Origin of the sequence: Streptomyces sp. NPDC002795 (assembly GCF_042888725.1) — a bacterium.
GTDB lineage: Bacteria > Actinomycetota > Actinomycetes > Streptomycetales > Streptomycetaceae > Streptomyces.
Map to the genome: position 1 here is coordinate 1 of NZ_JBIAQB010000002.1, position 56,843 is coordinate 56,843.

The 56,843-nt window shown below is 71.3% G+C and carries 49 protein-coding genes (1 of these 49 running past the window's edge); 25 read left to right on the plus strand and 24 right to left on the minus strand.

The window, feature by feature from the left end:
- Positions 1–118: 118 nt before the first annotated feature.
- On the minus strand, positions 119–2,860 hold the full coding sequence (locus ACFYWS_RS04535) for a M4 family metallopeptidase (protein ID WP_389269508.1): 2,742 nt from the start codon (positions 2,858–2,860) through the stop codon (positions 119–121).
- 249 nt (positions 2,861–3,109) lie between these two features.
- On the opposite strand from ACFYWS_RS04535, the gene ACFYWS_RS04540 reads away from it, so the two are divergent.
- Positions 3,110–4,129 carry a LuxR C-terminal-related transcriptional regulator gene (locus ACFYWS_RS04540; RefSeq protein ID WP_389269510.1) on the plus strand — a complete coding sequence of 340 codons (1,020 nt, stop codon included), beginning with the start codon at positions 3,110–3,112 and terminating at the stop codon, positions 4,127–4,129.
- A 214-nt stretch (positions 4,130–4,343) separates the two neighbouring features.
- Here the strand turns inward: ACFYWS_RS04540 and lon are convergent, their stop codons facing one another.
- Positions 4,344–6,752 (minus strand): endopeptidase La, encoded by a 2,409-nt coding sequence (gene lon, locus ACFYWS_RS04545; RefSeq protein WP_389269512.1) that lies wholly within the window; start codon positions 6,750–6,752, stop codon positions 4,344–4,346.
- Positions 6,753–6,940: 188 nt separating this feature from the next.
- Between lon and ACFYWS_RS04550 the strand changes: the two genes are divergently transcribed.
- The 4 genes from ACFYWS_RS04550 (at position 6,941) to ACFYWS_RS04565 (ending at position 13,652) form a co-directional block, all read left to right on the plus strand.
- On the plus strand, positions 6,941–7,633 hold the full coding sequence (locus tag ACFYWS_RS04550; RefSeq protein ID WP_389269514.1) for a spermidine synthase: 693 nt from the start codon (positions 6,941–6,943) through the stop codon (positions 7,631–7,633).
- Positions 7,634–7,726: 93 nt separating this feature from the next.
- Positions 7,727–8,464, plus strand: coding sequence for a response regulator transcription factor (locus ACFYWS_RS04555; protein ID WP_266714016.1), 738 nt, complete (start codon positions 7,727–7,729; stop codon positions 8,462–8,464).
- 77 nt (positions 8,465–8,541) lie between these two features.
- Positions 8,542–9,603, plus strand: coding sequence for an ATP-binding protein (locus ACFYWS_RS04560; protein ID WP_389271676.1), 1,062 nt, complete (start codon positions 8,542–8,544; stop codon positions 9,601–9,603).
- A gap of 239 nt (positions 9,604–9,842) precedes the next feature.
- Positions 9,843–13,652: a multifunctional oxoglutarate decarboxylase/oxoglutarate dehydrogenase thiamine pyrophosphate-binding subunit/dihydrolipoyllysine-residue succinyltransferase subunit gene (locus tag ACFYWS_RS04565; RefSeq protein ID WP_389269517.1), complete on the plus strand. Its 3,810-nt coding sequence runs from the start codon at positions 9,843–9,845 to the stop codon at positions 13,650–13,652.
- Positions 13,653–13,731: 79 nt separating this feature from the next.
- Here ACFYWS_RS04565 and fxsT read toward each other — a convergent pair whose 3' ends face one another.
- The 8 genes from fxsT to ACFYWS_RS04605 all read right to left on the minus strand — a co-directional run bounded on the left by fxsT (position 13,732) and on the right by ACFYWS_RS04605 (position 27,044).
- A complete protein-coding gene (fxsT, locus tag ACFYWS_RS04570) occupies positions 13,732–16,743 on the minus strand; it encodes an FxSxx-COOH system tetratricopeptide repeat protein (RefSeq protein WP_389269519.1) in 3,012 nt (1,003 codons plus the stop codon).
- A 66-nt stretch (positions 16,744–16,809) separates the two neighbouring features.
- On the minus strand, positions 16,810–18,240 hold the full coding sequence (locus tag ACFYWS_RS04575; RefSeq protein ID WP_389271679.1) for an aKG-HExxH-type peptide beta-hydroxylase: 1,431 nt from the start codon (positions 18,238–18,240) through the stop codon (positions 16,810–16,812).
- Between the two features lie 8 nt (positions 18,241–18,248).
- Positions 18,249–19,442, minus strand: a complete 1,194-nt coding sequence (locus ACFYWS_RS04580; RefSeq protein ID WP_389269521.1) for an FxsB family cyclophane-forming radical SAM/SPASM peptide maturase — start codon at positions 19,440–19,442, stop codon at positions 18,249–18,251.
- A gap of 140 nt (positions 19,443–19,582) precedes the next feature.
- Positions 19,583–19,759: an FxSxx-COOH cyclophane-containing RiPP peptide gene (gene fxsA / locus ACFYWS_RS04585; RefSeq protein ID WP_389269523.1), complete on the minus strand. Its 177-nt coding sequence runs from the start codon at positions 19,757–19,759 to the stop codon at positions 19,583–19,585.
- 33 nt (positions 19,760–19,792) lie between these two features.
- Positions 19,793–23,212 carry an SAV_2336 N-terminal domain-related protein gene (locus ACFYWS_RS04590; protein ID WP_389269525.1) on the minus strand — a complete coding sequence of 1,140 codons (3,420 nt, stop codon included), beginning with the start codon at positions 23,210–23,212 and terminating at the stop codon, positions 19,793–19,795.
- A 4-nt stretch (positions 23,213–23,216) separates the two neighbouring features.
- The gene (locus ACFYWS_RS04595) at positions 23,217–24,245 is read right to left on the minus strand and encodes an AAA family ATPase (protein ID WP_389269527.1); all 1,029 of its coding nucleotides are present in this window, start codon (positions 24,243–24,245) and stop codon (positions 23,217–23,219) included.
- A 187-nt stretch (positions 24,246–24,432) separates the two neighbouring features.
- Entirely contained in the window at positions 24,433–26,529 is a 2,097-nt protein-coding gene (locus ACFYWS_RS04600; protein WP_389269529.1) for a trypsin-like peptidase domain-containing protein, read from the minus strand.
- Positions 26,526–27,044 carry a CU044_2847 family protein gene (locus ACFYWS_RS04605; RefSeq protein WP_389269531.1) on the minus strand — a complete coding sequence of 173 codons (519 nt, stop codon included), beginning with the start codon at positions 27,042–27,044 and terminating at the stop codon, positions 26,526–26,528. Before ACFYWS_RS04605 ends, ACFYWS_RS04600 begins: the two co-directional genes overlap by 4 nt.
- A gap of 177 nt (positions 27,045–27,221) precedes the next feature.
- On the opposite strand from ACFYWS_RS04605, the gene ACFYWS_RS04610 reads away from it, so the two are divergent.
- Positions 27,222–27,410 (plus strand): DUF6104 family protein, encoded by a 189-nt coding sequence (locus ACFYWS_RS04610; protein WP_356270338.1) that lies wholly within the window; start codon positions 27,222–27,224, stop codon positions 27,408–27,410.
- Positions 27,411–27,414: 4 nt separating this feature from the next.
- Here ACFYWS_RS04610 and ACFYWS_RS04615 read toward each other — a convergent pair whose 3' ends face one another.
- Positions 27,415–28,254, minus strand: a complete 840-nt coding sequence (locus tag ACFYWS_RS04615; RefSeq protein WP_389269533.1) for a hypothetical protein — start codon at positions 28,252–28,254, stop codon at positions 27,415–27,417.
- A gap of 169 nt (positions 28,255–28,423) precedes the next feature.
- On the opposite strand from ACFYWS_RS04615, the gene ACFYWS_RS04620 reads away from it, so the two are divergent.
- On the plus strand, positions 28,424–29,317 hold the full coding sequence (locus tag ACFYWS_RS04620; RefSeq protein ID WP_389269535.1) for a DUF4097 domain-containing protein: 894 nt from the start codon (positions 28,424–28,426) through the stop codon (positions 29,315–29,317).
- 1 nt (position 29,318) lies between these two features.
- Positions 29,319–30,299, plus strand: coding sequence for a helix-turn-helix transcriptional regulator (locus tag ACFYWS_RS04625; RefSeq protein WP_389269537.1), 981 nt, complete (start codon positions 29,319–29,321; stop codon positions 30,297–30,299).
- 306 nt (positions 30,300–30,605) lie between these two features.
- On the opposite strand, the gene ACFYWS_RS04630 is transcribed toward ACFYWS_RS04625, so the two are convergent.
- From ACFYWS_RS04630 to ACFYWS_RS04645, 4 genes are all read right to left on the minus strand, one after another.
- Positions 30,606–31,163 (minus strand): Clp protease N-terminal domain-containing protein, encoded by a 558-nt coding sequence (locus ACFYWS_RS04630; RefSeq protein ID WP_389269539.1) that lies wholly within the window; start codon positions 31,161–31,163, stop codon positions 30,606–30,608.
- Between the two features lie 3 nt (positions 31,164–31,166).
- Positions 31,167–31,376: a helix-turn-helix domain-containing protein gene (locus ACFYWS_RS04635; protein ID WP_267069270.1), complete on the minus strand. Its 210-nt coding sequence runs from the start codon at positions 31,374–31,376 to the stop codon at positions 31,167–31,169.
- A 118-nt stretch (positions 31,377–31,494) separates the two neighbouring features.
- Positions 31,495–32,457 (minus strand): zinc-binding dehydrogenase, encoded by a 963-nt coding sequence (locus tag ACFYWS_RS04640; protein WP_389269541.1) that lies wholly within the window; start codon positions 32,455–32,457, stop codon positions 31,495–31,497.
- Positions 32,458–32,598: 141 nt separating this feature from the next.
- Positions 32,599–33,813 (minus strand): NADP-dependent malic enzyme, encoded by a 1,215-nt coding sequence (locus ACFYWS_RS04645; RefSeq protein ID WP_389269543.1) that lies wholly within the window; start codon positions 33,811–33,813, stop codon positions 32,599–32,601.
- Between the two features lie 741 nt (positions 33,814–34,554).
- On the opposite strand from ACFYWS_RS04645, the gene ACFYWS_RS04650 reads away from it, so the two are divergent.
- From ACFYWS_RS04650 to ACFYWS_RS04660, 3 genes are all read left to right on the plus strand, one after another.
- The gene (locus tag ACFYWS_RS04650; protein WP_389269545.1) at positions 34,555–35,514 is read left to right on the plus strand and encodes an ABC transporter substrate-binding protein; all 960 of its coding nucleotides are present in this window, start codon (positions 34,555–34,557) and stop codon (positions 35,512–35,514) included.
- A 71-nt stretch (positions 35,515–35,585) separates the two neighbouring features.
- Entirely contained in the window at positions 35,586–36,533 is a 948-nt protein-coding gene (locus tag ACFYWS_RS04655) for an amino acid ABC transporter permease (protein WP_389269547.1), read from the plus strand.
- A gap of 11 nt (positions 36,534–36,544) precedes the next feature.
- Complete coding sequence (locus ACFYWS_RS04660) at positions 36,545–37,297, plus strand: amino acid ABC transporter ATP-binding protein (RefSeq protein WP_389271682.1); 753 nt, start codon at positions 36,545–36,547, stop codon at positions 37,295–37,297.
- A 104-nt stretch (positions 37,298–37,401) separates the two neighbouring features.
- Here ACFYWS_RS04660 and ACFYWS_RS04665 read toward each other — a convergent pair whose 3' ends face one another.
- Complete coding sequence (locus tag ACFYWS_RS04665; protein WP_389269549.1) at positions 37,402–38,172, minus strand: class I SAM-dependent methyltransferase; 771 nt, start codon at positions 38,170–38,172, stop codon at positions 37,402–37,404.
- Positions 38,173–38,267: 95 nt separating this feature from the next.
- Here ACFYWS_RS04665 and ACFYWS_RS04670 point away from each other — a divergent pair, with 95 nt between their 5' ends.
- Positions 38,268–38,897, plus strand: coding sequence for a CGNR zinc finger domain-containing protein (locus tag ACFYWS_RS04670; protein WP_389269551.1), 630 nt, complete (start codon positions 38,268–38,270; stop codon positions 38,895–38,897).
- Here the strand turns inward: ACFYWS_RS04670 and sodX are convergent.
- Positions 38,801–39,244, minus strand: a complete 444-nt coding sequence (gene sodX / locus ACFYWS_RS04675) for a nickel-type superoxide dismutase maturation protease (protein WP_389269553.1) — start codon at positions 39,242–39,244, stop codon at positions 38,801–38,803. The genes ACFYWS_RS04670 and sodX overlap by 97 nt on opposite strands.
- 191 nt (positions 39,245–39,435) lie before the next feature.
- On the opposite strand from sodX, the gene sodN reads away from it, so the two are divergent.
- The 3 genes from sodN (at position 39,436) to ACFYWS_RS04690 (ending at position 41,743) form a co-directional block, all read left to right on the plus strand.
- Positions 39,436–39,831 carry a superoxide dismutase, Ni gene (sodN, locus tag ACFYWS_RS04680; RefSeq protein WP_266713972.1) on the plus strand — a complete coding sequence of 132 codons (396 nt, stop codon included), beginning with the start codon at positions 39,436–39,438 and terminating at the stop codon, positions 39,829–39,831.
- Between the two features lie 154 nt (positions 39,832–39,985).
- On the plus strand, positions 39,986–40,819 hold the full coding sequence (locus ACFYWS_RS04685) for a hypothetical protein (RefSeq protein WP_389269555.1): 834 nt from the start codon (positions 39,986–39,988) through the stop codon (positions 40,817–40,819).
- A 39-nt stretch (positions 40,820–40,858) separates the two neighbouring features.
- Positions 40,859–41,743 carry an NAD(P)-dependent oxidoreductase gene (locus tag ACFYWS_RS04690; protein ID WP_389269557.1) on the plus strand — a complete coding sequence of 295 codons (885 nt, stop codon included), beginning with the start codon at positions 40,859–40,861 and terminating at the stop codon, positions 41,741–41,743.
- Between the two features lie 23 nt (positions 41,744–41,766).
- Here ACFYWS_RS04690 and ACFYWS_RS04695 read toward each other — a convergent pair whose 3' ends face one another.
- The 3 genes from ACFYWS_RS04695 to ACFYWS_RS04705 all read right to left on the minus strand — a co-directional run bounded on the left by ACFYWS_RS04695 (position 41,767) and on the right by ACFYWS_RS04705 (position 45,125).
- Positions 41,767–42,372, minus strand: coding sequence for a GNAT family N-acetyltransferase (locus ACFYWS_RS04695; protein WP_389269559.1), 606 nt, complete (start codon positions 42,370–42,372; stop codon positions 41,767–41,769).
- A gap of 130 nt (positions 42,373–42,502) precedes the next feature.
- A complete protein-coding gene (locus tag ACFYWS_RS04700; RefSeq protein WP_389271685.1) occupies positions 42,503–43,573 on the minus strand; it encodes a family 2 encapsulin nanocompartment cargo protein polyprenyl transferase in 1,071 nt (356 codons plus the stop codon).
- A gap of 145 nt (positions 43,574–43,718) precedes the next feature.
- Complete coding sequence (locus ACFYWS_RS04705; RefSeq protein ID WP_389269561.1) at positions 43,719–45,125, minus strand: family 2B encapsulin nanocompartment shell protein; 1,407 nt, start codon at positions 45,123–45,125, stop codon at positions 43,719–43,721.
- Positions 45,126–45,345: 220 nt separating this feature from the next.
- On the opposite strand from ACFYWS_RS04705, the gene ACFYWS_RS04710 reads away from it, so the two are divergent.
- The 3 genes from ACFYWS_RS04710 to ACFYWS_RS04720 all read left to right on the plus strand — a co-directional run bounded on the left by ACFYWS_RS04710 (position 45,346) and on the right by ACFYWS_RS04720 (position 47,288).
- Complete coding sequence (locus ACFYWS_RS04710; RefSeq protein WP_389269563.1) at positions 45,346–45,579, plus strand: hypothetical protein; 234 nt, start codon at positions 45,346–45,348, stop codon at positions 45,577–45,579.
- Between the two features lie 136 nt (positions 45,580–45,715).
- Positions 45,716–46,306: an N-acetylmuramoyl-L-alanine amidase gene (locus tag ACFYWS_RS04715; protein WP_389269565.1), complete on the plus strand. Its 591-nt coding sequence runs from the start codon at positions 45,716–45,718 to the stop codon at positions 46,304–46,306.
- Between the two features lie 52 nt (positions 46,307–46,358).
- Positions 46,359–47,288 carry a 1-aminocyclopropane-1-carboxylate deaminase/D-cysteine desulfhydrase gene (locus ACFYWS_RS04720; protein WP_389269567.1) on the plus strand — a complete coding sequence of 310 codons (930 nt, stop codon included), beginning with the start codon at positions 46,359–46,361 and terminating at the stop codon, positions 47,286–47,288.
- On the opposite strand, the gene ACFYWS_RS04725 is transcribed toward ACFYWS_RS04720, so the two are convergent.
- Positions 47,267–48,865, minus strand: a complete 1,599-nt coding sequence (locus ACFYWS_RS04725; RefSeq protein ID WP_389269569.1) for a Na+/H+ antiporter — start codon at positions 48,863–48,865, stop codon at positions 47,267–47,269. The two genes, ACFYWS_RS04720 and ACFYWS_RS04725, sit on opposite strands and share 22 nt — an antisense overlap.
- 51 nt (positions 48,866–48,916) lie before the next feature.
- On the opposite strand from ACFYWS_RS04725, the gene ACFYWS_RS04730 reads away from it, so the two are divergent.
- The 3 genes from ACFYWS_RS04730 to ACFYWS_RS04740 all read left to right on the plus strand — a co-directional run bounded on the left by ACFYWS_RS04730 (position 48,917) and on the right by ACFYWS_RS04740 (position 50,896).
- The gene (locus ACFYWS_RS04730; RefSeq protein WP_389269571.1) at positions 48,917–49,177 is read left to right on the plus strand and encodes a UBP-type zinc finger domain-containing protein; all 261 of its coding nucleotides are present in this window, start codon (positions 48,917–48,919) and stop codon (positions 49,175–49,177) included.
- Positions 49,178–49,442: 265 nt separating this feature from the next.
- Entirely contained in the window at positions 49,443–49,856 is a 414-nt protein-coding gene (locus tag ACFYWS_RS04735; protein WP_326013872.1) for an anti-sigma regulatory factor, read from the plus strand.
- Positions 49,853–50,896, plus strand: a complete 1,044-nt coding sequence (locus ACFYWS_RS04740) for an RNA polymerase sigma factor SigF (RefSeq protein ID WP_389269573.1) — start codon at positions 49,853–49,855, stop codon at positions 50,894–50,896. Before ACFYWS_RS04735 ends, ACFYWS_RS04740 begins: the two co-directional genes overlap by 4 nt.
- Positions 50,897–50,914: 18 nt before the next feature.
- Here ACFYWS_RS04740 and ACFYWS_RS04745 read toward each other — a convergent pair whose 3' ends face one another.
- A complete protein-coding gene (locus tag ACFYWS_RS04745; RefSeq protein WP_389269575.1) occupies positions 50,915–51,358 on the minus strand; it encodes a hypothetical protein in 444 nt (147 codons plus the stop codon).
- A gap of 56 nt (positions 51,359–51,414) precedes the next feature.
- Here ACFYWS_RS04745 and ACFYWS_RS04750 point away from each other — a divergent pair, with 56 nt between their 5' ends.
- Positions 51,415–52,383 carry a diacylglycerol/lipid kinase family protein gene (locus ACFYWS_RS04750; RefSeq protein ID WP_389269577.1) on the plus strand — a complete coding sequence of 323 codons (969 nt, stop codon included), beginning with the start codon at positions 51,415–51,417 and terminating at the stop codon, positions 52,381–52,383.
- Positions 52,384–52,702: 319 nt separating this feature from the next.
- On the plus strand, positions 52,703–52,960 hold the full coding sequence (locus ACFYWS_RS04755) for a WhiB family transcriptional regulator (protein WP_016639615.1): 258 nt from the start codon (positions 52,703–52,705) through the stop codon (positions 52,958–52,960).
- Positions 52,961–53,163: 203 nt separating this feature from the next.
- On the opposite strand, the gene ACFYWS_RS04760 is transcribed toward ACFYWS_RS04755, so the two are convergent.
- Positions 53,164–54,630 (minus strand): sensor histidine kinase, encoded by a 1,467-nt coding sequence (locus ACFYWS_RS04760; RefSeq protein ID WP_389271688.1) that lies wholly within the window; start codon positions 54,628–54,630, stop codon positions 53,164–53,166.
- Positions 54,631–54,950: 320 nt separating this feature from the next.
- Entirely contained in the window at positions 54,951–56,015 is a 1,065-nt protein-coding gene (locus tag ACFYWS_RS04765; protein ID WP_389269579.1) for an SIS domain-containing protein, read from the minus strand.
- Between the two features lie 48 nt (positions 56,016–56,063).
- Here ACFYWS_RS04765 and ACFYWS_RS04770 point away from each other — a divergent pair, with 48 nt between their 5' ends.
- A complete protein-coding gene (locus ACFYWS_RS04770) occupies positions 56,064–56,198 on the plus strand; it encodes a hypothetical protein (protein ID WP_389269580.1) in 135 nt (44 codons plus the stop codon).
- A gap of 86 nt (positions 56,199–56,284) precedes the next feature.
- A protein-coding gene (nagB, locus tag ACFYWS_RS04775) for a glucosamine-6-phosphate deaminase (protein WP_389269582.1) crosses the window boundary here: on the plus strand, positions 56,285–56,843 show its 5' portion. Its footprint extends 227 nt past the window's final position; only the first 559 of its 786 coding nucleotides appear in the window; it begins with the start codon at positions 56,285–56,287; its stop codon lies off the right edge, out of view.

The window sequence follows — 56,843 nt, forward strand, 5'->3', positions numbered from 1 at the left end:
AACCCCGGCGCGCGCGCCGGGGGGGGGGCCCCCCCCCCCGGCGCCCCCCCCCCCCCCGGGGGGGGGCGGGCCCCCCCCCCCGGGGCGCCCGCCCGCCGCCGCGTTCAGGTGGGGCGGGTCAGCAGCTGCCCGCCGGCCTGTCCCGCTTCACGAGGTTGGTGTAGCCGGTGGTGCCGTCCAGCCACAGGACGCGCTGCCCTTCGTCTGCGGCGGCGTACACCTGGTCACCGCGGTTGCAGGAGACGCGCTGCGCGGCGCCCTTGCCGTCGGGGGCCACCTGGTACAGCTTCGGCAGGGTCTCGTTGGCCCAGCTCGTGGCCGGCGGCAGCACGGTGACGCTGACCGCGTCGTTCGAGGCCGTCAGCGAGTAGGCGTACAGCGAGCCGGTACCGGACTCCGGGGTGAGGGTGAGCGGGTTCGAACCGTCGAGGCCCGCGCGGCGCACCGCGGCCCGGCCGGAGTCGGTGGCGTCGTTGTCCTCGATCCAGAAGACACCGTCGTCGGTGATCGCGGTCTGGCCGATGCCCGCGGTCTTGGTGCTGTCGGCCATGGGCATCTGCGTCCTGGCGCCGGTCGCCGCGTCGAGGACCTCGACACCGAGCGTGTGGTTCCCGTTCGCGTCGGGCGCCACCTTGGCGTAGGCGATCTTGCCGTCCTTGACGGAGGCCAGACCCGAGACGTTGTAGGGGCCGCCGTCGTCGACCAGACCCACCTTGCCGGTCTTCATGTTGACGTACCGGACGTTCGTGACGCCGAACTGCGGGTTGAACGCGGTGTAGACGACGTAGTCGCCGTCCACCGCGAGCCCGGAGACGTCGCTGCCGATGCCGTCGACCATTTTCGGGAGGCCGCCCGTGACCGGCCGCGCCATGATCTTGACGCCATTGCTGCTGTAGTCGGCCCACACCACCGTCTTGCCGTCCGTGTCGGCGTAGACGTTGTAGTCGCCGTTGTTGGCGCTCATCAGCTGGGGCGTGCCCTTGCCGGACGTGTTGCCCAGCCACACCGAGTACGGCTCGCTGCCGTCCTCGTTCGAGTTCGAGACGGCGTACTTGCCGCCGCCCGCACCGACGCCGGTGTTGTAGATGTTGACCTTGTTCAGAATCGTGTCGGTGTCGACGCCGAGCGCCTTCTCCCAGCCGGGCACGATGCCGTGGGCGTCGAACGACGTCTTCACCGTCTTCAGCTGGGCCTTGGTGACGCCCAGCTCCTGCGCGGCGGCGACAACGGCCGCGCGGCCCTCGGTGAAGCCGTCGAGCGGGGTCATGTAGGCCGCCAGCGCACGGTAGGTGATCTGGTCGGCGAGCTCGGCGCCGAGGTCCTGGCGGATGTCCCACAGGGCGCCGGAGAAGATCGTGGAGTTGAGGTGCACGCCGCCGTTGTCACCGCGGTACGTGGTGCCGATGAAGTCCTTGGCCGTGGTCTTGCCGTCGTTGAGGTCGCGCAGGGCGCACTCGCGGGGGCTGAGCGTGGTGCACAGGTCCTCGCCGAGCAGGCCGGCGTCCGGGTCGTCCATGGAGACGTGGTTGGCCTCCAGGTCGATGGCGTTGCCGAAGTAGTCGGCGATCGCCTCGTTCATGGCGCCGGACTGGCCCGCGTAGACGAGGTTCGCGGTGTGCTCGACGACGCCGTGCGTCATCTCGTGGCCGACGACGTCGGTGTCAGCGGAGAAGGTGCGGAAGTCGCCCCCGCCCTGGCCGTACACCATCTTGGCGCCGTCCCAGAAGGCGTTGTTGTACGGCTGGCCGTTCTGCACCACGCCGACCAGGGAGTTGATGTAGCCGTCCTTGCCGTCGAGGCCGGCCCGGCCGAAGTGGTTCTTGTAGAAGTCGTAGACCTTGCCTGCCGCCCAATGGGCGTCGATGGCACCGGAGTCGGTGTAGTCCGCGCCCAGCTCGGGCGTGGCCGACTGGAACGTCTTGATGCCCACGGGCCAGGCGCCGGACGCGGAGGCGACCTCGCGGCCGCGGGCGTCGTACGTCGACAGCATCGGGCCCTCGTACGGGGAGTCGGCGGCCCGCTTGCTGTAGTCGATCATCTGGTAGACGCCCTTGGCGTCCTTGTACAGGTTCACCTCGGTCTTCTCGCCGTTGTACCGGGTGCCGGTGCCCTTGACGACGAGCTGGTCGGCGGCCGTGGTGGCCGCGTCGCCGTCCGTGGGTGCCTCGTCGGTGGCGCCGGTGGCGGCGGCCGTCGCGCCGAACGTCTTGATGCCGCTGTACTGAAGCAGCGGGAAGCCGGAACGGCCGTCTACGTAGACCTCCTGCTTCACCGGCGAACCGTCGGCCGGGCTGACGCCGGTGACGGTGATGTGCCGGGTGAGCACGCCGGCTCCCTGCGGGAGGATCGTGACGCCGGTGGCCTTGCCTGTGAGCTTGTGGGCGCCGGTCTTGTCGCCCTTGGCAGGGGCGGTCATCAGACCCCCGCCGAGCTGCGTGGAGACGGCGCCGACGGCGCGTTGCACCGCGACCTTCTCGGTGACCTTGGGTGTGACCGTGGTGAGCTTGAGCTCGGTGAAGTACTTGCCGGAGGTGCCGATGACGGTCCGCTTGCCGGACTTCTTCTCCATCCGGACCACGTACTGGCCGCCGAGCACCTCGACGCCCCGGTACTTCTGCTGGAGCCGGACCGTCTCCTTGCCGCCCTTGCCGGTGGCGGTACCGAGGGACGTCAGCTCCTTCGCCGAGGTGTCGGCTATGTGGTAGCGCCCCTTCTCCGCCTTGAGGTGGCCGCGCGCCGCGTCGGCGGGGCTGTCCGTGGCGGAGACCGCTTCGTGCAGCCCGGTGACGAGCGCCGGGGTGTCCGTGTCGCCGCCGGACGCCACGGGGTTCGCCGGGTCGGCCGCGTGGGCGGCGGGCATACCGGTCACCATCAGCCCTGCGGCGGCGAGCAGCGCCGCCACCCCTTGGCCGACCGCTGTGCCAGGGCTTCTGTCTCTACGTCTACGTCCTGAGGTCCGCACGGTTCCCCTCCGGGGCCGGTGGTGCATGAACGGATGTCGGATGCGGCCATGCAAATACCGGAGCCCCCTGCTGAACAATGCGTTCCCGGTGCTTACTTGTGGACGTGCACACTTGTGTGGCCTGCGGGTTCGGCCGAAAATCCCCTGATGAAACCGGCTGGGCACGACGACGCGCAGTGGCAGGCCCTCGGCCTCGGCGAGAGCGAGCTGCGGGTCTACGAAGCGCTGCTCAGCGGTGGTGACCTGGGCTCGCGGGCGGCGCTCGCCCGTGCGGCCGGGCTGCCCGCGCGCCGGGTCGCGGACGCCCTCGGCCACCTCGCGGAGCGCGGCTGCACGCTGCCGGCGCCGAGCGGCGCCGCCCTCCCGCTCCCGGTACCGCCGGCCACGGCGTTGCGCAATCTGATCCACCGGCACCAGGCGGAACTGCTGCGCCGCTCGGCCGAGTTGGAGGACCTGACGGGGGCGGTGGACCGGCTGGCGGCCGGGCTGCTGACCGCCACGCCCGCGGATGTCCGGGCGATGGGCATCGAGACGGTGCGCGGCGGCCGGGCCATCGCGGAGCGCGTCGCGGCGATGCTGGCCTCGGCGACCACGGAGGTGGCGCTGCTCGACCGCCCGCCGTACGCCTCCAGCCAGCCGGACGGCATGCCGACACCGCTCGACGTGGCGGCCCCCGTGCGGCGCGGGGCGCGGGTCCGGGTGGTGGTGGACCGGAACGGACTCACCTTCGCGGGGCGCGCGCGGGGCCTCAACGACCTTGCCACGCAGGGCGTTCGGATCCGGGTGGGCAAGGACCTGCCGACGAAGCTCTTCACGGTGGACCGCCGGGTGACCCTGCTCCCGCCGACGGATGCGGCGGACCCGACGGCCTCGGCACTCGTCGTCGGCGACTCGCTCCTCAGCCACGCCCTCGTCCCGCTCTTCGACGCGGTGTGGGAGCGGGCGGTGCCGATCGGCGCGGACTCCCCCGACGAGATCACGGACGAGGACCGCGAGCTGCTGACCCTCCTCGCCTCGGGCCTCAAGGACGAGTCGATCGCCCGCCGCCTGGACGTCCACGTCCACACGGTGCGCCGCCGCATCACCCGCCTGATGACGATGCTGAACGCGCAGACGCGCTTCCAGGCGGGTGTGACGGCGGCGCTGAGGGGTTGGCTGACGGTCTAGCCGACCGAGCCCGCCCCCCCCATCAAGCCCCGCCGGCGCCAGCGCCACCGTGTCGGCCGTCCCACCGCCCTTCCCCGCGCCTGAATCTCTCTGGCCACACAACTCCCCGAAGAATACGGGCGGTTGGCCCGCCGCGGATCTCCGGAAGCAGACACAACACCGACGGCCCGGCCCCCACAGGGGGCCGGGCCGTCCGGTATCCGGGAGGCGTCCGTCACGCCGCCACCGGCACCGCCACATCCGCCGGCGCCAGCGCCAGCTCCAGTACCTGTCGCACATCGTTCACCGGGTGCACCTCCAGCTTCTCCAGGACCTCGGCCGGGACGTCGTCCAGGTCCGCCTCGTTCCGCTTCGGGATGATCACCGTGGTGATGCCCGCCCGGTGCGCCGCGAGCAGCTTCTGCTTGACGCCGCCGATGGGCAGGACGCGGCCGGTCAGGGACACCTCACCGGTCATCGCCACATCCGTACGGACGAGCCGCCCGCTCAGCAGGGACGCGAGCGCCGCCGTCATCGTGACGCCCGCGCTCGGCCCGTCCTTCGGGACGGCGCCCGCCGGGAAGTGGATGTGCGCGCCGCGCTCCTTCAGGTCGGCGACGGGCAGCTCCAGTTCCGCGCCGTGCGAGCGGAGGAAGGAGAGCGCGATCTGCGCCGACTCCTTCATGACGTCACCGAGCTGACCGGTGAGGGTCAGGCCCGCCGCGCCCGTCTCCGGGTCGGCGAGGGACGCCTCCACGTAGAGCACGTCGCCCCCGGCACCCGTCACCGCGAGCCCCGTCGCGACGCCCGGCACGGACGTGCGCCGCTCGGCCGGGTCCTGCGCCGACTCGGGCACGTGGTGCGGACGACCGATCAGGGCCCGCAGGTCACGCTCGCCGACGGTGAACGGCAGTTCCCGCTCGCCCAGTTCGTGCTGCGCGGCCACCTTGCGGAGCACCCGCGTCACGGACCGCTCCAGATTGCGGACGCCGGCCTCGCGCGTGTACTCGCCCGCCAGCTTGCGCAGCGCGTCGTCGCCGATGGTGACCTCGTCGGCCGCGAGCCCCGCGCGGTCCAGCTGGCGCGGCACCAGGTGGTCGCGGGCGATGACGACCTTCTCGTCCTCGGTGTAGCCGTCGAGGCGGACCAGCTCCATGCGGTCGAGCAGGGCCTCGGGGATGGCTTCCAGGACGTTCGCGGTCGCCAGGAAGACGACGTCGCTCAGGTCCAGCTCCACCTCCAGGTAGTGGTCGCGGAAGGTGTGGTTCTGTGCCGGGTCGAGGACTTCGAGCAGCGCCGCGGCCGGGTCCCCGCGGAAGTCGGAGCCCACCTTGTCGACCTCGTCGAGGAGGACCACCGGGTTCATCGACCCGGCCTCCTTGATGGCGCGCACGATGCGGCCCGGCAGGGCACCCACGTACGTACGCCGGTGGCCGCGGATCTCCGCCTCGTCCCGTACGCCGCCGAGGGCGACGCGGACGAACTTACGGCCCATGGAGTGCGCCACGGACTCGCCGAGCGAGGTCTTGCCGACGCCGGGAGGTCCGACGAGCGCGAGAACGGCGCCCCCGCGCCGCCCGCCGACCACACCGAGGCCGCGGTCCGCGCGGCGCTTGCGCACGGCCAGGTATTCGGTGATCCGCTCCTTCACGTCGTCCAGGCCCGCGTGCTCGGCGTCGAGGACGGCGCGGGCGCCCTGGATGTCGTAACTGTCCTCGGTCCGCTCGTTCCACGGGAGTTCGAGGACGGTGTCGAGCCAGGTGCGGATCCAGGACCCCTCGGGCGACTGGTCGCTCGCCCGCTCCAGCTTCTCGACCTCCTTGAGCGCGGCCTCGCGCACCGTCTCCGGAAGGTCGGCGGCCTCGACGCGGACCCGGTAGTCGTCGGACTCCTCGGCCGCGTCCTTGGCGTCACCGTTCAGCTCGCGCAGTTCCTTGCGCACGGCGTCGAGCTGGCGCCGCAGCAGGAACTCGCGCTGCTGCTTGTCGACGCCTTCCTGGACGTCCTTGGCGATGCTCTCCGCGACGTCCTGTTCGGCGAGGTGGTCGCGCAGGTGCTGGGTCGCCAGCTTCAAGCGCTCCACCGGGTCGGCCGCTTCGAGCAGCTCGACCTTCTGGGCGGTGGTGAGGAACGGCGAGTAGCCGGAGTTGTCGGCTAGCGCGGACACGTCGTCGATGGCCTGGACGCGGTCCACGACCTGCCAGGCGCCGCGCTTCTTCAGCCAGTTCGTGGCGAGGGCCTTGTACTCCTTGACGAGTTCGGTGACGGCGCCCGGCAGGGGCTCGGGAACCTCCTCCTCGACGGTCAGGCCCTCCACCCACAGGGCGGCGCCCGGCCCGGTCGTGCCGGCGCCGATGCGCACGCGGCCGACGCCGCGGATCAGGGCGCCGGGGTCGCCGTCGGCGAGGCGGCCGACCTGCTCGACGGTGCCGAGCACACCGGTGTTCGCGTACGTCCCGTCGACGCGTGGAACAAGCAGCACCCTCGGCTTGCTGGGTCCAGTACGCGCGGCGGCCTGCGCGGCCTCCACCGCGGCTCGTACGTCGGTGTCGCTGAGGTCCAGGGGCACCACCATTCCGGGCAGCACGACCTCGTCGTCGAGCGGCAGCACGGGCAGGGTGAGCGGTGTGGACGTCGAAGCCATGATCTCCCCTTTGGCAGTCAAGTTGAGTTACATGGGCTCAATGCTCGGGAGCCTCCAGATGTTCCGTCCCGGGCGTTCGCTGTCAGCGATCACGACTGTCGCGGCAGTCGGGTCACCCTCTGTGACGAGTTCCATGTGAGACGTGGACCACAGAAAATGCCCGCGCGCCCACCACCTCGTCGGCCACAATGGCGGCCATGACGACCCTGCTCCACCCCGATCAACCCGTCGTCCTCGATCGCCGCGAAGGCCCCTTCGGCGAGGTGGTCCTGCGCCGTCACGGCGACCTGCTCCAGATCATCGCCAACGGCACGTTCCTGATGGACACTTCGGACGGCCGCTCCGAGCGCCGCCTCGTCGACGCGGCGCTCTCGGCCCTCCCCGCCCACGAGAGGCCGCGCGTCCTCATCGGCGGCCTCGGCGTCGGCTTCTCCCTCGCGCACGCGGCCGCGGACCCGCGCTGGGGCGGCATCACGGTCGTCGAGCGGGAGCCCGCGATCATCGACTGGCACCGGCGCGGCCCGCTGCGCGAGCTGTCCGCCGAGGCCCTCGCCGACCCTCGTACGGACATCGTCGAGGCCGACCTCGTACGGCATCTGCACACGGCCACGGACACCTATGACGCGCTCTGCCTCGACATCGACAACGGCCCCGACTGGACCGTCACCGAGGACAACGACACCCTTTACGGACCGGCCGGCCTCGCCGCCTGCGCGGATCGACTCGACCCGGGCGGTGTTCTCGCCGTATGGTCCGCACAGCCGTCAGCAAATTTTGAAGAAACCTTGCGGAATGCCGGATTCCAGGCGGTGCGCACCGAAGAGATCCCGGTTGTCCGGGGCGTCCCTGACGTGGTGCACCTCGCACTGAGGCCCACGTAGCCGACCGGCGGTAACTCCCCGTACGCTGACGTCCGAAACCCGATCATTCAAGCGTCAAGCGCGTCACGACGGCGCGCACTCAGGGGCGGGGCGATGGAGCAGACACACACCTCCCACAACACCACCACGACGACTCAGGGAGCCCAGCGACGGGTCCTTGTCGTCGAGGACGATCCGACCATCGTCGATGCCATCGCCGCCCGACTGCGTGCCGAGGGATTCCTCGTGCAAACCGCGCAGGACGGCCCGGCGGCGGTGGACACGGCCGAGGCCTGGCAGCCCGACCTGCTGATCCTCGACATCATGCTGCCCGGCTTCGACGGCCTGGAGGTCTGCCGCCGCGTGCAGGCCCAGCGTCCCGTGCCGGTCATGATGCTCACGGCCCGCGACGACGAGACGGACATGCTGGTTGGCCTCGGTGTGGGAGCCGACGACTACATGACCAAACCGTTCTCCATGCGGGAGCTGGCGGCGCGCGTGCACGTGCTGCTGCGCCGGGTCGAGCGGGCCGCGCTGGCCGCCACGACACCGCGCAGCGGCATACTGCGGCTCGGCGAGCTGGAGATCGACCACGCGCAGCGTCGCGTGCGGGTGCGGAGTGAGGACGTGCATCTCACCCCGACCGAGTTCGACCTTCTCGTGTGCCTGGCGAACACGCCGCGCGCGGTCCTCTCCCGTGAGCAGCTGCTCGCCGAGGTGTGGGACTGGGCGGACGCCTCGGGCACCCGCACCGTCGACAGCCACATCAAGGCGCTGCGCCGGAAGATCGGTGCGGAGCGCATCCGTACCGTGCACGGCGTGGGCTACGCACTGGAGACGCCGAACCCGTGAGCGGTGCGGACCGGAACCGGACACCGGGCGGGCGGCCGCACCGGCCGCCGTTCAACCCTCAGTGGGCGTCCGGCGGTCTGCGCCCCTTCTCCGTCAAGGCGAAGCTCGGCACGCTCGTCGTCGTCTCCGTCTTCATCACCACGGGCCTGCTCATGGTGGCGATGTACACGGCGACGGAGCTGCGCTTCATCACCGTCTTCTCCATCATCGCCACGCTGCTGATCACGCAGTTCGTGGCGCACTCGCTGACGGCTCCGCTCGACGAGATGAACACGGTCGCCCGGTTCATCTCCAACGGCGACTACTCGCGCCGGGTCCGCGGCGCGGGCCGGCGCGACGAGATCGGTGACCTCGCGGTCACCATCAACCGCATGGCCGACGAGCTGGCGGCCCAGGACCAGCAGCGCAAAGAGCTCGTGGCCAATGTGTCGCACGAGCTGCGCACGCCCATCGCGGGCCTGCGCGCGGTCCTGGAGAACGTCGTGGACGGCGTCATGGCCGCCGATCCCGAGACGATGCGCACGGCGCTCAAACAGACGGAGCGGCTCGGCCGCCTCGTCGACACACTGCTCGACCTGTCCCGCCTGGACAACGGCGTCGTGCCCCTCAAGACGCGCCGCTTCGAGGTCTGGCCGTACCTGTCGGGCGTCCTGAAGGAAGCCAACATGGCGGTCTCCCAGCGCGCGGGACTCGCCTCGGGCTCCGGCACCCACACGCGTACGGACGTCCATCTGCACCTCGACGTCTCGCCCCCCGAGCTGACGGCGCACGCCGACCCGGAGCGCATCCACCAGGCCGTCGCGAACCTCATCGACAACGCGGTGAAGCACTCCCCGCAGCACGGCCGTGTCACCGTGCTCGCCCGGCGCGGCCCCTACCCCGAGTCGCTGGAGCTCGAAGTGCTCGACGAGGGCCCCGGCATCCCGCAGTCCGAGTGGCACAAGGTCTTCGAGCGCTTCAACCGGGGCGACTCCGACAGCGGCGGCCAGAAGGGCAAGGGCGACGGCGGCACCGGACTCGGCCTCGCCATCGCCCGCTGGGCCGTCGAACTGCACGGCGGGCAGATCCGGGTGGCCGAATCCACTCGCGGCTGCCGGATCAGGGTCACTCTTCCGGGAGAGCCCGGAACACCAAGTTGACGTAGGGTTTCGGTCAGGCACGGGTCAAGAGCGCGCCGGGCGTACGAGAACACGCCGGGCGCGCATCCGAACGTACCGAAACCCCGCTTGTTTCCCGCCATTCAACGGCCCGAAACGCGATTTCCGGTGTGACTTACGCGACGGATCACGGCCCGGTCTGCACGTCCCGCGAATGGAGGCGTAGCCTTTATTCCCGCTGTCCATCACCTTGTGAGAAGCGGAAGAGGGCGGTTACCGCCGTGTCGCCACAGTCCCCCAGTAACTCGAGCATCTCCACCGAGACCGACCAAGCCGGGCAGGGTAAGAACCCTGCCGCTGCCTTCGGACCCAACGAGTGGCTCGTCGACGAGATCTATCAGCAGTACCTCCAGGACCCGAATTCGGTTGACCGAGCCTGGTGGGACTTCTTCGCCGACTACAAGCCAGGTGCCGCGGCCGCGGGGGCCGCGACGACCCCGAAGCCGGCCGAGAAGCCAGCGGCCCCGGCCGCACCCGCAGCGCAGGCCCCCGCCGCGCCCGCGAAGCCCGCAGCCGCAGCTCCCGCACAGGCTGCCGCTCCGGCCCCCGCGAAGCCCGCCACTCCGGCCGCGCCCACCGCGCCGAAGCCGGCCGCTGCCGCCACCCCTGTACCGAAGAAGGCTGAAGAAGTGACGACCGAGGCCCCTGTCGGCCCCGAGCTCGTGACGCTGCGCGGCCCCGCCGCCGCCGTCGCGAAGAACATGAACAAGTCCATCGAGGTCCCCACGGCGACGTCCGTGCGCGCGGTCCCGGTGAAGCTGCTGTTCGACAACCGCATCGTCATCAACAACCACCTGAAGCGCGCCCGCGGCGGGAAGATCTCCTTCACGCACCTCATCGGGTACGCCATGGTGCAGGCCATCAAGGCCATGCCGTCGATGAACTACTCCTTCGCGGAGAAGGACGGCAAGCCGACGCTGGTCAAGCCGGACCACATCAACTTCGGTCTGGCCATCGACCTCGTGAAGCCGAACGGCGACCGCCAGCTGGTCGTCGCGGGCATCAAGAAGGCCGAGACGCTGAACTTCTTCGAGTTCTGGCAGGCCTACGAGGACATCGTCCGGCGCGCCCGTGACGGCAAGCTCGGCATGGACGACTTCTCCGGTGTCACGGTCTCCCTGACCAACCCCGGCGGCCTCGGCACCGTCCACTCCGTCCCGCGCCTGATGCCCGGACAGTCGGTCATCATGGGCGTCGGCTCGATGGACTACCCGGCGGAGTTCCAGGGCACGTCCCAGGACACGCTGAACAAGCTCGGTATCTCGAAGGTCATGACGCTCACGTCGACCTACGACCACCGGGTCATCCAGGGCGCCGCCTCCGGCGAGTTCCTGCGCATCGTCGCGAACCTCCTCCTCGGTGAGGGCGAGTTCTACGACGAGATCTTCAAGGCCCTGCGGATCCCCTACGAGCCGGTCCGCTGGCTCAAGGACATCGACGCCTCGCACGACGACGACGTCACCAAGGCCGCCCGCGTCTTCGAGCTGATCCACTCCTACCGGGTCCGCGGCCACGTCATGGCCGACACCGACCCGCTGGAGTACCAGCAGCGCAAGCACCCCGACCTGGACATCACCGAGCACGGGCTCACCCTCTGGGACCTGGAGCGCGAGTTCGCCGTCGGCGGCTTCGCCGGCAAGTCGATGATGAAGCTGCGCGACGTCCTCGGCGTGCTGCGCGACTCGTACTGCCGCACCACCGGCGTCGAGTTCATGCACATCCAGGACCCGAAGCAGCGCCGCTGGCTGCAGGACCGCATCGAGCGGCAGCACGCCAAGCCGGAGCGCGAGGAGCAGCTGCGCATCCTGCGCCGGCTGAACTCGGCGGAGGCCTTCGAGACCTTCCTTCAGACCAAGTACGTCGGTCAGAAGCGGTTCTCCCTGGAGGGCGGCGAGTCCGTCATCCCGCTGCTCGACGCGGTCATCGACTCCGCCGCCGAGAACCGTCTCGACGAGGTCGTCATCGGCATGGCCCACCGCGGCCGCCTGAACGTCCTGGCGAACATCGTCGGCAAGTCGTACGCGCAGATCTTCCGGGAGTTCGAGGGCAACCTCGACCCGAAGTCGATGCACGGCTCCGGCGACGTGAAGTACCACCTGGGCGCCCAGGGCACCTTCACCGGCCTGGACGGCGAGCAGATCAACGTCTCGCTGGCCGCCAACCCGTCCCACCTGGAGACGGTCGACCCGGTCATCGAGGGCATCGTCCGCGCCAAGCAGGACATCATCAACAAGGGCGGCACGGACTTCACGGTCCTGCCGGTCGCCCTGCACGGTGACGCGGCCTTCGCGGGCCAGGGTGTGGTCGCCGAGACGCTCAACATGTCGCAGCTGCGCGGCTACCGCACGGGCGGCACGGTCCACATCGTCATCAACAACCAGGTCGGCTTCACCGCCGCCCCGGAGTCCTCGCGCTCGTCCATGTACGCCACGGACGTGGCCCGCATGATCGAGGCGCCGATCTTCCACGTGAACGGCGACGACCCCGAGGCCGTCGTCCGCGTTGCCCGTCTGGCCTTCGAGTTCCGCCAGGCGTTCAACAAGGACGTCGTCATCGACCTCATCTGCTACCGCCGCCGCGGTCACAACGAGTCGGACAACCCGGCGTTCACGCAGCCGCTGATGTACGACCTGATCGACAAGAAGCGCTCGGTGCGCAAGCTCTACACCGAGTCCCTCATCGGTCGCGGCGACATCACCCTGGAAGAGGCCGAGCAGGCGCTCCAGGACTTCCAGGGCCAGCTGGAGAAGGTCTTCACGGAGGTCCGCGAGGCCGTCTCGCACCCGGCCACCGCCGAGGTCCCCGACCCGCAGGCCGAGTTCCCTGTGGCCGTGCAGACGGCGATCTCCCAGGAGGTCGTCAAGCGCATCGCCGAGTCCCAGGTCAACATCCCGGACAACGTCACGGTGCACCCGCGTCTGCTGCCGCAGCTGCAGCGCCGCGCCGCGATGATCGAGGACGGGACGATCGACTGGGGCATGGGCGAGACCCTCGCCCTCGGCTCGCTGCTCCTGGAGGGCACGCCGGTCCGTCTTTCCGGTCAGGACTCGCGCCGCGGCACCTTCGGCCAGCGCCACGCGGTGCTCATCGACAACAAGACGGGCGAGGACTTCACCCCGCTCCTCTACCTGTCGCCCGAGCAGGCCCGCTACAACGTCTACGACTCGCTGCTCTCCGAGTACGCGGTCATGGGCTTCGAGTACGGCTACTCGCTCGCACGTCCCGAGTCGCTCGTGCTGTGGGAGGCGCAGTTCGGCGACTTCGTCAACGGCGCGCAGACCATCGTCGACGAGTACATCTCGGCCGCCGAGCAGAAGTGGGGCCAGACGTCCGGCGTCACCCTGCTGCTGCCGCACGGCTACGAGGGCCAGGGCCCGGACCACTCCTCGGCCCGCGTCGAGCGCTTCCTCCAGCTCTGCGCGCAGAACAACATGACGGTCGCCATGCCGACGCTGCCGTCGAACTACTTCCACCTCCTGCGGTGGCAGGTGCACAACCCGCACCACAAGCCGCTGGTGGTCTTCACCCCGAAGTCGATGCTGCGCCTCAAGGCCGCCGCGTCGAAGGTGGAAGAGTTCACGGTGGGCGGCTTCCGCCCGGTCATCGGCGACACCGAGGTCGACTCGGGTGCGACGGACCCGAAGGCGATCAAGAAGGTCGTCTTCGTGGCGGGCAAGCTGTACTACGACCTCGAAGCCGAGCGGAAGAAGAGCGGCGTCACCGACACCGCGATCATCCGCGTCGAGCGTCTGTTCCCGCTGCCGGGTGCCGAGCTCCAGGCCGAGATCGCCAAGTTCCCGAACGCCGAGAAGTACCTCTGGGCGCAGGAGGAGCCGGCGAACCAGGGTGCCTGGCCGTTCATCGCGCTCAACCTGATCGACCACCTGGACCTGGCCGTCGGCGCCGATGTGCCGCACGGCGAGCGCCTGCGCCGCATCTCGCGGCCGCACGGCTCGTCCCCGGCGGTCGGCTCGGCCAAGCGTCACCAGGCCGAGCAGGAGCAGCTGGTGCGTGAGGTGTTCGAGGCCTAGGCCCCGACCCACAGCGAGCAAGGCCGAAGGCCCGGCCCCCTTTCGAGGGGACCGGGCCTTCGGGCTTCCCGGGGTGCGCTCACGTCACCTGCGGTTCGAAGTCCCAGTACGGCCTGTTGCGGGCCCGCGCCGACAGGGTGTGGACGTGCTGCTTGCCCAGCGTCGCGGTCAGGTCGGACAGCGCCTCCTGCTCGGTCTTCTCCGCCTCCTGCCGGTTTCCGAGGCCCCGCAGGTCGGCCGCGTGCGCGACGCGCGCCGTGAGCGTGAGCGGGTGCGTACGGCCCAGGGTCTCCGCCGCGCGCGCCGCCGCCGATGCGCTGAGGGCGGCAGCGGACTCGGTGTCGCCGACGAGGTTGCGCAGCGCCGACGCGTTGACGGCGCAGCCCACGGTCCACGGATGGTTCTCGCCGACCGCCGCGGCCATGTCGGTCATCGCCTGCTCGATCAGCTCGTGGGCCAGGTCGCGCTCGCCCACGCTGCGCAGGATCAGCGCGTGGTTGGCGCGGCCCCCGGCGATGAACGGGTGCCCTTCGGCGAGCTTCTGCTCGTAGCGCGCGATGACGTACTCGCTGGTCTCCCGTGCCCGGTCGATGTCGCCGTGCTCGCGGGCGAAGCAGCTGTGGCTGACGGCGGCGGCCAGCGTCTGCGGGTCGTTGTCCCCGAGCTGCCGCTCGTAGCGCTCCCGAACGCGGGTGAACAGCGGGCCGGCCCGGCCGTGGTCGCCGAGCCGGTACAGGCACTGCGCGAGGTTGTGCTCGGCGAGCAGCGTCTGCGGGTTGTCGCCGCCCATGACGAGGCGGTACTCCCGCACGTTCTTCGCCTGCATGGACTCGGCCTCGGTGTAGCGGCCGAGCAGCCGCAGGTTCGTCGCGTAGTGGATCTCGGAGAACAGCGCCCAGGGGTGCCGGCTCTTGAGGAGCAGCCTGCGCGCCTCAAGGGTGCGCCGGTCGATGTCGAGGCTGTCCTTGTAGCGGCCGAGCAGGCGCAGCGCGAAGCCCAGGTTGTTCAGGGCGTTGAGGGTCCGGGAGTCCTGCTCGCCGAGCAGGTCGCGGTAGGCCGGGTACAGCCAGTCGTACAGCTCGCGCGCCTCCTCGTAGCGGGCGAGGCCCCACAGGTCGGCGCCGCGGCCCATGTTGGCGCGCAGATGGTCCAGGTCCTGCGCGCCGCGCTCGACCAGCAGGTGGTCGACGGCGGTCCGCCCGATCTCCTCGGCGCGCTCGTACTCGCCGGCCGCGCGCAGCAGGTTCGACAGGTGGTACGAGAGGTCCCAGATCCGCTGGTGGGTCTCGCCGAGCCGGCGCTGCCAGGTGGCGAGGGCGCGCTCGCCGAGCTTGATGCCGGAGACGTACTCGCCTGTGAAGTACATGTAGCGCAGGCAGTTGAGGACCATGCTCTGGACCTTGCGGTCCTTGCTCTGCAGGACGTCGGCGTACTTCAGGTGCGGCACGATCGCCGCGTACTCGTCCCACAGGCGGGTGTCGGTGGCCCGGCCCGGATCGGCGGCGGCGAGCGCCCTGCGGACGACGTCGATGAACTCGCGCCGGTCCTCGTCGGGCATGTCCTTGTGCACGATCTGGTGGACCATGCGGTGCAGGTACAGGGACTCGCCGGCGGCCGCCGACTCGTCCCCCACCGTCTCGTGCGACTCCAGGCGGACGACGGAGTACTGGCGCAGCTGGTTGATCGCCTTGTTCCACAGCAGCGGGTCGTTGAGCAACCCGGCGACCTGTTCCGGGAGTTCGTCGTGCGGCATGTCCCGCAGGAGGCGTACGGGGATGAATCCGGGCGCGAAGAAGGTGCACAGGCGCAGCAGGTCGATGGACTCGGGGACGGTCTCGCGCAGCTTGTTGAGCAGGATCGACCAGGCGGTCTGGAAGGCGACCGGGAAGTCGGCGGAGACCTTGACGACGTCCTTGTCGATGCCGCCCTCCAGGAGTCCGATGTACTCCTCGACGGACATGTCCGAGTCATTGAGCCAGCCGGCCGTCTGGTCGAGCAGCAGCGGCAGGTCCTCCAGGGCCTCGGCGAGCTGCTCGGCGTCCGGTTCTGAGAGCCGCGACGCGCGGCGGCGGATGAAGGCGACGGACTCCTCGCGGGAGTAGACCGGCACCTCCAGGAGCTTGCTGTTGTGCTCGGTCCACTCGGGGTTCCGGGAGGTGATCAGGACGTGCCCCGGGCCCGTGGGCACCAGGTCCCAGATCTGGTCGGGTTCGTCGGCGCCGTCCAGGACGAGCAGCCAGCGCCCGTAGGGGTCGCCGCGGCGCAGCGAGTCGCGCACGGCGCGCAGCCGCTCGCCGTACTCGGGGCCGGTGGACAGGCCCAGCTTGGGTGCGAGTTCGGCCATCAGGCGGCGGTACGTGACCCGGCCCTCGGCGTTGACCCACCACACGACGTCGTACTCGGAGCCGAAGCGGTAGACGTACTCGGCGGCGAGCTGCGTCTTGCCGACGCCCGACATGCCATGCATCGTGAGCACGCCCGCGCCGGGTTCGGCGCCCTGGAGCAGGTGGTACGCGTCGTTGAGCAGCGGCTCGCGGCCCGTGAAGCGCGTGTTGCGGCGCGGCACTCCGCCCCACACCTCGGGCATGGAGGCGGGGAAGCGGGGCCCGCGCCGCTCGCCGGTGGGCGGCTCGGGCAGCGGGTCCGTCGGCAGGTCGAGCCGGTCGAGCAGGCGGCGCTCCGCCTCGTCGGCGCCCATGTTGGTGAGCTGCGTCGCGGCCAGCACGGTCGTGGCGGAGGGCAGCGGGGCGGTGGTCACGGAGACGGCCGCGAACCGGGCGGCGTCGGGGGCGACGACCTGGCGCAGCGCCGCGTTCCACTCCTCGTGGGTGCGCGGGCCGAGCTGGAAGTACCACTCGCTGACGATGACGAGGACGCGGCCCTCGGCGAGCATCAGGTCGCCCAGCAGGTCGGCAAGCGGGACGTCGGCGCGGGAGTCCCAGCGCGCGTACACGACCCGCAGGCCGCGCCGCTCCAGCCGGTCTCCGATCCAGGCCGCCCAGGCCCGGTTGAACCCGGCGAAGCTGATGGTGACCGTGGATTTCCCGGTCCCCTTGCCGGTGGCTCCGACCGGCCTACGGATTGCAGACATGCAGCGGCCTCCCGGCACGTAATGGTAGAACCATGCCCAGATCTTCGCCCCAACCGTACGCAAAAATCACCCAGTTGACCGCATCCGACGTGCGGCGAACAGGGTACGGGCCGCGTCCACGTAGGCACGCGCGCGTGCGGCGTGCCCTCGGGGCGGCGGATGCTCGTCGAGCCGTTCGTACGTGGCGACCATCTGGTCCACGAGGCGCCGCCCCTGCGGGGTGAGGTCCGTCGAGCCGACGACGGCCGGAAGCGCGGCGCCCACCTGCTCCTTGCAGCGCGCGTGCACGGCCCACGCCGACTCGCGCTCGGCGGTCCTGCCGACGAGGAGCGCGCGCCGCTGGAAGAAGTCGGCGAGCGCCAGGTGCGAGTACGCGCCCTGGAGCAGCCCGTCGAAGGGGCGCGGGTCGGGGCGCCACGGCGCGAAGTAGCGGGCCGCGCCGCCCGCCCGGTGGAGCGGCACCAGCTGGGCGACCGCGAGGAGCTTGGCGTGCTGGAGCTCGTGGACGAGGGTCGCGGCGAACACGGGCGCCGTGGGCGGGGTGCTGCTGAGGACCGCGCCGAAGGCCTCGCGCCGGGTGCCGCTGCACGTGCCTGCCGTGGCGTCGTACGGGTCGGAGCCGGGCGGCGCGGTGAGCGGGACGAGGCAGCGCAGCAGGGCGACGGCCTCGGCGAGCCGCTGTTCGCCGCCGAGGCGCAGTTCGACGGCGGTGCCCGACCAGGCGTGCAGCCAGCGCTTGCGCTCGGCGTCGTCGAGGGCCGCGGGCTCGCTGGCGCCCCGGTAGTGCGCGCCGCCCTCCGCGCCGCGGTACGGGTCGAGGTCGTCGAGCGGGGTGGGCGCCGCGTCCGCGGTGAGGCCGGGCAGCGCGTGGGCGGGGGTCCAGGCGGGGTCGTCGGACCAGGCGCCGGTGCCGCGCTCGGGGCGGACGACGACGGGGGCGCGGCCGCGGCCGCGGATCTTCACCTGGCCGTACTTGTACGTGACTTGGTACGTCGTGTCATCCGGCGTCGATGTGCGCAGCGCGCCGAGCGAGGGCAGGCCGAGGAGTCCTTCGCGGGCCGTCAGGCGGACGTCGAAGGGGAGGCCCGCGCGGGCGGCGGCCGCGGCGGCGAGCGCGCTGAAGTGGGTGAGTTCCCTGGCGAGTTGGCGGCTGCGTCCGTGTGCTCCGGGCCGGGTGGGGTCGGTGCGCAGCAGCGTCAGGCAGCGTTGGGCCCAGGGGCCGACGAGGGGGTGCAGGAGGCGGGCGCGGGCGGGCGACTCGGGGTGCTGCGGTGTCGTGGCGTCCGCCGCTTCGAGCAGCGCCCAGTCCTCCCTGAGGCGCCTGCGGGCGGCCGGCGGGCAGAGCCGTGGGTCCGCTTCCGTGGCGGCGTCGAGCACGGCGCGCAGCGCGAGCAGTCTGCGGGTGTCCTGGGCGCGGACGAGCAGCGCGAGGGCCTGCGGGCCGCCTTCGGTGCGGCCGAGTTCGGTCAGGGCGTGGTCCGGGATCGCCGGGAGCATGACGGAGGTCAAGGGGAGTCCCCTTCGGGGTGGGCGGCGGGCACCGTGTCCGCGGTGAGCACCGCCGCCACATGACGGATGAAGCGCTGAAGGTCCGCGCAGTACACGGACGGGTTGGCGAACCCGTGTCCCGCGCGGTAGCGGTGGGCGTACTGGCCGCCGCCGCAGACGTCGAGCAGCGGGCAGGCCCGGCAGTCGGCGGCGAGCGCGGCGGCGCCCGCCTGCCGGGCCGCGACGGCGGGGTGGGCGAGCGCGGCGTCGAAGTCGTGGTGGAAGACGTCGAGCCCGGTCCATGCGGCGCCGTCGTAGGCGGACTTGAGCGAGTCGACCTGCTCGATCGTCCCGTCCGTCTCGACGACGACGGCGTCGAACGGGGCGAGTCCGAGCGGTTCGACGGCCGAGGGCAGGCCGAGGAGCAGCGCGAGGCACTCCTCGAAGAGGCGCACCCGCGTCTCCCGGTGTCCTGCGCCCCACCAGCGGTCGAAGGCGGCGCACAGCCAGTTGCCGTACACGGTGCCGCTCGGCTCCCAGCCGGGCGGCGGCGCGGACCAGTTGCCGTGCGGCAGGAGCAGGTCGAGCGCCGGCGGGCGGAGCGTGAGCAGCGACTCGTACGTCTCCACCGGGTCCTGCGCGGGGTCGATCACGGTGAGGATCCCGGCGTACGAGTCGGGGAAGCGCTCGGCGACCAGGCGCGCGCCGCGAGTGGCGGCGGTCCAGGACGGGCGTCCCGCGCGGTCGACGCGGCGGGCGTTGTGGGCCGGCAGGCCGCCGTCGAGGCTGATGCCGACGCGGACGCGGTGCCGGGCGAGGGCCGCGAGGCGCCGCTCGGTGAGCAGGGTGGCGTTGGTCTGCACGACGGCGTGCACCGCGCAGCCCGTGGGGGCCCGCTCGCGGACCAGCTCGGTGAACCGGCCAAGGGTGGCGGCGCCCGCGAGGAGCGGTTCGCCGCCGTGCAGGACGAGCGAGAGGTGCGGGAGTCCGTGTACGCGCGCGTGCTCGGCGATCCGGGTGGCGGTGCGGTCGAGGACCTCGGGGGCCGCGGCGGCGGGGCGGGTGCTCCAGGTGTGGTCGGGGCCCTCGTACAGGTAGCAGTAGCGGCAGGCGAGGTTGCAGCGGCCGTGCATCTTCACGACGAACTGCCGGAAAGGTGCGGGCCGTTGGTGTGGTGCCCGTGCGACTCCAGCCACTCCGGTACCCCCCATGCCGGGCGCCCGCAGGGACGGGCTCGCGCGTACGGGGCGCCTTCCCGGTGGGGCACGCGGCACAAACGTGGTCGGTGCAACGTTGTCCGGTTCACCCGCGCGGGGCGGCCGAAACCAGCTTCGCGCGGGGCCGTGACGCGTCAGAGCGCGCTGCTGAACCCCCAGAGCATCTCGCCCGGCCGCTCCTCGCGCTCCCGTAGGTCCGCCAGCACCTCGTCCAGTACCGGGTGTCGCGCCTCGCGCAGTTCGGCGAGGCTCAGGGTGGTGAGGTCCGGGCACGGTTCGGCCGGTTCCTGGTGTGACTCCTGTGCGTCCATGACGTTCCCCTCTCCCCGGCCGACGGCCCGGTGTCAGTTCAGCTCGGCGATGCGCTCCGCTGTCTGCCGTGCCGTCGGTCCGCTCCTGGTCACGTTGTCGTCGGGCAGCCTCGACCACTCGCGGCGTGCCGCCCGATAGGCCTCGCGGGCGGCACGCGGACGCGCCGCCGCTTCGTAGGACATACCCCGTAAGTGGTGTGCCTGCGCGCCGAGAAGGACGGCTTCCTGGCGGGAGTGCTCCGTATCGGCCTCCCGCTCGGCGCCGCGGGCCGACTCGGCGGCGTACCGGAACGCGTCCACCGCCTCGTCGAGGCGGGCCGGGCGGCCGAGGCTGCGGAACACCTCGAACTGCACCTGGCCTAGCTCCAGCCAGCTGCGCGCGGCCGGCAGGAAGTCGTCCGCCTCCGCGGCGGCGAGTCCCAGGAGGTACTCGGCCTCCCGCAGGTCGACGCGGTCCCCGCGCGCGCGGTAGCGCAGCATCAGGGCGCGGCCGAGCAGCAGCAGCCGGCGGGCGAGCCGGGCACTGCCCTCCGGGGTCTGGGCGCGGCAGTCCCGCAGTACCCGGACCGCCCGCGACAGGGCATCCTGCTCGGCGGGCGTGGCCGGTGCGGCGCCCGCCCGGCACAGCAGCACCTCGCCCCACTCGGCGAGCGCGTCGGCGTGGGCCGCGGAGTCCCCCGGCATCCAGTGCGCCGCCTGCTCGAAGTGGCGTGCCGCCTCCTGGAGTTCACGCGGGTCCGCGGACTCGGCGTGCCGGGCGCGGGCGAGGCGCGCGGCCCGCAGCAGGACCGCGGCGCGCAGCCGCTGGTCGCGGGCCGCCGCGAGCGCCTCGTCGACCCGTGCCGCCGCCTCGTCGAGGGCGTCACCGGAGACGAGTAGGGCGTCCACCAGGTCGAGCAGCACCCGCACCCGAGGCGCGCCGCCGGGGTCCCGCGCCTCACTGCTCAGGGCGGTACGCAGGGAGCCCGCTGCCTGCTCCGCGTACTTGACGGCCTGCTCGCCGTCGGACGCGGCGCCGGACAACCGGAGCAGTATCCGGCCGTGGGCGAGCGGGAGTTCGGGCGGGTGGAGGCGGTCGGGCCAGGTGTCGACGAACGCCTCCAGCATGCCGACGGCGCCCTGGAGCAGCGCGCTGTCGCCGCCGAGCCGCCACTGGGCCTCCAGGGCGCCGACGCGCTCCAGGGTGAGCCGCAGTGCCTCCTGCTCCGGCAGGTCGGGCGCCGAGCAGGCCACCGCGTACTCGCGGTCGGCCCTGCGCAGCAGTTCGAGCGCGCCGTTCCGGTCGCCGCGGCGCCTGCGGTCGGTGGCGGCGGTGGAGAGCACGCGCGCTAGGACGGCACGTTCGCGCAGCGCGTGCGGGTGGGCGGCGGCGCGCTCGGCGGCCTGCTCGGCCTCGCGCAGGAGCTCCGCTCCGCCCTGTACCTCCCACAGACGCAGCACACAGTGGGCGTACTCGGCCCACAGCTCGAAGTCCCGCTCCGTGGGCGGCTCGTGTTCGGCGGCGCCGCGCAGCAGCTGCACCGCGTCGATGAGGTCCTGCACCATGCGCTCGCCGTCGAAGCGCGCGGCGAGCGCGCGGGCGCGGGTGACGGCGGGGTGGGTGGGCGGCGCCTCCTGCGGCCTGTCCTGTCCCGGCCGCCCGTACAGCGCGAACTGTTCGGGCAGCGGCATGAAGCGCTCCAGGACTCGTGCGGCGACTTCGGCGAAGGGCTGCGGGACGAGGTCGGCGCCGCTCGCCCCGGCGTCGCCGTTGTCGCCGCCCACGGCGTGCGGGGGCCGGTATCCGGTGCCGGTACCGGCGGGGCGGTCTGTGGGGCGGTCGGTGCCCGTGTCCCCGCCGCCGTCGCCCAGCTGGGCGAGCGCGAGGGCCGGGAAGTTGGGGCCGCCCTTGCCGAAGCGGGCCTCGATGTACTCCGAGCAGTGCTTGAGGACCAGCACGGCCTCGTCCCTGCCGAGCGGCCCGAGCAGCGCTTCCTGCACGCCCGGCGCGAACTCGTACCACTGAACACCATGAACACCGTCGCCGCTGCCGCCCCCGTGCTCCTCCTTGGTACGCGTGAGCAGCCCGCTGAGCAGCACCTCGGCCAGTTCGGAAGGGCCGGATCCGGGCAGCATGGTCCGCTGCACCAGTTGCATCACCGGCAGGCACAGCGGGGCCGCCGCCAGGAACCCGGCGAGCCGGCCGGCGTCCGGTGAGGCGGTGGAGCGGAACCGGGAGACCAGTTCGAGCACCGAGGGCCGCTGCGCCTGCCGCCCCGCCGAGGCCCGTCGCTGGTCCGCCCTGACCCAGCCGACGGCCCCCGCGACCGGTCCCGCGCCGGCACCCGACAGGAGCCGCGCCCAGGCGCCGAGCGCCACCGGCTCGGGCGGCAGCACGGGCACCGGGAGCGCGCCCGCGCGGGCCTGCGCCGAGGGCCCCGCCGCCGTCCGCACGCGCAGCGCCGCGGCGCCGCCCAGGGCCTCACCGCGGCTCAACTCCCCGTACGAGACCGGGAGCCGGGTCCGGTTCCACATGCGCTGCGGCAGGGGCTGGAGCACGGCGGCGGGGGCCTGCCGGGCCAGCTGGTGCAGGAGGCGGTGGGCCCGGCCGCTGCGCCACAGGGGGCCGGCGCAGTCGCTGACGAGGAGGGTGACCTGGCGCCCCGACGGGTCGCTGAGCCGGTCGGTGGAGTGCAACGGCGCCCCGTACGGCTCGGGGCTGCGGCTGACGGCGGCCTGCGCGTCGGGGCCCTCGTGCAGATAGCTGACCTGGATGTCCCAGAAGGCTCCCAACTGGCTGAAGACCTGCTCCAGTTCGCTGAACATCCGGTCCCACACGCGCATCGACGAGGACGCGTCCATCACGAGGCTCAGCCGCGCGTCGGCGCGGGTCACCGCGCGGAACACGGGCAGGACGAGGCCGCCCGCGCGTGCGGTGCGCTCCGCGGTCGCCGTCTCGTCGAGCACCGAGCGCAGGGGCGGGGCGGCGCTGCGGTAGCCCTGCAACGGCCGCAGGGCGCGCTGGAGTTCGAGCGGTGCGGGGAACGCGGGCGCGGCAGGGACGCCGACCGGGAGCGGGGTCGCGCGGCCGCTCCCGCGCGCGCGACCGCCGCCGGAGCGCGGGACGGGGTACAGGGCGACGCGCCGGTCGGCGCCCTCGTCGTACACCTGAGGAGCCGGCCGTTCGGGCTCGGTCTCGCGCTCCGTAGGCGCGGAGTGCGAGGTGGTCGGCGCCTGTACCGGCCGCGGCCCTACGTAGGTGGGCCGTTCGCCAGGGACGGGCTCCTGCTGATCCGCGGCCCGCGCGGAACGCGCGTACCTGGCCAGCCACAGCGCGTCGCAGAGCCCTTCGGCGTCGGGGTCGAGCCCGATCTGCCGCAGCCTGGCGATGAGTTCGGCGACGGGGTCGCCGCCCTGGCGTCCGGGCTCCGAGGGCGAACCGGGCCCCTGACGCGCCGTCGCGTCGGGAGTCACCGCTTCACCTCGGGCGGTCGAGTCGCTGGATCAGGAGGTCGGCGAAGGATTCGCGGCTGGTGGGGGCGGCCGCGTCGGTCAGGTAGATCGCGTTCAACAGCTGGTCGGTGGCGAGCAGTTCACTGCGGGAGCGCTCCAGGAACCGGTTGATCAGATCGTCGCCCGCGCGTGCCGCCTCGTCGCCGAGGTGGGCGCGTACGAAGGTGGCGAGCCGGTTGTGGTCGGGCCTGCCGAGTTCGAGGTGGATGCAGCGGCGCATCAGCGGGGCGGGGAAGTCGCGCTCCCCGTTGCTGGTGAGCACCACGAACGGGAAGGCGTTGCAGCGCACCCGGCCGTCGCGGACGCGGACCTTGACGCCGTCGGAGGTGAGCACCTCCGCCTCGCCGTCCGGTAGCCGGTCGGCGACCCGTTCCAGCTCGGGGATCGCGAACTCGCCCTCCTCCAGCACGTTCAGCAGGTCGTTGGGCAGATCGATGTCGCTCTTGTCGAGCTCGTCGATGAGCAGTACGCGCGGTGTCGGCGACGCCAGCAGCGCGGTGCCCAGCGGCCCGAGCCGGATGTAGCTCCCGATGCCCTCGACGGCTCCGGGCGACCCGGCCGCCGACCCGAACCCGCCCTGCGCCGCGATCTGCACGTCCTGGAGGCGGGCGATCGCGTCGTAGTGGTAGAGCCCGTCCTGGAGCGTGGAGCGGCTGACGATGGACCAGCGCAGTACGTTGCCCAGACCCAGTTCGTACGCCACCGAGTGCGCGAGCGTGCTCTTGCCCGCGCCGGGGCTGCCCGTCACGAGCAGGGGGCGGCGCAGATACAGCGCCGCGTTGATCATTTCGAGCTCTTCAGCGCCGGGCCTGTGCAGCTCCGCCAGGTGCCGGTGCGCGCCGAGCCTGCGGTCCTCGGAACCGTCACCCGCGGCCGGTTCCTCGGTGGACCGCCCCGAGAAGTCGCGCCAGGGCGGCGGCGGGGGCAGTCGGTCGAGGCCCTCGTGGGGTTCGCCGGCGCCACGGTAGATGAGCCACTCACTGGATTCGGTCATGATCCGGTCCTCGTCGTCACTCGTCCAGCAGGGCAGCCCAAGGGACGTGCCTCACGGTATCGATGGTTCGTGGCGCTGGTAAGGGCTCCGTGGGGAGCTGGCCTGAAGGGCCCTTCCGGAGCGGCCCGGTCGGGCCGTGTGGCGATCCGTCGGCCAAACGGCCCGGAGGCGGTGCGACGCGGTGGCGTCACGGCGCCTCCAGGAGTTCCCCGGAGCCCGGCAGGGGCTGGTTCGGATCGTCGTAGAACAGGGCGATGCCGTCGGCCCAGTACGCCTCCGTGTGGCTCGCCAGGAGCTTCCTGCGCAACTCGTGGACGCGCTCCGGGAGATGCCGCGCCCCGCGCGCGTCCGCGACCGTGACAGCGGCGCCACGGTGGAACTCGCCGCACACCGCCGCCGAGCGGGCCGGGCCGCGGCGCCACAGGGCGACACCGAAGCCGCCCAGCAGTACCCGGGCCAGCGCCTCGGTGTCGTCCTCGTAGCGGTGCTCTCCGTAGCGGCACATCACCGGTACGGATCCGGGTGACAGGTTGCGCAACTCGAAGCCCTCCGGCACCGGCCTGGGCACGCCGTCGTCGCAGTCGAGGATCTCGGCCCTGGCGCCGTGCGCGTGCAGCCATCGCCAGCGGTCCGCGCGGTCCTCGTCCGACTCGGGCGGGGCGGGGGCGCAGTCCTCGAACCCCGGCTCGCCCGGCAGCCGGTCCCGGTCGCCGCAGCGCAGCACGACGGGGCCGCGCACGCCGAGCGGCGGCTCGTCCGGTCGCAGCCGCCAGCCGTCCACCGGCAGGTCGAGGCGGGTGTGCGGAAGCACCACCTGGAGGGTCGCGGGCCACCCCGGCTCGTCGCACTGCCGGAAGGCCTCCGCGAGGGGCGCGGCGAGCCGCTCCGGGAGGTCCTCGGTCGGGGTGCGCTCGTCCTGGCGCACGCAGTCGCGCGCGCCGTCGGGCCGGGTCACGTACACCTGCCAGTCCCAGTGGTCCCGCTCCCAGCCCCGCTCGACGAGTTCGAGCAGCGCGGCGGGCCGGGCCGCCCGGTCAGGGGCGGGCTCGGGCGCCGCGCCGGGTGGTCTGCGCTGCCTCAGGCGCTCGACGCGCTGCTTCTCGATGCGCCGTCTGCGCGCGCCGTCGAGCCGTCCCTCTCCGGCCTGCCGCACCCACTCCCACAGGGCTCCCTCTGCGCCCGACGTGCCCGGCGTGACGAAGGGCCGTTCGGCCGACAGGACCCGCATCGCGTAGTCGAGTACGAGCCCGCGCACGCCCTCGTCGTGCGCGCCCTCGTAGAGGGCCCCGAGCCCGTCCCGCCAGCCGCGCGGCGCGGGCAGCGGGGCGCTCCCCTCGAACTCCGGGAGCGACTCCATGATGTCGAGCAGACCGCGGGTGCTGACCGGGGGCGGCAGGTCGGCGAGCCGGCCGAGCAACTGGACGCGCTCGCCCGCGGTGAGCGTCCGCCCCGGCCGCGCGCCGAGTCGGCTCTGCACATCGGCCCAGGTGTTCCCGGCGGGCTGCGACTGCCGCTGACGGTCGCGGTGGTAGCGGTCGTGGGCGTGGCAGACCGACTGGTAGAGGTCGTCGTGCTCGGCCCGCACCGCCTGCCCCGGCACCGGCGCAGGCAGCGTGCGCAGCTGCTCGATCCCGATGGACGTACCGCCCCGCCCGTGGTCCGCCCGCGACTTCAGTACGCCGATGACCTCGCCGCGCACCGGGTCGACGACGGGGCCGCCCGAGATCCCGTACGGCAGGTCGTTCTCCCCGAGGCGCAGCTGCACGCCGGACGACCAGTCGCCGATGGTGCCCTTGACGGCGATCGGCCCGTCGAGGCGGCACACCTGTCCGTCCACCACGGTCCAGCCGGCGTAGAAGACCTCCCCCTCGCTGTAGTAGGCGGCGGGCCGCTCGGCTACGTAGACGCACTCGTGGTCGACGGGTTCGCGCAGCCGCACGAGGGCGAGGTCGGGGGCGGGCCACTTTCCGGGCACCGCCTGGCCGACGCCCTCGGGGAGCGTGGCGACGACGTCCCCCGGTACGTGGGACGTGCCGCGGCCAGGACCGCTCTCGTAGGCCACCACCAGCTCGCCCCCTTCCCCGCCGCGTGCCACATGTGCGCAGGTCAACACCCAGTTCGGGGCGACGAAGAAGCCGCTCCCGACGAAGCTTCCGGGTTCGTCGGCTGCATACCCGGCCCCTGTGCGATGAATGCGTACGGTCGCCGCCATGACGAGTTCACGTAGTGCAAGGAGGGCGGCATCCCGCTTGCCCGGTGCGCCCCCGTCGCGCACTGGTGTCATGCCCCGGCCCCGGCGACCGTCGGGTCGGCGCCCCCGTGCGCCGGGGCGCCGGGCGATGCGCCCGGGGCCGCGCGGGGTGCGGGTGGCACAGCGGTAGCCGGGTGGGGGGCCGGTGGCGCGCCGGTGGCCGCGTGGGCGGCGGGCTCCTGCGGGTTCTCCAGGTCGGGCGGTCCTTCGTTCCAGGTCAGCGTGACCTTGATGCCCGCCTTCGCCTCGCCGTCCGCGAGGAGTCCCACGACCTTGCCCGCCTTGGCGGTCAGTTCGACGCCGAACTCGACGCTCACCTCGTCGGGGCGCACGGCGCGCAGCGGCCGCGCGAGGGAGCGCGCGACCCCCGTCACAAGCGCGTGCAGACTCTCGACACTCGCCTCCACGCGATCCGTGAACCCGGTGTCGGAGTACGACAACTCCCCCTCACGTACGCCCAGTTCATCGGCCGAACCGGATATCCGGGCCCACACCGGCGTCCCGTCCGGCAGCGCGATCCGCGCGACTCTGGTCTCTTCCTGCCCCATACCGCTCCCCCGTTTCCCGTTCCCCGCGACCCGCCCTGCGGGACAAGGGTCCTTCCCCGGATGAACGGGAGCTACCCCTCGGGCGGGCTTCAAGGTCGCCCGCCCCCATAGGCTTGGTGGGCAGTCACACCACGCCCGCGCGTCCGCGCGGGCCCCGCACGCAGGAGAAACAGCCCCATGTACTTCACGGACCGCGGCATCGAAGAGCTGGAGAAGCGGCGCGGCGAGGAGGAGGTCACCTTCGAGTGGCTCGCCGAGCAACTGCGGACCTTCGTCGACCTCAACCCGGACTTCGAGGTCCCGGTGGAGCGGCTCGCCACGTGGCTGGCGCGGCTCGACGACGAGGACGAGGACGACGAGGAGTAGGACCTCAGGGGGCCTTTCTCGCCGCGCGCACCTTGTCGTACGCGAATCCCAGCGCACCGTGCAGCAGGAGCAGCGCCCCGGCGGCGGTCCAGCCGCCGCTGCGCCGCCGCAGTCCGTGCGCGGTGAGCGGGAGCCCGGCCGCGAGCTGGGCCGCGGCGATCAGCCGGGCCCTGGGGCCGCGCAGCCAGGGGCCGACGCTCGTAGCCTCCACGACATCGAGCTCGGCGTGCACGGCGTCGCGCCAGCCCGACCAGCTGACCTGCTGCGCGTCCGGCTGGACGCGCGCGACCTCGCGCAGCCGGTCGGCGGGTTCGCCGGGAGTCAGCCCGGCGGGGAGGGCGAGTCCGGCGCGGGTGAGCACCGCGAGCAGGCCGACCATGCGGGCGCGCGCGTCGGCCGCGCTGTCGCCGGTCTCGGGTTTCGCGAGGGCTTCGAGGGCCTGCAAGTCGTGTACGGGATCCAGGCCCAGGCGCGCCGCGAAGGTGCGCAGTGCCTCGGCCTCACCGACCGGGGTGCCGTTCGCGAGCCATTCGTAGCCGACGGGGCGGCGGAACCCGGAGGCCAGCGTGAATCCGCTGCGGTCGGCGTCCCACCACAGCGCGAGCACCGGCCAGGTCGCTCCGACGGCGAGCGCGCCCGCCCAGCCGCCGAGCACCCGGTCGACGGGCTCGCCGCCGCCGTCTTCCATGGACAGCCATGGCTTCGCCTCGGGCACGAGGACGCTCCACTCACGTCCGGCGCGGGTGAGCAGCATCCGCTCGCGCAGCAGCTGGGCGGCGGGCCCGACGACGGACGGTTCGGCGCGGCAGAGCAGCAGCGCACCGGCGGGTTCGAGGGACGACATGGCCCCACGCTAGGGCAAGTCGGTGCATTTCCGCAGCAATTGGACGGCCTGCCGGGCGTCGGGGCACGGACTTCCGCGACAGTCTTGACTTTCCCCATCCGCGATATATCGTGTTTGACAGAGGACGCGATATGGCGCGTTCGCTCCTGGCCGTCAAGGAGGTCGCACCATGCCCGAGTGGTCCGTCACGGAGCCGCGGAAGCTCGTCTTCGACGAGCCGGTGTCGGCCCTGCACGTACGCATCGTGAGTGGTGCGGTGAATGTGGTCGGGACGGCCGAGGGCCCGGCCCGCCTGGAGGTCTCGGAGATCGAGGGACCGCCCCTGCGCGTGACGCAGTCGGACGGCGTCCTCACCGTCGCGTACGACGACCTGCCCTGGAAGGGCTTCCTCAAGTGGCTCGACCGCAAGGGCTGGCACCGCAGCGCGGTCGTCTCGCTCGCGGTACCGGCGGACACGCGGGTCGAGGTCGGCGTGGTCAGCGCGGGCGCCGTCGTCTCGGGCACCGAGGGGCCCACGGAGGTGAAGGGCGTCACCGGCGACACGACACTCGTGGGCGTCACGGGCCCGGTGCGCACCAGCACGGTGTCCGGCGGCGTCGAGGCGCAGGCGGTCACGGGTGACCTCCGGTTCAACTCGGTGTCCGGGGACCTGACCGTCGTCGACGGCTCGGGCTCCTTCGTGAAGGCGGACACGGTGAGCGGGTCGGTGATCGTGGACCTGGACCCCGCGGGGCCCACGGACGTGAACCTGACGAGCGTCTCCGGCGAGATCGCCATCCGCATCCCGCACCCGGCGGACACGGAGGTCGAGGCGAACACGGCGAGCGGAGCGGTGTCGAACGCCTTTGAGGATCTGCGGGTGGCGGGCGCCTGGGGCGCGCACAAGATCACCGGCCGCCTGGGCGCGGGCACCGGCAAACTGAAGGCGACGACGGTCTCCGGATCGATCGCCCTGCTGCGCAGGCCCCCCTCGGAAGAGGCCCCGCACCCTCCGGAGCCCTCGGACACCCCCGAGCCGCAGGACGCCGCCCCCGCCGACTCCGCCGACAAGAAGGTCCTCTGACATGCCCCCCGTCTTCGCCCACGGCCGCCTGCGTCTCTACCTGCTGAAGCTGCTCGACGAGGCGCCGCGCCACGGGTACGAGGTGATCCGCCTCCTTGAGGAGCGCTTCCAGGGCCTGTACGCGCCCTCGGCCGGCACGGTCTACCCGCGGCTCTCCAAGCTGGAGTCCGAGGGCCTGGTCACGCACACCACGGAGGGCGGCCGGAAGGTCTACGCGATCACCGAGGCCGGCCGGGCCGAACTGGCGGACCGCAGCGGCGAGTTGGCCGACCTTGAGCTGGAGATCCGCGAGTCCGTCGCCGAGCTGGCGGCGGAGATCAGGGACGACGTGCGGGGAGCGGCGGGCGATCTGCGCCGCGAGGTGCGTGCGGCCGCGTCCCAGACCCGCACGGGGCCCGGCCCCGGTGACTTCATGGACAAGGACGCGTGGCGCGCCACCAAGGAGGAGGTGCGGCGCGCCAAGCACGAGTGGAAGGAGCAGGCGCGGCGCGCGAAGGACGAGAGCCGCCGGGCCCGCGAGGAGGCCCAGCGGGCACGCCGCCAGGCCAAGGAGTCGCAGGAGGAGGTGCGGGCGCAGGCGGCGGAGGACTTCCAGCGCATGGCCAAGCGCGTACAGGAGCAGGTGCAGGACCACTTCACGCGCGGCGACTGGCCGTCGGGGGTGCGTGAGGGCCTGACCGAACTGGCCAAGGAGTTCGGCGAGTTCGGCAAGTCCTGGAGCAAGGACGCCGCGCCCGCCGCCCCTCAGTACCGTCCGCCGAGCGACGAGGCTCCCGTCGAGTACGTCCCGTCGTGGGCCTCGGAGGACTCCAGCGGCGACCCGGCCCGCGACCTGGACCGCCTCCTGGACCGCTTCCGCGACGACATCCGCGACGCGGCCCGCGACCAGGGCGTATCGGAGTCCCAACTCGGTGAGGCACGCCGCCACTTGTCGGAGGCGGCGGCCCGCATCGGGTCGACGCTACGGACACCGAAGGTGTAGACCGGGGCCGGGCACCCACGCCACGGGGCTCCGCCCCGGACCCCGCTGCTCAATCGCCGCAGGGGCTTGATCTGCCCACCCGAGCCGGCCGGCCGCCACTCCCTTGGGCAATCTGCCGCCAACCACGCCTCCCCGCCCATGGCGGTCGACCCCGCCCCGCCTTGGGCAATCTGCCGCCTTGGGCGGCAGGGTGGGCAAGGCGGCACCCCGGTGCCGCGCACCCATGACGACGGGCGCCACCCCCGGCACAGCCCAAAGACCCCGGTGCCGCGCACACATCACCACAGGCGCCAACCCCGGCCCAGGTCAACCGGCCACCGCCTCCCCGCCCCCATACAGCACCCGCTCCACCCCGGCCACCGTCACCCCGTGTTCCGCCAGGACCTCGGAGGCGACGCCCGGGCGCGAGGCGAGGGCGAGGAGGAGGTGCTCGTCGCCGATGGCCCTGTCGTGATGAGCGAGGGCGATGCGCAGGGAGGATTCGAGCACCCCCTTGGCCTCACGGGTGAGCGGCCGCCGCCCGCCGACCCGACGCCCACCGGTCAACACCCCCTCACCATGGGCCTGTTCGACCCGCGCGACGACCTCTTCCACGTCGATGCCGATCCCTGCGAGCGCCTCGGTATCGGCCCGCGAGAGCCCCGCCCTGCGCCGCACCCCCGCAAGCGCCCGCCCGATCGACGTACGCCACTCCTCCGTGTCCGCACCGAGCGCGCCGAGCACAAACGCGCCGCGCGTTCCGCTGCCGTCGAGGAGCGCGAGCAACATATGACCCTCGTCGACGCGCTCCGCGCGCTCCCGCTCGGCCCGGGCGAAGGCCCCCTTCACCACGTCCCGGGCGCCCTGGGTGAACTTCTCGAACATCGCTCATCGCCTCCCGTACTTCTTGTGCACGGCCTGCCGGCTGACCCCGAGTTCGGCCGCGATCTCCTGCCACGACCAGCCCTGATTGCGCGCACTGCGCACCTGTACCGCTTCCAACTGCTCAAGGAGCCGCCGCAACGCGGCGACCGCCCGCAGCCCGACCCGCGGATCGCGGGCCCCCGCCTGCTCGGCGAGATCCGTCGCATCAGTCATGTTGTCAATGTAGGTTGACACGCGCCAGGCGTCAACCAAAATTGACAACACGGGTGCGGAAGAGGGCATGAAAAAGGGGCGCCCGGCAAGCCGCCGCCACGCCCCTCCCCGCGCCGCGTCAGACGCTCAGCACGACCTTCCCGAACAGCTCGCCACCCGCCATCTTCTGGAAGCCCTCACGGGCCCGGTCCAGCGGCAGTACCTCGTCGATCACGGGCCGGACGCCCGTGGCGGCACAGAAGGACAGCAGATCCTCCAGCTCGTCCTTGGACCCCATCGTGGAGCCGACGACCTTGAGCTCAAGGAAGAAGATCCGGTTCAGTTCCGTGGCGGGCGGGTTCGGCCCGCTCGTCGCCCCCGAGATGACCAGAGTCCCGCCCGGCTTCAGGGACTTGACGGAGTGCGACCACGTGGCGGCGCCCACGGTCTCGATCACGGCGTCCACCCGCTGCGAAAGCCGCCCACCCGTCTCCACGGCCTCCACCGCACCGAGCTCCAGGGCCCGCTTGCGCTTCGCCTCGTCGCGGCTGGTCGCGAAGACCCGCAGCCCCGCCGCCTTGCCAAGCACGATCGCGGCCGTGGCCACCCCGCCGCCCGCACCCTGCACGAGAACCGAGTCACCGGGACGTACACCCGCGTTGGTGAAGAGCATCCGGTACGCGGTGAGCCACGCGGTCGGCAGGCACGCGGCCTCCTCGAAGGAGAGCTCCTTCGGCTTGCGCAGCACGTTCCACTCGGGCACGGTGACCTGCTCGGCGAAGGTGCCCTGGTACTTCTCGGTGAGGATGGAGCGCTTCTCGCGCGGCCCGACCCCGTATCCGGTCTGGCCGATGACGGAGTGCAGGACGACCTCGTTGCCCTCGCTGTCGATCCCGGCCGCGTCGCAGCCGAGGATCATCGGAAGGGACTCCTCCCCCAGGCCGACCCCGCGCAGCGACCACAGATCGTGGTGGTTGAGGGAGGCGGCCTTGACGTTCACGGTGGTCCAGCCGGGCCGGTTCTCGGGGGCGGGCCGCTCCCCCAACTCCAGGCCGTTCAGCGGCTGATCACGGTCGATTCGGGCTGCGTAGGCGGCGAACATGACCTTGACGATAGGCGTCACGCCAGGGCCGGGGAACCTCCGCCACCTGTGACACACGTCCCGTAGCCACGAACACGGGAAAGGCCCCGCCAGAGGCGGGGCCTTCACCGAACGAGCCAAACGAGCCGAACGAACCGGGAACTACCGGCGCGCCACGCCCTCGGCCCGAGCGGCAGCGGCAACCGCCGACGTGACGGCCGGCGCCACCCGCTCGTCGAACGGCGACGGGATCACGTACTCGGCGGACAGTTCGTCACCGACCACCGCGGCCAGCGCCTCGGCCGCCGCGATCTTCATCGTCTCGGTGATCCGGGAGGCCCGGACCTGGAGCGCACCGGCGAAGATGCCGGGGAACGCGAGCACGTTGTTGATCTGGTTCGGGAAGTCCGAACGCCCGGTCGCCACGACAGCCGCGTACTTGTGCGCGATGTCGGGGTGCACCTCGGGGTTCGGGTTGGCCATCGCGAACACGAAGGCACCCGGCGCCATGGAGGCGACCGCGGGCTCGGGGACCGTACCGCCCGAGACACCGATGTAGACGTCGGCGCCCGCGAGGGCGTCCTCAAGGGAGCCGGACAGGCCCGCCTTGTTGGTGATCTCGGCGAGCTCGCGCTTGACCTGCGTGAGGTCCTCGCGGTCCCGGCTGACGATGCCCTTGCGGTCCGTGACCGCGACGTCGCCGAGGCCCGCCTCAAGGAGGAACTTCGCGATCGCGACGCCCGCCGCACCGGCGCCGGAGATCACGGCGCGCAGGTCGCCGAGGGCGCGCCCGCTGAGCCGGGCCGCGTTCTTCAGGGCGGCCAGCGTCACGACGGCGGTGCCGTGCTGGTCGTCGTGGAAGACCGGGATGTCGAGGCGCTCCTGGAGCTTCTTCTCGATCTCGAAGCAGCGCGGGGCCGAGATGTCCTCAAGGTTCACGCCGCCGAAGGAGGGGGCGAGGCGCACGACGGTGTCGACGATCTCGTCGACGTCGTTCGTCGAGAGCGCGAGCGGCACGGCGTCCACGCCACCGAACTGCTTGAAGAGAATGGCCTTGCCCTCCATCACCGGGAGGGAGGCCTCGGGACCGATGTCACCGAGTCCGAGGACGGCCGAGCCGTCCGTCACGACGGCCACGACGCTCGACTTCCACGTGTAGTCGTGAACGAGCTCCGGCTGCTCGGCGATCGCGGTGCACACCTTCGCGACGCCGGGCGTGTACGCCAGGGACAGGTCGTCCTTGTCGCGGACCGGCACGGTGGCCTGCACGGCCATCTTGCCGCCACGATGCAGCGCGAAAGCCGGATCGAAGGGCTCGTCGGAGCCCTCGTTGCCGGTACTCGCGTCGCTGCGAGGGTTGACGATCTCCGCTGCCACTTTTCTGACCCCTTAAGTCAATTTGCACAAGTTGAGGGTGGTTCCGTCCCTGATTGAGGGACGGGCGGGCACCGCGCACGCGCCGGACGGTCCTGTTGTGGGCCGACCTGATAGGCACCTGCGCGACGGACACGCCGCACGCGCGCCCTAGAGCCTGTCTTTGGACCCCCGCCTGCGCCCCGACGCCCGGCACGCACGATCGCCGCACGGCCCCCCAGGACAGGTGGCTCCGCCACATGACCTGGCGCTCCGCACGCCGATCGCACGCACCGACCGCCGCTGCGCCCGCGCTTCGCGCGGACGGCGGGGGCCCAAAGACAGGCTCTGCCCCGGATGAGGGGTGTAAAGAACCTTCTTACCTGACGCGCGGTGTCGGCGACGAGCCCGCCCGTGATCGATCACGCCTCGGTGACATGACTCATAGCCGAATATATGGACAAGTCCACAAGGCGATCGCACAAAACGAGAGAAGTCCGCCCGAATGGTGAGACAGCGGGCGGCCCACCGGAGGATCTCCGGCCAAGGGGCGGAAGTTCCGCAGATACTGCACCCCCCATGCACCCTGAAACCGGGGGCGGTTGGCACTCTTCGGTAACCCGTTATCCGATTTTGACATGGCTGACCTCCTGAATCGGCAAGTCCGAATGGCAAGATGCCGTCATCACACGAGGTCGCGACACCCGAAGGTGTGTGCCAAGGCGACCAGCACGGCAACTCCCACCCCGGCCGGAGGAACCAACCATGACCGCAAGCACCACCCAGCGCACGACCGCGAAGTCCGCGAAGTCCCGGATAGCCGCGGTCGGCGCGATCGCGGTCGCCGGCACCCTGCTGCTGACCGGCTGCGGTGACCAGACGAAGTCCGATGACAGCACCAAGTCCGGCACGAAGTCCGCGCCGCTCGCGGACAAGCTCCCGAAGGAGATCCGCGACAAGGGCGTCATCCGGGTCGGTTCCGACATCGCCTACGCACCCGTGGAGTTCAAGGACAAGTCCGGCAAGGCCATCGGTATCGACCCCGACCTCGCGAAGGCGATGGGCAAGCAGCTGGGCGTGACGTTCGAGTTCCAGAACGGCACGTTCGACACGCTGGTCACGGGCCTGAAGTCGAACCGCTACGACCTCGCCATGTCGGCCATGACCGACACCAAGGACCGTCAGAACGGCGTCGACTCCGACACCGGCAAGAAGGTCGGCGAGGGTGTCGACTTCGTCGACTACTTCAACGCGGGCGTCTCGATCTACACCCCCAAGGGCAAGACCCAGGGGATCAAGACCTGGGACGACCTCTGCGGCAAGAAGATCGTCGTGCAGCGCGGCACGGTCTCCCACGACCTCGCCAAGTCGCAGGCCAAGAAGTGCCCCTCCGGCAAGAAGCTCGGCATCCAGTCCTTCGACGACGACCAGCAGGCGCAGACCCGGCTGCGTTCCGGCGGCGCGGACGCCGGCTCCTCCGACTTCCCGGTCGCCGCGTACGCGGTGAAGACCGCGGGCGGCGGCAAGGACTTCGAGCTCGTCGGCGACCAGGTCGAGGCCGCCCCGTACGGCATCGCGGTCTCCAAGGACCAGAAGCAGCTGCGGGACGCGATCAAGGCCGCCCTTGACGCGATCATCAAGAACGGCGAGTACGACAAGGTCATCGCCAAGTGGGGCGTCGAGGCCGGTGCCGTGAAGTCGGCGACCCTCAACGGCGGCAAGTGACCGCGCGTTCCACGTCATTGACCGCGCGGCACACGTCATGGACGTCCGCGACGTCGTGAAAGGCAACATCCGTGTCTGTTGACATAGACAAGACGGGCGGCGGCCCCCAGGACACGCCGCCGCCCGCGGCCGGGCCGACCGCCATCAAGGCGATCCCGGTGCGGCACTACGGGCGGTATCTCTCGGCGCTCATCGCCATCGCCCTGATGGCCCTGATCGTGTACGCGTTCGCCCAAGGCAAGATCAACTGGGGCGCCATCCCCGACTATTTCTTCGACGACCGGATCGTCACCGGCGCCCTGAAGACGCTGCTCCTCACCGTCCTCGCGATGGTGATCGGCATCGTCGGCGGCATTGTGCTCGCCGTCATGCGGCTGTCGAAGAACCCGGTGACCAGCTCCATCGCCTGGTTCTACATCTGGTTCTTCCGCGGTACGCCGGTCCTGGTCCAGCTGTTCATCTGGTTCAACCTGGGCCTGGTCTTCGAGTACATCAACCTCGGGCCGATCTACAAGGACTACTGGTCGTCCTTCATGACGCCGTTCTTGACGGCGCTGCTCGGCTTCGGTCTCAACGAGGCCGCGTACATGGCGGAGATCTGCCGCGCCGGCCTGCAGTCGGTCGACGAGGGCCAGACCGAGGCCTCGCACGCGCTCGGCATGAGCCACGCGAAGACGCTGCGCCGCGTGATCATCCCCCAGGCGATGCGCGTGATCGTGCCGCCCACGGGCAACGAAGTCATCAACATGCTGAAGACGACGTCCCTGGTGTCGATGGTGCAGTTCACCGAACTGTTCCGGGCGGCCCAGGACATCGGCCAGCAGTCCGGTTCGCCGGTGGAGATGTACTTCCTCGCCGCCGCCTGGTACCTGATCATGACGTCGGTCCTCAGCGTCGGCCAGTACTACATCGAGCGCTACTACGCCCGCGGCACCAGCCGCCAACTGTCGGCCACTCCCTGGCAGAAGGTGCGCGGCACCCTGTTCTCCCTGGGCCGCCCGAACGGAGGCATGGCATGAGCGAGCACGCCATGGTCAAGGCCGAACAGGTCCACAAGTCCTTCGGTCACGTAGAGGTCCTCAAGGGCATCGACCTGGAGGTCAAGCAGGGCGAGGTCTTCTGCCTCATCGGCCCCTCCGGCTCCGGAAAGTCGACGTTCCTGCGCTGCATCAACCACCTGGAGAAGGTCAACGCCGGGCGGCTGTACGTCGACGGGAGCCTGGTCGGCTACCGGCAGCAGGGGGACAAGCTGTACGAACTGCGGGACCGGGAGGTCGCCCAGCAGCGCCGGGACATCGGCATGGTGTTCCAGCGCTTCAACCTCTTCCCGCACATGACGGCCGTCGAGAACGTCATGGAGGCGCCGGTCCAGGTCAAGAAGCAGTCGAGGTCCGAGGCCCGTAAGCGGGCCAAGGAACTGCTCGAGCGGGTCGGCCTCGCCGACAAGGCCGACGGCTACCCCTCGCAGCTCTCCGGCGGCCAGCAGCAGCGCGTGGCGATCGCCCGCGCGCTCGCGATGGAACCGAAGCTGATGCTGTTCGACGAGCCGACGTCCGCGCTCGACCCGGAGCTGGTCGGCGAGGTACTCGACGTCATGCGCGACCTCGCCGAGTCCGGCATGACGATGATCGTCGTCACGCACGAGATGGGCTTCGCCCGCGAGGTCGGCGACAGCCTCGTCTTCATGGACGACGGCGTGGTCGTCGAATCCGGAGACCCCCGCGAGGTCCTCACCAACCCCCAACAGGAACGCACCCAATCGTTCCTGTCGAAGGTCCTGTAAACCGGACGATCAAGCCCAACTGTGCACCATTCAAGCCCCTGCGGCGATTGAGCAGCGGGGTCCGGGGCAGCGCCCCGCGACCACGCCGCCGTCTCCGCAGGGGCTTACTTCACGCCCAGCACCATCGCGTCGGACGGCGACGACCACACCGCCCGCGCCTCCCCGAACCCACCCGCGCGGAGCGCCTCCGCATGCCACGCCACCGACGGCGTGTCCCCGTCCGCATGCTCCCCATAGATCTCGAACCGCTCAGCCGTAGGCCCGGCCAACACCGGATCCGCCGCGGCAAGCGCCCACCACTCGCCCCAGTCCACCGCCCCGCCGGTCTTCGCGGAGTCCATCCGCTCATGCCGCAGCGCCCGCTCCGCGGCGTTGATCCGCGGCGTCGTCTGGTCGATCATGTGGTCCGCGTTCATGAAGACGCCGCCGTCGCGGACGAGCCCGGCGACCTGACCGTAGAGCGTCGCGAGGGGTTCGGAGTGCAGCCAGTGCAGGGCGGTGGCGGTGAGCACGGCATCGTACGAGTCGTGCGGCAGCGCCTCGGTCCACCGCGGGTCCTTGAGGTCGGCGGTCACGAACCCGACCCGCTCGTCCCCCTCGAACGTGCCCCGCGCGATGGCGAGCAACGCGGGATCGAGGTCGACCCCCACACTCGTGGCACCGGGGAACCTGGTGAGCAGCCGGTCCGTGATGGTCCCGGTGCCGCACGCGAGGTCGAGCACCCGGGGCGCGGACCCGACAAACGCCTCCACCATGTCGAGCATCACCCGGAACCGCTCCTCGCGGTCCGGCATGTACCACTCTTGTTGCCGGTCCCAGCTCTCCTGCCAGGCCCTCCAGTCGGTGGTACGAGTGTTGGCAGCGGTCTCGGCCATGAAGCCCTCCCGTGATCACCTGTAATACCCTGAAAGCGCGAGCGAGTATTACCCTCGCCCGACACGACGATAGAGCGCCCCGGTAAGGACTACAAGTGGAACTGGCCTATTACTCGGACTACGCCGTGCGCCTCGTCAACACCGAGGAGCCGGGCCGCGGCAAGGACTCCCTGACCTCGGTGGAGGCGGTGCGCGCGCTCTTCGGCGCCAACAAGGAGGCGGCCCGCCGCGCCGCGGACGCCGATCTGACCCGCTTCAGGGGCGTACGGGGACGGCTGCGCGCGGTGTTCGACGCGGCCGACGGCGGCGACGAGGAACTCGCGGTGAACCTGCTGAACTCACTGCTCCTGGAGTTCCCGGTCAGCCCGCAGATCTCCGGACACAACCACCGCGACGACGACGGCCGCCCGCTGTGGCACCTGCACCTGTCCGACCACCCGTCGAACGCGACGGCCGGCTACGCCGCCATCGCCGCGATGGGCCTCGCCTTCCACCTCACCGAGTACGGCGTCGACCGCCTCGGCCTGTGCGAGGCGACACCCTGCCGCAACGCCTACCTGGACACGTCCACCAACCGCTCCCGGCGCTACTGCTCGGACCGCTGCGCGACCCGCGCCAACGTCGCCGCCTACCGCGCCCGCAAGCGCTTGGAGACCGACCGGTCGGAAAGCACGGGACGTACCGCCGAGAAGACCCAGGACAGCACCGCCGCCACCGAGCGCTGACCCTCACCCTCGGCCCACGGCTTGCGGCGCCGCAGCCTGCCGCGCACCTTCGCGAGCACCAGCTCGTCCGGCACGACCCCGTACACCGTGCTGTCGCCCCCGGCGCCCGGGTTGTCGCCGCGCACCCACCAGCCGCCCTCGCGCCGCTCGGCGATCCGCTTCACCACCAGCAGATCCTGCTGGAAGGGGTGGCGCAGCACGATCACGTCGCCCGCCCGCACCCGCGCCCCGTGCTGCACCAGCATCCAGTCACCGGGGTACAGCGTCGGGACCATGGAGGGCCCCTCCACCTCGATGATCTGAAACGGCACCTTCGCCTCGCGCATCTCCTCGATCGCCTCGGGCATCAGAAAACCTCCCCGGTTCCCACCGCTGCTCCCGCGGGCCCGTCGGCCCGGTGCCCTTACGGTCCCATCCTCCACCAGTCCCGGTCCTACCCCGGACTTTTGTCCTAAGCCACCGGGGGCACCCGAGAAAAGCCGTTCCCCACGGAGTAATGTCGCACCCGAGAAGACGATCACGAGGAAGGAACAGCTACATGCTTTCCCGCCTGTTCGCCCCCAAGGTGAAGGCCAGCGCTCACTGCGACCTCCCCTGCGGCGTGTACGACCCCGCCCAGGCCCGCATCGAGGCCGAGTCGGTCAAGGCCGTCCAGGAAAAGATGGCCGCCAACGACGACGCGCAGTTCCAGACGCGTGCCATCGGCATCAAGGAGCAGCGCGCCGAGCTCGCCAAGCACCACGTCTCGGTGCTCTGGAGCGACTACTTCAAGCCGCCGCACTTCGAGAAGTACCCGGAGCTGCACCAGCTGGTGAACGACACCCTCAAGGCCCTCTCGGCCGCCAAGGGCTCGTCGGACCCGGCCACGGGCCAGAAGGCTCTGGACTACATCGCCCAGATCGACAAGATCTTCTGGGAGACCAAGAAGGCCTGATCCAGGCCTGGTTCACACCGGCGACCGGCGGGCGGTGCACCCCCGCGGGTCCGTGAACTTCTGAAGGGGCCCGGTCGAGCGGCACTGCCGCTCGACCGGGCCCCTTCGGCGTCCCCCTTCGGCATCACCCTTTGGCACCATCAGGAGTCCCCTCGTGTCCCCGCGCCGCCCCCGCGTCCTCTACGTCACCGATCTCGCGTATCCCGCCCAGGGGCGCCGCTACTGCGACGAGGACATCTACCTCACGTCCCGACTGCGCTCCGCGTTCGACCTCGCCCTGTGCCACCCGCTGGACGCGACCGCGCTCATGGACGGCTTCGACGCCGTCGTGGTGCGCAACAGCGGCCCGGTGCTCGGCTACCAGGAGGCGTACGACGAGTTCCGCGCCCAGGCCCTGGAGCGCGGCACGAACGTCTACAACCCGCTGACCGGGCGCGCCGACATGGCCGGCAAGCAGTACCTCCTGGACCTGACCACGGCCGGCTACCCGGTCATCCCCACGGTCGACCGTGGGGCGGACCTGGACCGGCTGCCGAAGGCCGACACCTACATCACGAAGCCGAAGCTGGGCGCGGACTCGATGGGCCTGCGCGTCGTACCCGCCGCCGAGCTCGCCGCGCTCGCCGGACTCCCGGACGGGGACGGCCTGCTGGTGCAGCCCCGCATCGACTTCCAGTACGAGGTCTCGTTCTACTTCGTCGACGCCCAGCTGCTGTACGCCTTGTACGCGCCCGACCCGGCGCGCCGCTGGGAACTGCGCCCGTACGAACCGACCGCCGCGGACCGGGAGTTCGCCCGCTCCTTCGTCGAGTGGAACACTCTCCCGCACGGCATCCAGCGCGTCGACGCCTGCCGCGCCCCGGACGGCGAGCTGCTCCTCGTGGAGCTGGAGGACCTCAACCCGTACCTCTCGCTCGACCTGGTGGACGAAGTGACACGGGAGGCGTTCGTGACGGCGATGGAGAGCTCGGTACGAGCTAGCGTCTGAGGCGAAGAGACCCGCCCAGGACACACAGGGAGTTCACTCATGAGCAGCACCGACCCGTCCACCGCCCGCCCCGTCGTCGCAGTTCTCGGCACCGGCACGATCGGCGCTCCGATGGCCCGCAATCTGGCGCGCGCCGGGTTCACCGTGCGGGCCTGGAACCGGACCCGTTCGAAGGCGGAGCCGCTGGCCGCCGACGGCGTGACGGTCGCGGACAGCGCGTCCGACGCGGTCCGGGACGCCGCCGTCGTCGTGACCGTCCTGCCCGACGGCCCGCGCACCCTGGACGTCGTCCGGGAGGCCACGCCGAAGCCCGGCACCGTGTGGGTGCAGTCCGGAACCGTGGGCGAGGGCATCGACGAGCTCGCCGAGTACGCGGCCCGCGCCGGGCTCCTGCTGGTCGACGCGCCCGTTCTGGGCACCCGGCAGCCCGCCGAGCAGGGCACGCTGACCGTGCTCGCGGCCGGCCCCGAGGCCACCCGCGAGAGCGTCCAGCCGCTCTTCGACGCCATCGGCTCCCGCACGCTGTGGGTCGGCGACGGCAGTCCGGGTCCGGCCAGCCGCCTCAAGCTCGCCCTCAACTCCTGGGTGATCGCCCTGACCACGGGCGTCGGCGAGACCCTCGCGCTGGCCCGCGGGCTCGGTGTGGACGCGGAGGATCTGGTGGCCGCCATCACCGGCGGCCCGCTGGACAACGCGTACTTCCAGAACAAGTCCGCGGCCATCCGCAGCGGCGACTTCACCCCCAGCTTCTCCGTGGACAACGCGGCGAAGGACGCGGGCCTGGTGCTCGCCGCGGCCGAGCGCGCGGGCCTCCGCGTGGACGCGGTGGCGGCCGCCCGCGACCGCTTCCTGCGCGCGTCCGAGCAGGGTCACGGCGCGGACGACATGGCCGCCACGTACTTCGCGAGCTTCCCCGACGCCTGAGCGGCGGCCCGCCCGCGGCGGCGTCAGCCGGCGTCGGCCTCCCGCCACATGGGCCAGATCGTCGGCCCGTCCGGCAGGTCGATCGCCGTCCCGGTGAAGACGAACCCGAGGCGCTCGTACAGCTCGCGGCTGCGCGAATTGCTGGCTTCCAGATAGGCGGGCAGCCCCTCGCGGTCGCAGCGCTCGAGCACCGGCGCCATCATCGCGGTCCCCAACCCCTGGCCCTGCCGCTCGGGCGTGACACCGATCATCCACAGGTAGACGTGCGCCCGGCCCACGGGATGCGCCAGCGCCGTCCACCGGGCTATCTGCTCAACCCGTACGTTGTCGGGGTCGACGGCCGCCCGCACCTGCGCGGGCACGTCCTCCTCGCCCTCGCCCTCGTCCTCGTGCTCGGCCGGCATGTCCATCCACAGCGCGACGGCCGAACCGTCCTCGGTGAGATCCACATATCCGTCCGCGAACGTCACATCCGCGAACACCCCCATGAGCCCGGAGTGCCGCTCCCGGCGCTGCTGCTCACCGGGGAACACCCATCCGCTGACCGGGTCGTCCATGAACGCCTCGTCGAGCAGCCGCACCACGAGATCCCGGTCCGCCTCCCCCGCACGCCTGATACCCACACCCATCCGTCCCGCCCCTCGCCCCTCGTCCAACCAGCTGGTCCTGCACGGCGGTTGGCACTCTAGGCGATCACTTGCGACCCCGCCGCCCCGGCCGGGGTGCCGTACGTGATGACGGCACCCCGGCCGGCAGGCGTCAGTACCCGCGGCGCGTGACGAACTCCGCCAGCGACAGCAGACCGTCCGCCGCCTCCGGCACCGGGACCGCCTGCGCCAACCGGTCCACCGCGCGGGACATGTGGTCCGCGGCCTGCGTCTGCGCCCAGTCCCGGCCACCGGCCCGCTCCACGGCCAGCGCGATCGCCTCCAGCTCCCCCGCTCCTTCCTTCTTCGGCCCCGGTGGCCCGTACAGCGCCGCCAGTTCGTCCGCCGCCGCGCCGCCGGAGGCGAGCGCGGCGACCACGGGCAGGGACTTCTTGCGTACGGCCAGGTCCGCACAGGCCGGCTTGCCGGTGCGGACCGGGTCGCCCCAGATCCCGATCACGTCGTCGATCAGCTGGAACGCCAGTCCGGCACAGCGCCCGAACGCGTCGAGCGCCTCGACCTCCTCGTCGCCCGCCCCCGCGTACAGCCCGCCCACCGCGCAGGCGCAGCCGAGCAGCGCCCCGGTCTTGGCCTCCGTCATGGCAAGGGTCTCCGGCAGGGACACGTCCGCCGGGTCCCGCCCCTCCAGGGCGACGTCGACGGCCTGGCCCTCGCACAGCTCCACCACGCAGGCCGCGAGCCTGGCGGCCGCCGCCGAGGCCGCCGGGTGGCCCTCCTCGGCGAGCAGGCGCTGCGCCTGGGCCTGTATCGCGTCACCTGCGAGGATCGCGTCGGCGTCCCCGAACACCGCCCAGGCGGTGGGCCGGTGCCTGCGGGTGGCGTCCCGGTCCATCACGTCGTCGTGCAGCAACGTGAAGTTGTGGGTCAGCTCCACGGCGGCCGCCGCACGCACCGCCCGCTCGGGCCGCCCGCCGAGGGCCCGCGCCGCCGCGAGCACGAGGGCGGGCCGCACGGCCTTCCCCGCGTTCCCCGTGGCAGGCGTGCCGTCGGCGTGCTCCCAACCGAAGTGGTAGCGGGCGACGCGGCGTATCGAGCCAGGGAGGGCCTCCACCGCCCGCCGCAGCTCGGGGTCGACCGCGGCCCTGGCCTGCGCCAGGATCGCCGCTGCCTCCTGCGCCTCGTACCCCTCCACCGCGGCCGCCCCGGTCGCCTCTGCTGCCATGCGCGTCTGCTCATCCACGGCCGGCTGTGTCATGGACTCACCCCCGAAAGGGCGCGGACGGTGGCGGTTCCGCTGCGGGTGGGCGCGTATCTCCTCGGTGTACCCGCCCGGTCGGGCGGGGACACGGCGAATGGGGCGCGGCCCGTCACCGCCACCTGCCGACCTCGACGTTCTCCAGCACTCCGAGCGCATCGGGCACCAGAACCGCCGCCGAGTAGTACGTCGTCACCAGGTACGAGATGATCGCCTGCTCGCTGATGCCCATGAACCGCACGGACAGGCTGGGCTCGATCTCGTCCGGGATGCCGGACTGGCGCAGCCCGATGACGCCCTGGTCCTCCTCTCCCGTACGCATGCAGATGATGGATGTGGTCCGCGCGTCCGAGACCGGGATCTTGTCGCACGGATAGATCGGCACACCGCGCCAGGTCGGGATGCGGCTCCCGCCGACGTCGATGCTCTCGGGGACGAGGCCCCGCTTGCTGAGCTCGCGGCCGAACGCGGCGATCGCCTTCGGATGCGCGAGGAACAGCTTGGAGCCGCGCCGCCTGCTGAGCAGTTCGTCCATGTCGTCGGGGCTCGGCGCGCCGTCGTGCGGCTGCAGGCGCTGCTCGTACTCGCAGTTGCTGAGCAGGCCGAACTCCCGGTTGTTGACCAGTTCGTGCTCCTGACGCTCCTTCAACGCCTCGACCGTGAGCCGGAGTTGGTGTTCCGTCTGGTTCATGGGCTGGTTGTAGAGGTCGGCCACGCGCGAGTGGATGCGCAGCACGGTCTGGGCGACGCTCAGTTCGTACTCGCGCGGCGCGGATTCGTAGTCGACGAAGGTCCCGGGCAGGGTCGCTTCCCCGACGTGGCCGGCCGCGAGGTCGATCTGCTTCTCGCCGTACGCGTTGGCCCGCTGCCGGGGGAGCGCGCGCAGTGCCTGGAGGTGGCCGCGCAGCGCATCGGCGCGCTCGGCGACCTGCTCGAAGTCGCCCCGCGGCAGCGTGAGTACGGTGCACGCGGTGGCCGCTCGCGCCGAGTACTCCCAGATGCTCTCCGGGTCGAGCAGGGCCTGATCGCCGAAGTACGCGCCGTCGGCCAGCACTCCGAGCACCGCGTCGTCCCCGTAAGGACCGGTGCCGACCTTCTCGACGCGGCCGTGTGCGAGCAGGAACACCTCGTCGGCCCGGCTGCCGAACGAGGCGAGCAGCTCGCCGGCCGCGAACTCCCGCTGGGTGCAGCGCTGTGCGAGCTCGGCAAGCACGCCCTCGTCCTCGAAGCCCCGCAGCGCGGGGAGCTCTCCCAACTCGGCGGGGATGACCCTGACGTCGTCCCCCGTCTTCACGAACGTGACGCGTCCGTCTCCGACCGAGTAGCTGAGCCGTCGGTTGACCCGGTACGTACCGCCTTTCACATCCACCCAGGGCAGCGTCCGCAGCAGCCAGCGGGAGCTGATCTCCTGCATCTGCGGTGCGGATTTGGTGGTCGTGGCCAGGTTCCGCGCCGCGGACGTACCCAGACTCTTCTGCGGTCCGGGGGTCTGCTCGCGGACCTCTTCGCCTACCGACATGTGCAATGCCCTCCCGATCATGAACTGACCTGCGAGGACAAGCCTTCAGCACGGAGAGCGATCGCACCATTACACAAATGAGGGGGAATGGATGGCGGGTGGGCGGGGCATTGGGTGGGCACTTTCGCACTCTCCCGGCTCATGTTCCGCCGGCGGCCGGAACTCGAAGATCCCGGCGTGCGTTGGTCAGGAAACGGTAAAGACGAGAAGGGTGATCACCATGGCGGGATTTATGGACCGGGCCAAGGAGCAGGCGCAGCGCGGCCTGACTCAGGGCAAGCAGAAGCTGGACGACGTGCAGGCGCAGCGCGCGGGCGGCGATCTGCTCAAGCGACTGGGCGCGGCGTACTACGCGGAGCGCAAGGGCACCGGCAGCCCGCAGGCCACGCAGCAGGCGCTGCAGGCCCTCGAATCGCACATCGCGGTGAACGGGGACGGCGTCCTGCGCAGCTGAGCGACCTGGCCGCCGGCGCCGCGAACGTTGTGCACGTTATGCGAACAGTAGGTCGCTGAACGGCGGTTCCGGGTAAAAGCGAACCGTAAGAGACGGTACGCAGTCGGCGGCCGTCGCTCCCGCGAAGGAGACGGCCGTGGCCCCACCCATGTCCGCAAGCAGCTTCATCAAGGCTCTCAAGGACGAGGGTCTGACGGTGGTCGAAGTCGGCGACTGGCGGCGGCACAACCGCAATCACATCGGCGACTGGGGCCCGTTGAACGGGGTGATGATCCATCACACCGCCACCTCCGGGAGCGCCAGCACGGTGCGCATCTGCCGCGAGGGCCACGCGAACCTGCCGGGGCCGCTGTGCCACGGCGTCATCACGAAGGACGGCCGTGTCCACCTGGTCGGCTACGGCCGGGCGAACCACGCGGGCCTGGGCGACGACGACGTGCTGCGCGCGGTGATCGCGGAGAAGGCCCTGCCGCACGACAACGAGGCGAACACGGACGGCAACAGCCGCTTCTACGGCTTCGAGTGCGAGAACCTCGGCAACGGTGACGACCCCTGGCCCGCAGCCCAGCTGGAGGCCATCGAGAAGGCGGCCGCGGCGATCTGCCGGCACCACGGCTGGACCGAGCGCTCGGTCATCGGCCACCTGGAGTGGCAGCCGGGGAAGATCGACCCCAAGGGCTTCACGATGGCGTCGATGCGGGGGCGCATCAGGGACCGGCTCAAGTAGCCGTCCGCCGCCGCGCGGGCGGGGACCCGGCCAGGTGTCCGACAATGGCCGGGTGTCCCGCCCCACCGCCTCCGGCCTGCGCCCCCGCCTCCCGTCTCCCCTCGTGGAGGTCGACGACGAGCGCTTCGCGCGCCACGGCGTGCGTCTGCTGCTCAAGCGGGACGACCTGATCCATCCGGACCTGATCGGCAACAAGTGGCGCAAGCTCGCCCGCAACCTCGAGGCGGCACAGGCGCGGGGCCGCGCGATCCTCACCTTCGGAGGCGCGTACTCGAACCATCTGCGGGCGACGGCCGCGGCGGGCCGCCTCCTGGGCCTGACCACTATCGGTGTCGTCCGCGGCCAGGAACTCGCCGACCGCCCGCTCAATCCGTCCCTGTCCCGCTGCGCGGCCGACGGGATGCGTCTGCACTTCGTCGACAGGTCGACGTACCGGCGCAAGACCGATCCGGACGTGCTGGCCGGTCTCCTCGACGCGGCCGACGCCGATGACGCGTACGTGGTGCCCGAGGGCGGCAGCAACTCCCTCGCCGTTCAAGGCTGTACGGACCTCGGCCGGGAGCTGCGCGGCCACGCGGATGTCGTCGCGCTCGCCTGCGGCACGGGCGGCACCCTCGCGGGGCTCGCCGCCGGACTCGCCCCCGGCCAGCGCGCGGTGGGCGTCGCCGTCCTCAAGGGCGGGTTCCTGGAGGACGACGTCCGCGCCCTCCAGGAGGCGGCGTTCGGCGGTCGGCGGGGCTCCTGGCGCGTGGAGGACCGGTTCCATTTCGGCGGCTACGCGCGCGTGCCCGAGGAACTCGCGGCGTTCGCCGAGGACTTCGAGTTCCGCCACGGCGTGCCCGTGGAGCACCTTTATGTCGCCAAAGCGTTGTACGCACTTGTCGCCCTCGCGCAGGAGGGCGCGTTCCCGAGCGGCACGACGCTCGCGGCGGTGATCACGGGCGCCCCCTTCGAAGGCGCTCAGTCGTCGACCTCCCGGTAGGCGGCGGCCTCCTCCAGGTCCAGCTTGCGCAGCAGCGTCCGCAGCATCTCGTCGTCGATCCGCCGCTCGTCCCGCATCCGTACGAAGACCTCGCGCTCGGCTGCGATCGCCTCTCGCGCGAGCCGGCGGTACGTGTCGTCGGCGGACTCCCCGGTCACCGGGTTGGCCTGCCCGAGCCGCTCCCACACCGAGTTGCGGCGCCGCTCCAGGACGGTGCGCAGACGGTCCTGGAGGGGGGTGGGCAGGCAGTTGCGCTCGTCCCGCATCAACTCCTCCACGCGCTCCTCCGCGGCCACGGAGGCGGCGTTCTGCGCCTGTGCCTCGGCGAGCGTCTCGGCCTGCGTGTCCCGGCCCGGCAGCTTGAGGAGCTTGATGAGCGGCGGCAGCGTGAGCCCCTGGATGACGAGCGTCCCGATGACCGTCGTGAAGGTCAGGAAGAGCACCAGGTTGCGCGAGGGGAACGGCTCGCCGTCCTCCGTGACCAGCGGGATGGAGAACGCGATGGCCAGCGACACCACGCCCCGCATGCCCGCCCAGCTCACGACCAGCGGCCGCTTCCAGTCCGTGTCGCTCTCTCGCGCGCGGATGCGGGGCGACATGCACCACGGCAGATAGGTGGCCGGATACGACCACACGAAGCGGATCACCACCACGAAGACGAACACCCCGACCGCGTACCAGACCGCCTGCCACACGCTGTACTCGCCGAGTCCTTCGAGGACGAAGCGCAGCTGGAGGCCGATGAGCGCGAAGACCGACGACTCCAGGATGAACGCGACGACCTTCCACACCGCGGTCTCCTGGAGCCGTGTCTCGAAATCGACCTGCCAGGAGCGGTGCCCCAGGTAGAGCGCGACGGTCACGACGGCGAGCACTCCGGAGGCGCCCACCTGCTCCGCGACCGCGTACGCGAGGAAGGGGATCAGCAGCGAGAGCGTGTTCTGCAACAGCGCTTCCTTGAGATGCGTGCGCAACCAGTGCAGCGGCACCATCAGCAGCAGCCCCACGCCGACCCCGCCGACGGCCGCCACCAGGAACTCCTGGATCCCGCCCGCCCAGCTCGCGCCCTCGCCCACCGCCGCGGCGAGCGCCACCTTGTAGGCGGTGATCGCGGTCGCGTCGTTCACGAGGGACTCGCCCTGGAGGATCGTGGTGATCCGGGAGGGCAGTCCCACCCGCCGGGCGATCGCCGTGGCGGCCACCGCGTCCGGCGGCGCGATCACCGCTCCCAGGACGAGCGCGGCCGTCAGCGGCAGGTCCGGGATCAGCTCGTACGCCAGCCAGCCCACCGCGAGCGTGGCGAACAGGACGTAGCCCACGGAGAGAAGCGCGACGGGTCTGATGTTCGCCCGTAGGTCGAGGTAGGAGCTCTCCAGGGCGGCGGTGTGCAGCAGCGGAGGCAGGATCAGCGGCAGCACGACATGCGGGTCGAGCACGTATTCCGGGACCCACGGCACGTAGGACGCGATCAGACCGATGGCGACCAGGAGGAGCGGCGCCGGGACGGGCGTCCTGCGCGCCACCCCCGCCACCGCCGCGCTGGCGGCGACCAGACCCACCAGAGGCAAAACGTCCATGACCCGCCTTCCACCGCCCTGCTCCGCGCCACCCGTCGTAACCTGGCCATCATGAACGAGTGCTCGCACGTCGCCGCGTTGCCGCACCCCGAGCCCGCGCCTCTGAGCGAGACCTGCTTGGAGTGCCTGGCCGTCGGCAGTCACCCTGTGCAACTACGGCTGTGTCTGGTCTGCGGTCACGTCGGGTGCTGCGACTCGTCCCCGTACAAGCACGCGACGGCTCACCACACCGAGACCGGCCATCCGGTGATGCGCACCTTCGAGCCTGGTGAGAGCTGGCGTTGGTGCTTTGTCGACTCGATGCTCGTCTGAACCGACGGATGCCCGGCCCCTCCGGGGTTCGATCCACTGACGCCTGGGTACGTCAAACCGGCGCCCGCTCTTTCCAATTGAGCCCGCACACCCTCTAGCCACTGTCCGTACCCGTATGCTTACTATGAGTGACAGCAATGGGCCGGGGGTCCCCGGGACAGGAAAGTCGGGCGCGCGGTAGCGTCACCGCAGATATATGTGGCGCATCACCCGGGGGACGACGCCTCCGGAGCCCGAAAGTGCTTGTACCACCTTGGAGGTGAGGGTGTCCCAGTTTGCAGGCGAGCCCGGGAATCAGGACTTCGTAGAAGTCCGGCTGCCGGCTGCGGGTGCCTACCTGTCGGTGTTGCGGACGGCCACGGCCGGCCTCGCGGCACGTTTGGACTTCACCCTCGACGAGATCGAGGACCTGCGCATCGCTGTCGACGAGGCCTGCGCGATCCTGCTTCAGCAGGCCGTCGCGGGCTCCGTACTCAGCTGCGTGTTCCGGCTGGTCGACGACTCCTTGGAGGTGACGGTCTCCGCGCCGACGACCGACGGCCGGGCCCCTGAGCGCGACACCTTCGCGTGGACGGTGTTGTCGGCCCTCGCGGGCCAGGTCGACTCCACAGTGGCCGAGGACAAGACCGTCTCCATCAGCCTCTACAAGAAGCGCGGCGCGGGCCCCGGCCCGACGTGAGGAACGGGGACGGTCCGGTGCGGGACGACAAGCGCGGCACACGGGATCTCCCGGCCGACGGCACGGGCGGGATGCAAGGGCCGACCACCGGCATCCCCGAGCAGCAGGCCCTGCCGCACCCGGAGGATGCCGAGAACACGGTGGGCCCGGCGACCGACGCGGCACAGCAGGCAGCGCCGACCCCGGGGGCCGTGCTTCGCGGGGGCTCAGCGGGATCGGACGCGCGACGGGCGGGATTGATGAGCGACCACGAGCGACACGGTGAGCGGCACGACCGGCACGATCCGCGGGACCGCAGCGGTGCGCGGGCGATGTTCATCGAGCTGCGCACACTGAAGGACGGCAGCCCGGAGTACGCGGAGCTGCGCAACAAGCTCGTGCGCATGCATCTGCCCCTGGTCGAGCACCTGGCGCGCCGCTTCCGCAACCGCGGCGAGCCACTGGACGACCTCACCCAGGTCGCGACGATCGGCCTGATCAAGTCGGTCGACCGTTTCGACCCCGAGCGCGGCGTGGAGTTCTCCACGTACGCGACGCCGACCGTCGTCGGCGAGATCAAGCGGCACTTCCGCGACAAGGGCTGGGCCGTGCGCGTGCCGCGGCGCCTTCAGGAGCTGCGCCTGGCCCTGACGACGGCGACCGCGGAGCTGTCCCAGGTGAACGGCCGCTCCCCCACGGTCCATGAGCTGGCCGAGAAGCTGGGCATCTCCGAGGAGGAGGTCCTGGAGGGCCTGGAGTCGGCCAACGCGTACTCCACGCTGTCCCTGGACGTCCCCGACACGGACGACGAGTCCCCCGCGGTCGCGGACACGCTGGGATCCGAGGACGAGGCGCTGGAGGGCGTCGAGTACCGCGAGTCCCTCAAGCCGCTCCTGGAGGACCTGCCGCCGCGCGAGAAGCGGATCCTGCTGCTGCGTTTCTTCGGGAACATGACGCAGTCGCAGATCGCCCAGGAGGTCGGCATCTCCCAGATGCACGTCTCCCGTCTGCTGGCCCGCACGCTGGCCCAGCTCAGGGACAAGCTCCTCGTCGAGGAGTGACCCACGTGGTGATCCGAGCTACTGGGAGGACCCCGGCGCGCGGATGCCCAACGCGCGCGTGGTCTCGGGATTGACGAGCAGCACCAGCGAGGCGATCGACACGGCGGCGAGCGCGATGCCGCCCCCGATGGCCATGCTGTCGGCCTGCAGCAGCGTGTAGGCGACCGGCAGCGCCATGATCTGCGTGATGATCGCGGGGCCGCGGCTCCAGCGCTTGCGGGCGAGCAGTCCGCGCGCGGCGAACAGCGGCAGCAGCGCGAGCACGATGAGCGTGACGCCGCCGGTCGCGGCCTGCTCCGGGTTGTCGGGGTGCCCGGCAAGGCCGGCGACCAGCATGTAGGCGCCGCCCACGACGAGCGCGACTCCTTCGAGCCCGGCCAGGGCCGCGGCGGCGGTCAGCCGACCGGGGCGCGGGCCGTCTTCTTCGTGCGGTTCGGGGGCGGGGTTCTGCTCTGAGGTCACCTTTGCAACCTACCTCGGTCTGGGCGCGATCAAGAGCGCTGGGTACGCTGCCTTGCATGCGTGCACTTCTCGTGGTCAATCCGGCGGCAACCACCACCAGCGCGCGCACGCGTGATGTGCTGATCCACGCCTTGGCGAGTGAGATGAAGCTCGAGGCCGTCACCACCGAGTACCGGGGCCACGCGCGCGACCTCGGCCGGCAGGCCGCGGAGAGCAAGGACATCGAGCTGGTCGTCGCCCTCGGTGGCGACGGCACGGTCAACGAGGTCGTGAACGGCCTGCTGCACCACGGCCCCGACCTCGACCGGCTGCCCGGCCTCGCCGTCGTCCCGGGCGGCTCCACGAACGTCTTCGCGCGCGCCCTCGGCCTGCCGAACCACCCCGTGGAGGCCACAGGGCAGCTCCTGGACGCCCTGCGCGAGGGCCGTCGGCGCACGGTGGGCCTCGGCCTCGCCTCCGGCACGGTCGGCACGGAGGACGAGGGTGTGCCGTCCCGCTGGTTCACGTTCGCCTCGGGCCTCGGCTTCGACGCGGGCGTGGTGGGCCGTGTGGAGCAGCAGCGGGAGCGCGGCAAGCGTTCGACACATGCCCTGTACGTGCGACAGGTCGTGCGCCAGTTCCTCGGTGAGGCCGACCGTCGGCACGGCACGATCACGCTCGAACGTCCGGGCGAGGATCCGGTCACCGATCTCGTCGTCTCCATAGTCAGCAACACGTCGCCGTGGTCCTTCCTGGGCAACCGGCCGCTGTACCCGACGCCCCAGGCGTCCTTCGACACCGGCCTTGACGTGCTGGGACTCAAGAAACTCTCCACTCCCGCGGTGGCCCGCTACGGCACCCAGCTGCTCGCCTCGTCGCCCGAGCGCGGCCCGCACGGCAAGAACGCGGTCACGCTCCACGACCTGACGGACTTCACCTTGCATTCGAAGGCGCCCCTGCCCCTTCAGATGGACGGTGACCACCTGGGACTGCGGACCAGCGTGACGTTCACAGGCGTACGCCGTGCACTGCGTGTGATTGTGTGAGTGGAAGGGACTAAAGTCCTTCATCTCGAACGTTTGGGCCAGCATCCACCCCATGGAAGTACGGCTGTGACCTAGCCGACACCGAGGAATCAAAAAAAACTTTCCGGAAGGGGTTGTATCCGCCGCCGAGGTTTGCGAATCTCTATATGGCGCTCGGGACGGCCCGAAACATCGGCCCCACAGAGAGCCCGAATCCCCTCCTCAAAGCAACGGACCACCGTCGCGTATGTGACGTTCGGCCCTTAACTTGTCGGGGAATTCGTGAAAGCGTTCACATTCACAAGCAACCTGTACGTAATACCAAGGAGAGGTAGCAGCCATGGACTGGCGTCACAACGCCGTTTGCCGCGAAGAAGACCCCGAGCTCTTCTTCCCCATCGGCAACACTGGTCCTGCGCTGCTGCAGATCGAGGAAGCCAAGGCCGTCTGCCGCCGCTGCCCCGTCATGGAGCAGTGCCTGCAGTGGGCGCTCGAGTCCGGCCAGGACTCCGGCGTCTGGGGTGGCCTCAGCGAGGACGAGCGCCGCGCAATGAAGCGCCGCGCCGCTCGCAACCGGGCCCGTCAGGCCTCCGCCTGATTTCCCACCCCGTTCGAGCCTGAGCCCGGCGGCGCGTACATCGCGTACGCATCTCCCGCCCCCGAGCCGCAGCGCGCAGTACCCCCGATGCTCCCCCAGGCTCAGCCCGGGACATGACCCGAGCAACGCGAGCAGTGAGCCCCGGACCGTTCAACGGTCCGGGGCTCACTGCTGTTCGGGCACTGCCGCGCGTGCCCGTACGGCTATTTGCTGCTGCGTACGGGAATGTCGAGGATGACCTGCGTGCCGCGCTCCGGTGCGGGCACCATGTCGAACGTTCCGCCCAACTCGCCCTCCACCAACGTGCGTACGATCTGCAGGCCAAGGTTCCCGGCGCGCTTCGGGTCGAAGTTCTCGGGCAGACCGACGCCGTCGTCCTGGACCGTGACCAGGAGTCGGGCCTCCTTGCTGGTGCCGCCGCGCACGGCCGAGACCTCGACGGTGCCGGTGTCGCCCTGACGGAAGCCGTGCTCCAGTGCGTTCTGGAGCACCTCGGTGAGGACCATGGACAGCGGGGTCGCCACTTCGGCGTCCAGGATGCCGAAGTGGCCGGTGCGCCGGCCCACCACCTGGCCCGGTGAGATCTCCGCCACCATGGCGAGCACCCGGTCGGCGATCTCGTCGAACTCCACGCGCTCGTCCAGGTTCTGGGAGAGCGTCTCGTGCACGATCGCGATGGAACCGACGCGGCGGACCGCCTCCTCCAGCGCCTCGCGCCCCCGGTCGGAACCGATACGGCGGGCCTGGAGGCGGAGCAGGGCGGCGACCGTCTGCAGATTGTTCTTCACCCGGTGGTGGATCTCCCGGATGGTCGCGTCCTTGGTGATCAACTCGCGTTCGCGGCGACGCAGTTCGGTGACGTCGCGCAGGAGGACCAGCGAACCGATGCGCGCGCCCTTGGGCTTGAGCGGGATCGCGCGGAGTTGAATCGATCCTTCCTCGCCCTCGACGTCGAATTCGCGCGGCGCCCAGCCGCTGGCCATCTTGGCCAGCGCCTCGTCCACCGGGCCGTGGGACGGGGCGAGTTCGGCCGTCGTCGTGCCGAGGTGGTGGCCGACCAGATCGGCCTGGAAGCCCAACCGGTGGTACGCGGACAGGGCGTTGGGCGACGCGTACTGGACCACGCCGTCCGCGTCGAGCCTGATCAGGCCGTCGCCCGCGCGCGGGGACGCGTCCATGTCGACCTGCTGGTCGGGGAACGGGAAGGTGCCCGCCGCGATCATCTGCGCCAGGTCGGAGGCCGACTGCAAATAGGTCAGCTCCAGGCGCGAGGGCGTCCGGACGGTCAGCAGGTTGGTGTTGCGCGCGATGACGCCGAGGACCCGGCCGTCCCTGCGTACGGGGATGGACTCCACCCGCACCGGGACCTCCTCGCGCCACTCGGGGTCGCCCTCGCGCACGATGCGGCCCTCGTCGAGCGCGACGTCCAGCATGGGGCGGCGGCCGCGCGGGACGAGGTGGCCGACCATGTCGTCCTGGTAGGACGTCGGCCCGGTGTTGGGCCGCATCTGGGCCACGGAGACGTATCGCGTGCCGTCGTGGGTGGGAACCCACAGGACGAGGTCGGCGAAGGAGAGGTCGGAGAGCAACTGCCACTCCGAGACCAGCAGATGGAGCCACTCGAGATCGGGGTCACCGAGGGCGGTGTGCTGGCGGACGAGATCGTTCATGGAGGGCACGAGCCGAGCTTAACCGCAGGGGTACGGGGCCCCGAAAAGACCGACGGGCCGCGGCGCCGGAGGTCGGGACCCTCAGCCCTTCCCCTAGCACCGCAGCCCTTCAGGTGCACCGGCTTCCAGGTGTGCGGTCCCGGCTGCCGGTCGAGGATCCGACGCAGTCAGGGCAGAGAGCGTCGGTTCCTCTGTCCGTCCTCCTGTGCGGGGAGGGCGGAAGCCACAGTTACGCATTGTGGACTAGACCATTCTCCCATGTCTATGCGTCGGCAGAGGTTTGTTCTCGTCTGTTTCTCCGAGGCTCACGGCCGACCGGGTCACCGGGTCTGCGTCACCTTCGCGAGGGCGCGCGGGGCGTCGGGGTCCTGACCGCGGGCGATGGTCACCTCGTACGCCAGGAGTTGGAGAGGGAGGATTTCGAGCACCGGCTGCACCTCCTCCGCCACCCCGGCGGTCGGCAGGACGAAGCCGGCGGAGGCGCGGGCCACCTGGGCCTCGGGGCCGACCACCATCAGATCGGCCCCGCGCCCGCGGAGCCGGTCGAGGACGGGCCGCAGGGCGTCGCCGCCCCGGCCGTCGGTGACCACGGCGATCACCGGGGAGACGTTGTCGACCATGGCGAGCGGGCCGTGCAGCAGATCGGCGCCGGAGTACGCGAGGGCGGCGATATAGCTGGTCTCCATCAGCTTGAGGGCCGCTTCCTTCGCGGTCGGATAGCCGTAGCCACGGGAAATGATCACCATGCGTCCGGCGAAGCGGTAGCGGGCGGCCAGGGTGCGGACCTCGTCCCGGCGGGCGAGAACCCGGTCTGCGTGGTCGGGCAGCACGGAGGCGGCCGCTCCGTCGCCGCCCCGCAGGCCCTCCACGAAGAGGTACAGGGCGAGCAGCGAGGCGGTGTACGTCTTCGTGGCGGGCAGCGCCTTCTCCGGTCCGGCCATGATGTCGATGTGGTGCTCGGAGACGGCGGCCAGCGGGGAGTCCGGGTTGTTGGTCACGGCGAGGGTGATCGCGCCGGCCTCGCGGGCGGCCTTCGTCGAGGCGACCAGGTCGGGCGAGCCGCCGGACTGGCTGACCGTGATGACCAGCACGTCGCGGAGGTCGGGGCGGGCGCCGTACGCCGTCGTGGTGGACATCGAGGCGAGGCCGCAGGGCAGGCCGAGCCGGATCTCGATGAGGTACTTGGCGTAGAGCGCGGCGTGGTCGGAGGTGCCGCGGGCGGTGAGCAGGACGAAGCGGGGGGCGCGGTCGGCGACCCGGCGGGCCACGTCCTGGATGCGCGGGGCGCCGGTGGCGAGGAGCCGCCTGAGCACGTCGGGCTGCTCGTGCATCTCCCGCGTCATGATCCGGCCGGGGCGCTCCGGGTCGGACGGAGTGGCGTTCATACGGGCACCTCCGGTGGGGCGACGGGCACCTTCCACTGTGGCCGCTGGGTGCCCGCGCCGCCCACCGGACGCTTCGAGGTGCCGAGCCACGGCGCAGCGCCGAGCATGGACGGAGACATGGACGGCGACGTGGGCGATGACGGGGCCGAAGAGGTGGCCCAAGAGGTGTGGCGGAGGGCCTGACCGGCGGGGTCACGCTCTGCTAGATTGGTCTATACCACATGTCATCCCGACATCCCGTCTCCTCTGACCAGAACGGCAGGCCCAGCGTGGAAGTTGTGATCGTTCCGGACGCCAAGGCAGGTGGCGAGCTGATCGCCGAGGCCATGGCCCAGCTGCTGCGGCGCAAGCCCGACGCACTGCTCGGCGTGGCCACCGGCTCGACTCCGCTGCCCATCTACGAGGCCTTGGCGGCCCAGGTGCGCGCCGGTGCGGCCGATGCGTCGAAGGCGCGGATCGCCCAGCTCGACGAGTACGTGGGGCTGCCGACCGGGCACCCCGAGTCCTACCGGGCGACGGTGCTGCGGCAGGTCGTCGAGCCGCTCGGACTGAGCGAGGCGGCGTTCATGGGGCCCGACGGCAGCGCCACCGACGTGCAGGCCGCGTGCGAGGCGTACGACAGCGCGCTGGTCGAGGCCGGGGGCGTGGATCTGCAGCTGCTCGGGATCGGTACGGACGGGCACATCGGGTTCAACGAGCCGTGTTCCTCGCTCGCCTCGCGGACCCGGATCAAGACGCTGACCGAGCAGACCATCGCGGACAACGCGCGGTTCTTCGACGGGGACCTGAGCCAGGTGCCGCGCCATGTGATCACGCAGGGCATCGGGA

Bases quoted from the DNA above. Each gene is read 5' to 3' on its own strand.
- ACFYWS_RS04765 (WP_389269579.1), bottom strand. From the start codon at position 56,015: ATGAACGCCACTCCGTCCGACCCGGAGCGCCCCGGCCGGATCATGACG.
- ACFYWS_RS04695 (WP_389269559.1), bottom strand. From the start codon at position 42,372: ATGGGTGTGGGTATCAGGCGTGCGGGGGAGGCGGACCGGGATCTCGTG.
- ACFYWS_RS04705 (WP_389269561.1), bottom strand. From the start codon at position 45,125: ATGTCGGTAGGCGAAGAGGTCCGCGAGCAGACCCCCGGACCGCAGAAG.
- sodX (WP_389269553.1), bottom strand. From the start codon at position 39,244: ATGCCCGAGGCGATCGAGGAGATGCGCGAGGCGAAGGTGCCGTTTCAG.
- ACFYWS_RS04575 (WP_389271679.1), bottom strand. From the start codon at position 18,240: ATGCTCCCGGCGATCCCGGACCACGCCCTGACCGAACTCGGCCGCACC.
- ACFYWS_RS04635 (WP_267069270.1), bottom strand. From the start codon at position 31,376: ATGACTGATGCGACGGATCTCGCCGAGCAGGCGGGGGCCCGCGATCCG.
- ACFYWS_RS04700 (WP_389271685.1), bottom strand. From the start codon at position 43,573: ATGGCAGCAGAGGCGACCGGGGCGGCCGCGGTGGAGGGGTACGAGGCG.
- ACFYWS_RS04710 (WP_389269563.1), top strand. From the start codon at position 45,346: ATGGCGGGATTTATGGACCGGGCCAAGGAGCAGGCGCAGCGCGGCCTG.
- fxsT (WP_389269519.1), bottom strand. From the start codon at position 16,743: ATGTCTGCAATCCGTAGGCCGGTCGGAGCCACCGGCAAGGGGACCGGG.
- ACFYWS_RS04650 (WP_389269545.1), top strand. From the start codon at position 34,555: ATGACCGCAAGCACCACCCAGCGCACGACCGCGAAGTCCGCGAAGTCC.
- lon (WP_389269512.1), bottom strand. From the start codon at position 6,752: ATGGCTTCGACGTCCACACCGCTCACCCTGCCCGTGCTGCCGCTCGAC.
- ACFYWS_RS04665 (WP_389269549.1), bottom strand. From the start codon at position 38,172: ATGGCCGAGACCGCTGCCAACACTCGTACCACCGACTGGAGGGCCTGG.
- ACFYWS_RS04750 (WP_389269577.1), top strand. From the start codon at position 51,415: ATGCGTGCACTTCTCGTGGTCAATCCGGCGGCAACCACCACCAGCGCG.
- ACFYWS_RS04725 (WP_389269569.1), bottom strand. From the start codon at position 48,865: ATGGACGTTTTGCCTCTGGTGGGTCTGGTCGCCGCCAGCGCGGCGGTG.
- ACFYWS_RS04580 (WP_389269521.1), bottom strand. From the start codon at position 19,442: ATGGGGGGTACCGGAGTGGCTGGAGTCGCACGGGCACCACACCAACGG.
- ACFYWS_RS04600 (WP_389269529.1), bottom strand. From the start codon at position 26,529: ATGACACCAGTGCGCGACGGGGGCGCACCGGGCAAGCGGGATGCCGCC.
- ACFYWS_RS04610 (WP_356270338.1), top strand. From the start codon at position 27,222: ATGTACTTCACGGACCGCGGCATCGAAGAGCTGGAGAAGCGGCGCGGC.
- ACFYWS_RS04630 (WP_389269539.1), bottom strand. From the start codon at position 31,163: ATGTTCGAGAAGTTCACCCAGGGCGCCCGGGACGTGGTGAAGGGGGCC.
- ACFYWS_RS04625 (WP_389269537.1), top strand. From the start codon at position 29,319: ATGCCCCCCGTCTTCGCCCACGGCCGCCTGCGTCTCTACCTGCTGAAG.
- ACFYWS_RS04660 (WP_389271682.1), top strand. From the start codon at position 36,545: ATGGTCAAGGCCGAACAGGTCCACAAGTCCTTCGGTCACGTAGAGGTC.
- fxsA (WP_389269523.1), bottom strand. From the start codon at position 19,759: ATGGACGCACAGGAGTCACACCAGGAACCGGCCGAACCGTGCCCGGAC.
- ACFYWS_RS04690 (WP_389269557.1), top strand. From the start codon at position 40,859: ATGAGCAGCACCGACCCGTCCACCGCCCGCCCCGTCGTCGCAGTTCTC.
- ACFYWS_RS04550 (WP_389269514.1), top strand. From the start codon at position 6,941: ATGGCGGCCATGACGACCCTGCTCCACCCCGATCAACCCGTCGTCCTC.
- ACFYWS_RS04535 (WP_389269508.1), bottom strand. From the start codon at position 2,860: ATGCCCGCCGCCCACGCGGCCGACCCGGCGAACCCCGTGGCGTCCGGC.
- ACFYWS_RS04605 (WP_389269531.1), bottom strand. From the start codon at position 27,044: ATGGGGCAGGAAGAGACCAGAGTCGCGCGGATCGCGCTGCCGGACGGG.
- ACFYWS_RS04620 (WP_389269535.1), top strand. From the start codon at position 28,424: ATGCCCGAGTGGTCCGTCACGGAGCCGCGGAAGCTCGTCTTCGACGAG.
- sodN (WP_266713972.1), top strand. From the start codon at position 39,436: ATGCTTTCCCGCCTGTTCGCCCCCAAGGTGAAGGCCAGCGCTCACTGC.
- ACFYWS_RS04755 (WP_016639615.1), top strand. From the start codon at position 52,703: ATGGACTGGCGTCACAACGCCGTTTGCCGCGAAGAAGACCCCGAGCTC.
- ACFYWS_RS04540 (WP_389269510.1), top strand. From the start codon at position 3,110: ATGAAACCGGCTGGGCACGACGACGCGCAGTGGCAGGCCCTCGGCCTC.
- ACFYWS_RS04595 (WP_389269527.1), bottom strand. From the start codon at position 24,245: ATGACCGAATCCAGTGAGTGGCTCATCTACCGTGGCGCCGGCGAACCC.
- ACFYWS_RS04760 (WP_389271688.1), bottom strand. From the start codon at position 54,630: ATGAACGATCTCGTCCGCCAGCACACCGCCCTCGGTGACCCCGATCTC.
- ACFYWS_RS04730 (WP_389269571.1), top strand. From the start codon at position 48,917: ATGAACGAGTGCTCGCACGTCGCCGCGTTGCCGCACCCCGAGCCCGCG.
- ACFYWS_RS04555 (WP_266714016.1), top strand. From the start codon at position 7,727: ATGGAGCAGACACACACCTCCCACAACACCACCACGACGACTCAGGGA.
- ACFYWS_RS04640 (WP_389269541.1), bottom strand. From the start codon at position 32,457: ATGTTCGCCGCCTACGCAGCCCGAATCGACCGTGATCAGCCGCTGAAC.
- ACFYWS_RS04615 (WP_389269533.1), bottom strand. From the start codon at position 28,254: ATGTCGTCCCTCGAACCCGCCGGTGCGCTGCTGCTCTGCCGCGCCGAA.